The 57,671-nt window shown below is 33.8% G+C and carries 54 protein-coding genes and 1 tRNA gene (1 of these 55 running past the window's edge); 8 read left to right on the top strand and 47 right to left on the bottom strand.

The window, feature by feature from the left end; genetic code table 11:
* Positions 1 to 1,952, top strand: the end of a protein-coding gene (locus NTX22_01410) for a lamin tail domain-containing protein (GenBank protein MCX6149161.1). Its footprint begins 2,524 nt before the window's first position; the window shows 1,952 of its 4,476 coding nt (coding positions 2,525-4,476); its start codon lies beyond the left edge, outside the window; it ends in the stop codon at positions 1,950 to 1,952.
* Between the two features lie 62 nt (positions 1,953 to 2,014).
* Here the strand turns inward: NTX22_01410 and NTX22_01405 are convergent, their stop codons facing one another.
* From NTX22_01405 to NTX22_01395, 3 genes are all read right to left on the bottom strand, one after another.
* On the bottom strand, positions 2,015 to 4,105 hold the full coding sequence (locus NTX22_01405; GenBank protein ID MCX6149160.1) for a YCF48-related protein: 2,091 nt from the start codon (positions 4,103 to 4,105) through the stop codon (positions 2,015 to 2,017).
* Between the two features lie 414 nt (positions 4,106 to 4,519).
* A tRNA-Met gene (locus NTX22_01400) sits at positions 4,520 to 4,592 on the bottom strand.
* 107 nt (positions 4,593 to 4,699) lie between these two features.
* Positions 4,700 to 5,608: a creatininase family protein gene (locus NTX22_01395; GenBank protein MCX6149159.1), complete on the bottom strand. Its 909-nt coding sequence runs from the start codon at positions 5,606 to 5,608 to the stop codon at positions 4,700 to 4,702.
* Between the two features lie 390 nt (positions 5,609 to 5,998).
* Here NTX22_01395 and NTX22_01390 point away from each other — a divergent pair, with 390 nt between their 5' ends.
* Positions 5,999 to 9,418 (top strand): hypothetical protein, encoded by a 3,420-nt coding sequence (locus NTX22_01390; protein MCX6149158.1) that lies wholly within the window; start codon positions 5,999 to 6,001, stop codon positions 9,416 to 9,418.
* A gap of 486 nt (positions 9,419 to 9,904) precedes the next feature.
* Here NTX22_01390 and NTX22_01385 read toward each other — a convergent pair whose 3' ends face one another.
* The 4 genes from NTX22_01385 to NTX22_01370 all read right to left on the bottom strand — a co-directional run bounded on the left by NTX22_01385 (position 9,905) and on the right by NTX22_01370 (position 13,844).
* On the bottom strand, positions 9,905 to 11,296 hold the full coding sequence (locus NTX22_01385) for a hypothetical protein (protein MCX6149157.1): 1,392 nt from the start codon (positions 11,294 to 11,296) through the stop codon (positions 9,905 to 9,907).
* A gap of 205 nt (positions 11,297 to 11,501) precedes the next feature.
* Positions 11,502 to 12,251, bottom strand: coding sequence for a methyltransferase domain-containing protein (locus NTX22_01380; protein ID MCX6149156.1), 750 nt, complete (start codon positions 12,249 to 12,251; stop codon positions 11,502 to 11,504).
* Positions 12,248 to 13,351: a 4Fe-4S binding protein gene (locus NTX22_01375; protein MCX6149155.1), complete on the bottom strand. Its 1,104-nt coding sequence runs from the start codon at positions 13,349 to 13,351 to the stop codon at positions 12,248 to 12,250. Before NTX22_01375 ends, NTX22_01380 begins: the two co-directional genes overlap by 4 nt.
* 55 nt (positions 13,352 to 13,406) lie before the next feature.
* The gene (locus tag NTX22_01370) at positions 13,407 to 13,844 is read right to left on the bottom strand and encodes an Rrf2 family transcriptional regulator (GenBank protein MCX6149154.1); all 438 of its coding nucleotides are present in this window, start codon (positions 13,842 to 13,844) and stop codon (positions 13,407 to 13,409) included.
* Between the two features lie 145 nt (positions 13,845 to 13,989).
* Here NTX22_01370 and NTX22_01365 point away from each other — a divergent pair, with 145 nt between their 5' ends.
* On the top strand, positions 13,990 to 15,153 hold the full coding sequence (locus NTX22_01365; GenBank protein MCX6149153.1) for a hypothetical protein: 1,164 nt from the start codon (positions 13,990 to 13,992) through the stop codon (positions 15,151 to 15,153).
* Here NTX22_01365 and NTX22_01360 read toward each other — a convergent pair.
* The 6 genes from NTX22_01360 to NTX22_01335 form a co-directional block, all read right to left on the bottom strand.
* The gene (locus NTX22_01360) at positions 15,145 to 16,095 is read right to left on the bottom strand and encodes a YihY/virulence factor BrkB family protein (GenBank protein ID MCX6149152.1); all 951 of its coding nucleotides are present in this window, start codon (positions 16,093 to 16,095) and stop codon (positions 15,145 to 15,147) included. The genes NTX22_01365 and NTX22_01360 overlap by 9 nt on opposite strands.
* A gap of 3 nt (positions 16,096 to 16,098) precedes the next feature.
* Entirely contained in the window at positions 16,099 to 18,339 is a 2,241-nt protein-coding gene (gene purL, locus NTX22_01355) for a phosphoribosylformylglycinamidine synthase subunit PurL (protein MCX6149151.1), read from the bottom strand.
* A 204-nt stretch (positions 18,340 to 18,543) separates the two neighbouring features.
* Complete coding sequence (locus NTX22_01350) at positions 18,544 to 20,697, bottom strand: T9SS type A sorting domain-containing protein (GenBank protein ID MCX6149150.1); 2,154 nt, start codon at positions 20,695 to 20,697, stop codon at positions 18,544 to 18,546.
* Between the two features lie 347 nt (positions 20,698 to 21,044).
* Complete coding sequence (locus NTX22_01345; protein MCX6149149.1) at positions 21,045 to 21,371, bottom strand: hypothetical protein; 327 nt, start codon at positions 21,369 to 21,371, stop codon at positions 21,045 to 21,047.
* Entirely contained in the window at positions 21,365 to 21,574 is a 210-nt protein-coding gene (locus NTX22_01340; protein MCX6149148.1) for a hypothetical protein, read from the bottom strand. The genes NTX22_01345 and NTX22_01340 overlap by 7 nt, the downstream gene beginning before the upstream one ends.
* Positions 21,575 to 21,658: 84 nt before the next feature.
* Positions 21,659 to 21,835, bottom strand: coding sequence for a hypothetical protein (locus tag NTX22_01335; GenBank protein ID MCX6149147.1), 177 nt, complete (start codon positions 21,833 to 21,835; stop codon positions 21,659 to 21,661).
* A 257-nt stretch (positions 21,836 to 22,092) separates the two neighbouring features.
* Between NTX22_01335 and NTX22_01330 the strand changes: the two genes are divergently transcribed.
* Entirely contained in the window at positions 22,093 to 22,248 is a 156-nt protein-coding gene (locus tag NTX22_01330) for an FKBP-type peptidyl-prolyl cis-trans isomerase (protein MCX6149146.1), read from the top strand.
* Between the two features lie 193 nt (positions 22,249 to 22,441).
* Here NTX22_01330 and NTX22_01325 read toward each other — a convergent pair whose 3' ends face one another.
* The 12 genes from NTX22_01325 to NTX22_01270 all read right to left on the bottom strand — a co-directional run bounded on the left by NTX22_01325 (position 22,442) and on the right by NTX22_01270 (position 33,566).
* Complete coding sequence (locus tag NTX22_01325) at positions 22,442 to 23,323, bottom strand: DUF1207 domain-containing protein (protein ID MCX6149145.1); 882 nt, start codon at positions 23,321 to 23,323, stop codon at positions 22,442 to 22,444.
* Between the two features lie 224 nt (positions 23,324 to 23,547).
* The gene (locus NTX22_01320) at positions 23,548 to 24,240 is read right to left on the bottom strand and encodes a ribonuclease H-like domain-containing protein (protein ID MCX6149144.1); all 693 of its coding nucleotides are present in this window, start codon (positions 24,238 to 24,240) and stop codon (positions 23,548 to 23,550) included.
* A gap of 163 nt (positions 24,241 to 24,403) precedes the next feature.
* Complete coding sequence (ltaE, locus tag NTX22_01315; GenBank protein MCX6149143.1) at positions 24,404 to 25,432, bottom strand: low-specificity L-threonine aldolase; 1,029 nt, start codon at positions 25,430 to 25,432, stop codon at positions 24,404 to 24,406.
* 105 nt (positions 25,433 to 25,537) lie between these two features.
* Entirely contained in the window at positions 25,538 to 26,899 is a 1,362-nt protein-coding gene (locus NTX22_01310; protein MCX6149142.1) for a T9SS type A sorting domain-containing protein, read from the bottom strand.
* Between the two features lie 186 nt (positions 26,900 to 27,085).
* On the bottom strand, positions 27,086 to 28,789 hold the full coding sequence (gene lnt / locus NTX22_01305; protein ID MCX6149141.1) for an apolipoprotein N-acyltransferase: 1,704 nt from the start codon (positions 28,787 to 28,789) through the stop codon (positions 27,086 to 27,088).
* Positions 28,786 to 29,403 (bottom strand): DedA family protein, encoded by a 618-nt coding sequence (locus tag NTX22_01300; protein ID MCX6149140.1) that lies wholly within the window; start codon positions 29,401 to 29,403, stop codon positions 28,786 to 28,788. Before NTX22_01300 ends, lnt begins: the two co-directional genes overlap by 4 nt.
* Entirely contained in the window at positions 29,403 to 29,900 is a 498-nt protein-coding gene (ispF, locus tag NTX22_01295) for a 2-C-methyl-D-erythritol 2,4-cyclodiphosphate synthase (GenBank protein MCX6149139.1), read from the bottom strand. Before ispF ends, NTX22_01300 begins: the two co-directional genes overlap by 1 nt.
* A gap of 89 nt (positions 29,901 to 29,989) precedes the next feature.
* Positions 29,990 to 30,265 (bottom strand): acylphosphatase, encoded by a 276-nt coding sequence (locus tag NTX22_01290; GenBank protein ID MCX6149138.1) that lies wholly within the window; start codon positions 30,263 to 30,265, stop codon positions 29,990 to 29,992.
* A 180-nt stretch (positions 30,266 to 30,445) separates the two neighbouring features.
* Positions 30,446 to 31,378: a DMT family transporter gene (locus NTX22_01285; GenBank protein MCX6149137.1), complete on the bottom strand. Its 933-nt coding sequence runs from the start codon at positions 31,376 to 31,378 to the stop codon at positions 30,446 to 30,448.
* Positions 31,368 to 32,276, bottom strand: coding sequence for a GTPase Era (gene era, locus NTX22_01280; protein MCX6149136.1), 909 nt, complete (start codon positions 32,274 to 32,276; stop codon positions 31,368 to 31,370). Before era ends, NTX22_01285 begins: the two co-directional genes overlap by 11 nt.
* Positions 32,277 to 32,475: 199 nt before the next feature.
* The gene (locus NTX22_01275; GenBank protein MCX6149135.1) at positions 32,476 to 33,003 is read right to left on the bottom strand and encodes a hypothetical protein; all 528 of its coding nucleotides are present in this window, start codon (positions 33,001 to 33,003) and stop codon (positions 32,476 to 32,478) included.
* Positions 33,000 to 33,566 carry an RNA polymerase sigma factor gene (locus NTX22_01270; GenBank protein MCX6149134.1) on the bottom strand — a complete coding sequence of 189 codons (567 nt, stop codon included), beginning with the start codon at positions 33,564 to 33,566 and terminating at the stop codon, positions 33,000 to 33,002. The genes NTX22_01275 and NTX22_01270 overlap by 4 nt, the downstream gene beginning before the upstream one ends.
* A gap of 215 nt (positions 33,567 to 33,781) precedes the next feature.
* On the opposite strand from NTX22_01270, the gene NTX22_01265 reads away from it, so the two are divergent.
* Positions 33,782 to 34,150, top strand: coding sequence for a DUF6249 domain-containing protein (locus NTX22_01265; GenBank protein MCX6149133.1), 369 nt, complete (start codon positions 33,782 to 33,784; stop codon positions 34,148 to 34,150).
* A 62-nt stretch (positions 34,151 to 34,212) separates the two neighbouring features.
* Here the strand turns inward: NTX22_01265 and trxB are convergent, their stop codons facing one another.
* The 12 genes from trxB to NTX22_01205 form a co-directional block, all read right to left on the bottom strand.
* The gene (gene trxB, locus NTX22_01260; GenBank protein ID MCX6149132.1) at positions 34,213 to 35,172 is read right to left on the bottom strand and encodes a thioredoxin-disulfide reductase; all 960 of its coding nucleotides are present in this window, start codon (positions 35,170 to 35,172) and stop codon (positions 34,213 to 34,215) included.
* Between the two features lie 125 nt (positions 35,173 to 35,297).
* Entirely contained in the window at positions 35,298 to 35,756 is a 459-nt protein-coding gene (locus NTX22_01255; protein ID MCX6149131.1) for a hypothetical protein, read from the bottom strand.
* A 45-nt stretch (positions 35,757 to 35,801) separates the two neighbouring features.
* The gene (gene queG / locus NTX22_01250) at positions 35,802 to 36,722 is read right to left on the bottom strand and encodes a tRNA epoxyqueuosine(34) reductase QueG (GenBank protein ID MCX6149130.1); all 921 of its coding nucleotides are present in this window, start codon (positions 36,720 to 36,722) and stop codon (positions 35,802 to 35,804) included.
* Between the two features lie 6 nt (positions 36,723 to 36,728).
* The gene (locus tag NTX22_01245) at positions 36,729 to 37,067 is read right to left on the bottom strand and encodes a Rieske (2Fe-2S) protein (GenBank protein MCX6149129.1); all 339 of its coding nucleotides are present in this window, start codon (positions 37,065 to 37,067) and stop codon (positions 36,729 to 36,731) included.
* Positions 37,064 to 37,906, bottom strand: coding sequence for an MBL fold metallo-hydrolase (locus NTX22_01240; GenBank protein MCX6149128.1), 843 nt, complete (start codon positions 37,904 to 37,906; stop codon positions 37,064 to 37,066). Before NTX22_01240 ends, NTX22_01245 begins: the two co-directional genes overlap by 4 nt.
* A gap of 104 nt (positions 37,907 to 38,010) precedes the next feature.
* A complete protein-coding gene (locus NTX22_01235) occupies positions 38,011 to 38,343 on the bottom strand; it encodes a 4Fe-4S dicluster domain-containing protein (protein MCX6149127.1) in 333 nt (110 codons plus the stop codon).
* Between the two features lie 159 nt (positions 38,344 to 38,502).
* Complete coding sequence (locus NTX22_01230; GenBank protein MCX6149126.1) at positions 38,503 to 39,237, bottom strand: TPM domain-containing protein; 735 nt, start codon at positions 39,235 to 39,237, stop codon at positions 38,503 to 38,505.
* A 2-nt stretch (positions 39,238 to 39,239) separates the two neighbouring features.
* Entirely contained in the window at positions 39,240 to 39,845 is a 606-nt protein-coding gene (locus tag NTX22_01225) for a LemA family protein (protein ID MCX6149125.1), read from the bottom strand.
* Between the two features lie 137 nt (positions 39,846 to 39,982).
* Positions 39,983 to 40,825: a hypothetical protein gene (locus tag NTX22_01220; GenBank protein ID MCX6149124.1), complete on the bottom strand. Its 843-nt coding sequence runs from the start codon at positions 40,823 to 40,825 to the stop codon at positions 39,983 to 39,985.
* A complete protein-coding gene (locus tag NTX22_01215; protein ID MCX6149123.1) occupies positions 40,806 to 41,699 on the bottom strand; it encodes a hypothetical protein in 894 nt (297 codons plus the stop codon). Before NTX22_01215 ends, NTX22_01220 begins: the two co-directional genes overlap by 20 nt.
* Positions 41,692 to 42,228: a membrane protein insertion efficiency factor YidD gene (gene yidD / locus NTX22_01210; GenBank protein MCX6149122.1), complete on the bottom strand. Its 537-nt coding sequence runs from the start codon at positions 42,226 to 42,228 to the stop codon at positions 41,692 to 41,694. Before yidD ends, NTX22_01215 begins: the two co-directional genes overlap by 8 nt.
* 11 nt (positions 42,229 to 42,239) lie before the next feature.
* A complete protein-coding gene (locus NTX22_01205; protein MCX6149121.1) occupies positions 42,240 to 43,382 on the bottom strand; it encodes an acyl-CoA dehydrogenase in 1,143 nt (380 codons plus the stop codon).
* 138 nt (positions 43,383 to 43,520) lie between these two features.
* Here NTX22_01205 and rlmN point away from each other — a divergent pair, with 138 nt between their 5' ends.
* From rlmN to NTX22_01190, 3 genes are read left to right on the top strand one after another with little or no spacing between them, the layout of a single operon-like run.
* Complete coding sequence (rlmN, locus tag NTX22_01200; GenBank protein MCX6149120.1) at positions 43,521 to 44,588, top strand: 23S rRNA (adenine(2503)-C(2))-methyltransferase RlmN; 1,068 nt, start codon at positions 43,521 to 43,523, stop codon at positions 44,586 to 44,588.
* Positions 44,589 to 44,622: 34 nt separating this feature from the next.
* Positions 44,623 to 44,946, top strand: coding sequence for a multidrug efflux SMR transporter (locus NTX22_01195; protein MCX6149119.1), 324 nt, complete (start codon positions 44,623 to 44,625; stop codon positions 44,944 to 44,946).
* A 6-nt stretch (positions 44,947 to 44,952) separates the two neighbouring features.
* Positions 44,953 to 45,492: an RNA methyltransferase gene (locus tag NTX22_01190; protein MCX6149118.1), complete on the top strand. Its 540-nt coding sequence runs from the start codon at positions 44,953 to 44,955 to the stop codon at positions 45,490 to 45,492.
* A 6-nt stretch (positions 45,493 to 45,498) separates the two neighbouring features.
* Here the strand turns inward: NTX22_01190 and NTX22_01185 are convergent, their stop codons facing one another.
* The 10 genes from NTX22_01185 to NTX22_01140 all read right to left on the bottom strand — a co-directional run bounded on the left by NTX22_01185 (position 45,499) and on the right by NTX22_01140 (position 57,492).
* Complete coding sequence (locus NTX22_01185) at positions 45,499 to 45,744, bottom strand: type II toxin-antitoxin system RelE/ParE family toxin (protein ID MCX6149117.1); 246 nt, start codon at positions 45,742 to 45,744, stop codon at positions 45,499 to 45,501.
* Positions 45,734 to 45,943 (bottom strand): hypothetical protein, encoded by a 210-nt coding sequence (locus NTX22_01180; protein ID MCX6149116.1) that lies wholly within the window; start codon positions 45,941 to 45,943, stop codon positions 45,734 to 45,736. Before NTX22_01180 ends, NTX22_01185 begins: the two co-directional genes overlap by 11 nt.
* Before the next feature lie 86 nt (positions 45,944 to 46,029).
* Positions 46,030 to 46,686, bottom strand: coding sequence for an ATP-binding protein (locus NTX22_01175; protein MCX6149115.1), 657 nt, complete (start codon positions 46,684 to 46,686; stop codon positions 46,030 to 46,032).
* Positions 46,686 to 47,420, bottom strand: a complete 735-nt coding sequence (locus NTX22_01170; GenBank protein ID MCX6149114.1) for a transglycosylase domain-containing protein — start codon at positions 47,418 to 47,420, stop codon at positions 46,686 to 46,688. The genes NTX22_01175 and NTX22_01170 overlap by 1 nt, the downstream gene beginning before the upstream one ends.
* Positions 47,417 to 49,696: a tetratricopeptide repeat protein gene (locus tag NTX22_01165; protein MCX6149113.1), complete on the bottom strand. Its 2,280-nt coding sequence runs from the start codon at positions 49,694 to 49,696 to the stop codon at positions 47,417 to 47,419. The genes NTX22_01170 and NTX22_01165 overlap by 4 nt, the downstream gene beginning before the upstream one ends.
* A 46-nt stretch (positions 49,697 to 49,742) precedes the next feature.
* Positions 49,743 to 50,081, bottom strand: a complete 339-nt coding sequence (locus NTX22_01160) for a P-II family nitrogen regulator (GenBank protein ID MCX6149112.1) — start codon at positions 50,079 to 50,081, stop codon at positions 49,743 to 49,745.
* Positions 50,082 to 50,238: 157 nt separating this feature from the next.
* Complete coding sequence (gene secA / locus NTX22_01155) at positions 50,239 to 53,292, bottom strand: preprotein translocase subunit SecA (protein ID MCX6149111.1); 3,054 nt, start codon at positions 53,290 to 53,292, stop codon at positions 50,239 to 50,241.
* A gap of 195 nt (positions 53,293 to 53,487) precedes the next feature.
* Positions 53,488 to 54,783, bottom strand: coding sequence for a hypothetical protein (locus tag NTX22_01150; GenBank protein MCX6149110.1), 1,296 nt, complete (start codon positions 54,781 to 54,783; stop codon positions 53,488 to 53,490).
* A 509-nt stretch (positions 54,784 to 55,292) separates the two neighbouring features.
* Positions 55,293 to 55,802, bottom strand: a complete 510-nt coding sequence (locus tag NTX22_01145; GenBank protein ID MCX6149109.1) for a hypothetical protein — start codon at positions 55,800 to 55,802, stop codon at positions 55,293 to 55,295.
* Between the two features lie 25 nt (positions 55,803 to 55,827).
* The gene (locus tag NTX22_01140) at positions 55,828 to 57,492 is read right to left on the bottom strand and encodes a membrane dipeptidase (protein ID MCX6149108.1); all 1,665 of its coding nucleotides are present in this window, start codon (positions 57,490 to 57,492) and stop codon (positions 55,828 to 55,830) included.
* Between the last annotated feature and the right edge of the window lie 179 nt (positions 57,493 to 57,671).

Raw genomic sequence — 57,671 nt, 5'->3', positions numbered from 1 at the left:
ATGTTGTGTGGGATAACACGGCAGACAGGTTAATAACTGGGAATTTAAATATTCCTGCAGGTTGTAATTTAATTATAAAACAAGGTACCTGGGTTGTGGTTAAAAAGTATATTAATTTTAATGTGCAAGGTAAAATAACTGTTGAAGGAACAGAGAATGAACCAGTTGTAATTACTTCTGAAAAATGGACTGAGCCCTGGGGCGGAATGGAATTTAAAACTGGTGTAGCTTCTTTCCGATATTGCATTGTTCTTAACGGAGGCGGCGATCAATCCAAAGGCAATCCAACAAGCGATGGTTGGCATACAGGTCATCAGCATATTTTTTTCGGAAAGGATAATTCTGAATTTAATTTTGATGAATGTTTCTTTTTGTATTCACCCGGTAAAGTTTTTGGCGCACAGGATAGCAAAGTAAATGTAACTAATTGTGTTACATCTTTTGTTTGGTTGGGTGGAGAATTTCATCGTGTGTTGTTAAGTTACAAAGACAGCCATTTGATGAATCTTCCGAATGATGACCACATTTATACTGAGGACATTGATACAGATGGATTCCACATCGATTTTGTTAATCCGAATTATCCACAATTCTCAGTTATTGATCACTGCTATTTTATTACCGGAAAAGATGATGCGATTGATCATCATTATGCAAGACTTAAAATTTCAAACTGCTGGCTGGAAGATTTTATTCATGAAGGTGTTGCTGCATCAGGTGGTGATACGGTAAAAATATTTAATACAGTTTCTCTAAAAAACGATCAGGGATTTGAAGCTGGATGGACTGAAAGCGGCGTTAACAAAGGTCCATTTGTATTTATAGATCATTGCGTTGCTGTTGATAATAATGTTGGTTTAAGAATTGGCGATAGTTATGATTGGACTTATAAAGATTTTATGAAAGTAACTAACTCTATCATTTATAATAACAAAGATAATATTTGGAACTACCTTAACAGCACCCACGCTCCGCTTGCTGGCGCTCTTGATATTTCTTATTCAATGACAAATGATGCCGACTATAATAATTCACCTGATTGCATTACTGGTGTGCCGCAATTCGATCCATACTATTATCTTGTATCTGGCTCGCCGGGAATCAATATGGGAATTCGCGGAACAAATTTGGGAAGAATTGATTCTTCAGAAATCAATTTAAGTTCTTTGGTGATTAATGAAATAATGTATAACGCTTCGTCTGCTATGAATTCCAAGGACTGGATTGAGCTGTATAATCCAAAGGCAGAAGACCAGGATATTTCTGGTTGGATTATTAAAGATGAAGACAGCACACATTCGTTTCAAATCCCATCCAATACGATAATTCCAGCAGGAGGATACTGGGTTGTGTGTGAGGATTCAATTACATTCAAACAAATTTATCCTGATGTGAAAAATTTTTCTGGAAACATTCCTTTTGGATTTGGGAATAATGACCAGGTTCGCGTTTTCAAATCAACTGGACAAATAATTGATAGTGTTGCCTATAAAAATTCGTTGCCATGGCCTGTTGAAGCAGATGGAAAAGGATACAGCCTGATAATTATTGATCCAAAAAAGGATCATTCACAACCAAACAATTGGACAAAATCAACACTGGCAGGCGGTTCACCTGGTAAATCAAATATATTAACAAGTATAGAAATAAAATCGGAAAAAGTTTTACCAAAGGAATTTGTACTCGAACAAAATTTTCCTAATCCTTTTAATCCAGGCACAACCATAAAATATTCTCTTCCTTTTGAAAGTAATATAAAAGTGATTGTTTACAATTCGATTGGACAAATTGTTAAGGAATTAGTAAATGGCATCAGACAAGCTGGTCAATATCAGACAACATTCGATGGATCTAAATTATCCTCGGGTATATATTTCTATTCAATGAATGCATCATCAATTAGTGGGAAAGAAAGTTACAGGTCGGTTAAGAAAATGATAATATTAAAATAAATCAAGGGGTTTGTTAAATATTTTTATAAATGACATCTGCGATGGAGGAGGCTATTCATTCTTTACTTCAACAATATCATCTTTTTAGTTTGGATAAAATCATCTGTTCTCAGGTGATAAAAATAAATTCCGCTTGAAAGATTGTTAGCATCAAATTCCATTTCATAATATCCCTTTAGTTTTTCTTCATTCACTAACGTAGCCACTTCTCTGCACAGTGCATCATAAACTTTTAATGAGACAAATCCTACATGAGGGATTTGATATCGAATAGTTGTGAGTGGGTTGAATGGATTGGGATAATTTTGTTCAAGTATAAACTCTTGTGGTTTAGTGCTGCTATTTTCTTCACCGACGAAAGTAGCACCACCATTTGTGGTTCTTAGAATTGTTCCATGATCACCTACAACTATCCCATTACTTGCATCTTTAAAAGAAACACTATGCAAATATTCTTCTGTTCCACTTGATTGTGAAGTCCAGATTGTTCCTCCGTTTGTAGTTTTCAAGATTGTGCCATAATCACCAACAGCAGTCCCATTATTTGCATCGGTAAAGGAGACTCCAAATAGATCGTTTGTTGTCCCACTTGTTTGCATAATCCAAGTTAGTCCCCCATTAGTTGTTCTTAAGATTGTCCCATTAAGACCAACAACTGTCCCGTTATTTATATCGGTAAAAGAGACACTATTCAAAATACGACCTGTACCGCTTAATTGGTATTTCCAGTCTACTCCACCATTTGTACTTTTGAATATTGCTCCATACAAACCAACAATAGTTGCAACACTTTTCCCACTTTGAGAGATAAATGAGACCCCATAAAAGGAAATGGTTGCATCGATGAAAGGCTTATTCCATGTTATACCTCCATTGGTTGTTCTAAGAATAACACTATTTGAACCAACTATTATCCCATCATTTACATCACTAAAGCTGACATCAAACAAATAATTTGTAGTTCCACTTTCTTGTTGTTTCCAAGTTATTCCACCGTCTGTTGTTTTAAGGATTGTACCTCCGGAACCAACGACGATCCCATCATTTTTATTTGTAAAGGAAACACCAAGTAATTTGTTTGTCATACCACTTATTTGTTTTATCCAGTGATTTCCTTTGTCTGTAGTTTTAAGTATTATTCCATTATCGCCAACTGCTATGCAATTATTTGTATCAGTAAAAGATATATCATATAGATAATTGATTGTTCCACTTGGTTGTAATTCCCATGTTATACCACCATTTGTAGTTCTAATGATAGTACCGTTCATACCGACGACAGTTCCATTATTTGCATCAGTGAAAGAAACGCCGTAAACATCGAGCGTAGTTCCACTAAATTGTTTATCCCAAGTTATTCCTTCATTAATGGTTTTTAGGATTGTTCCGTTAGAACCAACAGCTGTTCCATTATTTGCATCGATAAAAGAGACTCCAAATAAATATTCTGTTGTTCCGCTGGATTGTGAAGTCCATGTTGTTCCGCCATTAGTTGTTTTTAGGATTGGACCAGCAGCACCAACAGATGTCCCGTTATTTGCATCTGTAAATGAGACTCCAGTTAAATTGTTTGTTGTTCCAATTGGTTGTAGTTCCCATGTTTTTCCACCATTTATGGTTTTTAGAATTGTACCATTAACACCGACAGCAATCCCATTATTCAAGTCGATAAAAGAAACGCTTAATAAAGCATTTGTTGTCCCACTATGTTGTAATTCCCATGTTTTTCCACCATTTGTTGTTTTTATAATTATACCATTCCAACCAACTGCAAGCCCATTATCCGTATCGACAAAAGAGACTCCGTAAACAATGAGCGTAGGGTCACTTTCTTGTTTATTCCAGTTTATTCCTCCATCAGTAGTTTTTATGATTGTACCGTTCCAACCAACAGCTGTCCCATTGATTTCATCAATAAAAGTGACACCACACAAATGGTTTGTGGTTTCACTCGATTGTGAAGTCCATGTTGAACCACCGTTTGTCGTCTTTATAATAGTGCCTTCATTTCCGACAGCCCAGCCCGTCGTTGTAGAAATAAATGTTACGCTATTAAGCAAATTTCCCTGTGGTAATGGATTTTGCCAATCCCATTGTGCGTTTGTAATGCCAACAATGTTTACAAAAATTATAAATGCAAATATTCTATTCAAAAATCTTTCCCTTAATTAAACTAATAAAATTAGTCTTCGACTAAAATGCATAGTAACAATGAGGACAACATTTCGCTCCTGAAATATAAAGTTTATTTATTTAAAAGTATTTCCAACACAAACCAATTTAAATATTGATACTAATGATAAAAGATAGGCTAATTACCTCTCCCCTAATAAAGCATTGGAACCTAATCAGACTTATGAAAGATAATACCCACTAGTTATTTCATTGCCTCTCACGATTGATCAAAAAAGAAAGAGAATTATTTCTTACAGCTAACCAGTAAATAATTAAATAGATACAAGCATTAAACCAGGCAATAAAATCAACGGTTTTGCATTTAATGTGTATGTAAAAAACAAAAAATCCTTGCAACCATTTCAGTTACAAGGACTTAAGTTTTTTCTTTGTAGCGGGGGCAGGACTTGAACCTACAACCTTCGGGTTATGAGCCCGACGAGCTACCAATTGCTCCACCCCGCGATGTATTTTGTGGTACAAATATACAGATACATTAACAGTTTGTCAATTAACACGCTACAGCACTTCAACTGTAAAGTGCTAATGTTTAATTAGAATGAATAAACAAACTATTTATCTTTTGTCTTCAGCGGATTTTCAGTTTCATTAAAGAATTCTTTCTGCAACTCTAATGCTTTTGTATCCTGCTTTACTTGTTTAATAAATTTTGTTAGTTGAACCACACTGGTATTTAATATAAATTCACCCAATTCCTTAGTAGCTTTACTTCCATCGCCGGCATAATGATTTGGATATTTTGCATACCACCATATCCCGGTAAACCCATCTTTGAAATCACCTAAACGATTTTGATCTTCACCACTCTGACTATTAGATTTATCAAGTTGAACTAAGTCCGGTCTATTCGCTAACATTGTAGCTGTTTCCGTTTCACCTGCATGATTATCCCCCGTAGTTTTACGCATCTCTGCAATTTTTTTTTCAACTACAGGATCGTTAGTTGGCGTGTATAAATAAACGGCATAATCCTTCCTACTCTCTAACTGAGCCTGGCAAAAATATTTCAGAAAATTATTATTACCACCATGTCCGTTCACAATAATTATTTTCTTTAATCCATTCCGGGAAAGTTCAGAGCAGGTTTCCTGAAGCAGATCCCATATTATTTTACTGCTGTATGCAATTGTTCCTGGTTGATGTTTAGCCTCAAAGATTTGTCCAAAATAATATTGTGGAAAAATTATTGAGTATTCACTATTGACTGCTCTTATGGAAAGCTCTCTTGCATCTAACAAATCAGTGCCAAGTGGAAGATGTGGTCCATGCTTCTCTAAAATCCCAAATGGAATAATAACTGTACCTTCAGATTTAGTTACCGCATCCTTAAAATCAGGTGAAGTTAGCTCCTCATATTTAAATACCAGATCATCTTTTACTTCTTCCTGTGCAATGATTTTATTGGAAATTATGAAAATTGAAACACCAATAAAGAGACTTGCAATAAAAATCGTTTTCATTTAATGTATCTCACAAAGTTGTTAATATTTATGTCAAAGTTAAGAAGTGGAGATTTGTAAATCAAAATAAAAAACTTATAATGAAAGTATTAGATTAATATTCACATTATAAAAATATTGATTGGATTTATTTCAATCCAGGTTAATTACTTTCCACAATACTAAACCGAACCTATTTCAAGTTCAAACCACAACTAATTTCTAATGTTAATTTTCTTAAAATATACTATATTCAGCTATAGAATTTTGTGGTAATATTTTATCTATCGTAGTATTTTTTTTTATTGATCAGAACATTTTATTTCAGTTTAACTAAAAAACGAAATGTTCGATAATACCGGCAATAAATAGCTATCTTAATTTTACAAAAATAATTTCATAGAGGAAATTATGAAGCGCTTATTATACTTTTCGATGATTGCATTAATTGTACTTATTGGACTTACCTGCAAATCAACAACAGAACCGGAAACTCCAACTGAAACGACATTGAAGATTACTTCACCGAACGGTGGTGAGAACTTTATGGTAGGTACAAGCCAGGTTATTACCTGGTCAAGCAATACTGCATCAAGCCTTAAGATTGAATATACGCTAAATAACGGATCCACATGGCTTACTTTAACAAGTTCTACAAGTAATGATGGCAGTTTTACCTGGTCCCCGATTCCAAACACAAAATCAGAACAATGCAAAATAAAAATAACTACGTTAGATACATTGAAATTAACTGATGAAAGCGATGACTTATTCAAAATTGTTGAAACAAACAAAAAGAGTTTAGCACTTCTAAATCCCAATGGCGGTGAAGTTCTTTTTGTTGGTAAAATGTTTGATGTTAAATGGACATCAACCGGGATAAGCAATGTTAAAATAGAATTCTCTACTAATAATGGCTCAACTTGGAATATCATAACAGCCGGCACTGTTGCAGATAGTGGAAAATTTGAATGGTCTCCAATTCCAAACTTCCCCTCCATAGCGTGCTTGTTAAAAATAAGTGATACTGGTTCAGACACTCTTTTTGATGTAAGTAATTCATCTTTTACAATCACTTTAGCACAAACATTAAAAGTTACCAGTCCGATTGGTAATGAGATCTGGTCAAGTAATTCAAGCCAGATAATTACGTGGTACAGCCAGCAAGTATCTGATGTTAAAATTGAATATACAACAAACAACGGAGTTGAATGGGCAACAATTGCTGCCAGCACTCCAAGCAATGGTTTTTATATTTGGAACCCGGTACCTATAACCAATTCAACAAATGCAAAAGTAAGAATTTCTGATGCAGTTGATGGATACCCAAGCGCAGAAAGCGACACTGTTTTTACAATTACACCTCAACCTAACATTGTTGTTATATCCCCAAATGGCGGAGAATACTGGCTATCAGGTTCAAGTAATTATATTAAATGGACTTCAGCAGGTGGTGGGAATGTTCCAAATGGCGCAATTAAAAAAACTAATCTTAAAGAAGGAATTAAAACATTCAAAAGCATAAAAGATTTGAAGGTTAGTTTTGAGGATATAGCAAATGCAAACCTTCTACATAAAACAACAATTAGTTCCAGCATAAAAGATGTTAAAATAGAATTTAGTTCTAATAATGGAGCAACGTGGAATACGATTTCAGAAAGTACACCGAATAATGGTTTATACTTATGGAACAGCATTCCTGTAATCAATTCTGCTTTATGCAAAATTAGAGTTAGTAATGCAGTAGACGGCAATCCCGCTGATGAGTCGGACCAATCGTTTGTTATTTACGATCAAATACCACAGGATATTGTTGTTACATCTCCAAATGGAAGCGAAATATGGGAAGCTGGAACAAGCCAGTTAATAAAATGGAATAGCTCCGGTGTAACTGCTGTTAAGATTGAATATACAACTAACAACGGTGTAAATTGGAATGCAATTGCTGAAAACACACCAAGCGATGGTTTTTATAACTGGTCGCAAATACCAAATTTTGCTTCTACAAATTGCAAAGTTAAAATAAGTGATGTTGTTGATGGTTCACCAATGGATGAAAGCAATGCATTCTTCTCTATTTCTCCCGAACCGGAAATTACAGTTCTTACGCCTAATGGTGGAGAAAGTTTCTTAACAGGAACTTCCAATAATATCACTTGGACATCAACTAATATTGCTAATGTTAAAATTGAGTATACAATAAATAACGGAGCTACCTGGTCAGTAATTTCTGAAAGCACACCAAGTGATGGAGTTTTTGAGTGGGCTAATATTCCGGATATAAACTCAAGCTTATGCCGTGTAAGAATAAGTGATTCTGATGATGGTGTTCCGTTCGATATTTCAAACAATAATTTTATTATTTATAACCAAATAGTTCAAGGAATTGAACTGACTAGCCCTAATGGTGGTGAACAATGGCAAGCGGGAACTGGGCAAGTTATTACATGGTCAGCATCCGGTATTAATAATGTAAAAATTGAATACACTACAAATAATGGGTTGGAATGGAATACAATTGTTGGTAATGTTAAAAGTACCGGTGCATATGAATGGAATGTTCCAAACATTACTTCAACACAATGCAAAGTAAGAATTAGTGATGCAATAGATGGACAACCTTCTGATGAAAGCAATGCTACTTTCAAAATAAAACCAGTACCAATGATAAAAGTATTGAAACCTAATGGTGGTGAAGTTTGGACAGCCGGAAAAATTGATACAATAAAATGGGTATCTATCGGTGTTGAAAATGTTTTAATTGAATCCTCGGTTGATAATGGGTTAACCTGGCAACCAGTTGTAAAGAAAACGCCAAGTGATGGAGAGTACGAAGCAAGTTTCACTCTTGCATCCAAGTTTTATAAAATAAAGATAAGCGATAGCGAACTTAGTTCTCCAATAGATGAAAGCGATGGAACTTTTATTGTAGCGGAAGCGCCTCAAATAACTGTTATTACACCAAATGGCGGTGAGAATTGGCTGACTGGAACTAATAGTGAAATAAAATGGATCTCAACAAAAATTGACAGCGTTAAAATAGAATATACTTTGAACAATGGATACGATTGGATTGATATTACTAATAGCACTGTAAGCAATGGAATTTATAATTGGCAAATTCCAGGTAGTATTCGTTTCAGATCAGACTTGTGCAAAATAAGAGTTAGTAATACCAGGGGAGATTACTCTGATGTATCCGACGGACTATTCTCCATTCATCCACAGACTAAGTTATTAAGATTAATATCCCCAAATGGTGGAGATGAAATTATTAACAATATAACTGAAAATGGAACAGCAAACATTACCTGGGTTTCTGCTGGTATTTCAAGCGTTGTAATTTCTCTTTCAATAGATAATGGCGGTAATTGGCTTCCCATAACATCTTCTCCAATCCTATCAACCGGAGCTTATAGGTGGGAAATTCCACCTTTAAGCGTTGTTTCATCTTTAGCAAGGATTAAAATAGAAGATCCAGGTGATCCTAATTTCAGCGATATGAGCGATTCTTATTTCTATTTGAATATTCCGAAACCTGGAATAAGATTATTATCTCCGGGTGATAATAGTCAGAAAGTATCGGCTGGATCAAATCCAACAATTTCATGGATTAGTTCTGATAAAATAAATTCAGTTAAGCTGGAGTATTCTTTAGACAATGGAAAAAGCTGGCTGAAAATTGCGGATAATGTTACCAGCAAATGGAAACAGATAAACAAATATCAATGGATGAATAATCAAAACTTATCTGGTAAAGTGGTTATAAAAGTAACTGACTCTGATGGTATATTCTCGGTAAAGAGTAAACCTTTTACAATCATTAAGTAGATATTATTATCAATCGAATTTATCAAACCCAGCACAGCTATGCTGGGTTTTTTATTTTGCAATAGGAAGTACTTAAGCGGGCATTGTAAAAATTAGAAAAGGAATTACTTAATTTGTTGATAAATTTTTCCCGTCTGTTTAGTCTGTTGCAGAACTTTTTATCCTGAATGAGATAACTGGTTTCTGCAACAAACTCTACCATCATACAAGTATAAAATGGTAAAAGTATTCGGCAATAAATATTTTAAAATTGCAGAATTGAAATTCCCCGTTTGGTAGATTCACCGATTCTTTAATACTTGGTTCAGACTCATCCGGTTTAGGAATAACTTCAGCGTTCAATATTCCTTGTTCAGTATGGGATTTTCAAATTGCAAATAGGTTAGTTTTTGACTAAGCTGGATGGTAATATGATTTTAAAATTCAATTATAAAAAAGCCGCACATAATTGGTGCGGCTAAATTCATCCTAAAATAATGTTTGTCATCAATTAACTATTCCACTGAATGATCTCTTGGTCGATCCATTTGGACCGTCAGTTCTAATTGTAACTATAACTTTTCTCGCTTTATTACTTGTATCAGCATCTGCAATCGCAAATGCAAATTGCGTCCAGGAAGGACTTTGAGTATCCGGAAAATTTAAGTCAACTTCCCCAGTTGTTTTAATACCTTCACCTTCTGCAGTTACAGAAATAGTTTGTCCAAAGGACATCGGATTATTGTATAAATCTTTTATTATATAGCTAAATTCTTCTGAACCTCTATTTGGAATATCGAAAGTAGATGGAGTTACTTCTATAAAAAGCGGTGAGCCAGAAAAAAGTACAGTTGCAGTAGTTGAAATTGTATTAAGGTTTTCATCTGCAGTTTGAGCAGTAACTATTGCAAAACCTGGTCCTAACGTTGGATGAACAGGTTCTGGTTTAGCTGATAATAAAATAACACTGGCTATACCTAAACTATCTGTTGCTCCGGAACCTTCCACATATCCACCGGTTGTTGTAAAATAAACTACTGTTCCTTTTTTTACAGGATTACCATACTTATCACCAACATAAGCTGTAATAACATCTTTATCTCCATATCTTATCAATCCTGGAATATTTACAAACTGAGGTGCAACTGAAAAATGAGCCTCGTTTGGTAAACCACCATGTATGGCAATATTTACAGGCTTGGAAACAACTTTTTTAGAACCAAGAACAATTTCTGCTACCAATTGAATTGAGCCTGCTTTAGTTCCGCTCACAATACTTACAGTAGCTTTCCCTGAATAATCAGTTCTTACATATCCGGTAGAAAGATACTCACCACCATTAGGTTTGCTGCCAAATCTAAAACTAACAATTGAGGAATGGCTAAAATCAATTGGACTACCTGTTGAATCCTGAACTTCAAATGTAACACGTGCTATTTCATTAGAACCGCTTTCTTTAACTCCAATAAATCTTACAGATTGCGTTTTTAAAATTATAGAAGCAGCTCCCATCGCTGCATAAGTTGAATTTCCTTTTTTTAGCAACAGCTTTGCAAGTATTACTTCTTTTCCAGAACTGCCATCCACTGAAAGAGAATCCTGATAATATCCTTCTTTAACTGCTATTACATTTAACTTCTTACCATTTTCTAATGGAACATTAACTCTGAATAAACCATTATCATCAACAAAGGCATCCGTTGCTGTTTTTCCATTTAGGACTACAACCGCTGCATTTTGCAATGGTAAACCTGTACTTTCATCAACAACCTGACCTGTAAGCGTTGTGGTTTCAACAAAAGGGGTACCTGGATCTACAGGATTGGAAATTTTATTACAACTAATGGATAGACCAAGAAATAATAAAACAAGAGGAATATAAATTAATAACTTTTTCATCATTCATCCTCGATAGTTTATATCTGATAATTAAACTTATCTGCAACTTAGAAATTACATTCTTAATTTATTTGGAAGTTATTGCTAAGTCAAGAGCATTTTATTATTTAATTGTCGTAAAATAATGAATATTGTTTAATTTCATTTTAATATTTCTAAAGGGTAGATTGAATAAAATATTCTGTTCTTTTATCGCTTAAACCAATTATTTATCAGCTACTATAATTAAATCTTTTGATTGGTTTTGAATAAATTTGTCCAGCGAAAGACTTCCATAAAATTTGATTTTCCTAAATCCTTCTTTCCTTAACAGATATTGAAATGCTTCCTTATTATGCGGGTACAATTTTGTGGTGTATAATTCTCTTTCGCCTGGATTATCAGATTTGAATTTGATGATATTAAAATTAAAGTGTGTTGGAAAGAAATCATAAAAACGGATGAATGTAAAACCTTCCCGATTATTAATATTTACAATCCTATCACCAGTTTTAATTATTTGACTGTAGTTTAAGATTTGAATTACAACCCTTCCATTCATCTTTAGCAACAATGAAATTTTCTTAAGGGCAAGTTTTAACTGTGATAAGTTTAAATTAGCAAATGTGTTCCCCATAGAAAAAGCAACATTAAATTTACCATAGAATGCCCGATCAATTTTATCCAGGCTTGATTGCTGAAATGAAATATCAAACCCGGCACTAATGGAATTCTTTTTTGCATTATCTATCATCTTTTGGGATAAGTCAAAGCCGGTTACTTCCAATCCAAGTGATGCCAATGAAATCGAATCTAATCCGCTTCCGCAGCCTAAATCAGCAACACTTTTAAATTCATCTTTTAAAAATTTTTTAAGCATTTCTTTTCTTCTTGAAAGTGCAAAGCTAAAACCAATCATTCCATCATAAAACTCAGAAATGTCATCAAAAAATTCTTGATTAGATTGTACAGTCATTTCTTGTTACCATATTTATTTTCATTATAATAATCGTTTGCTTCTTTATCAAATTTTTTAGTAGCTTCAACTCCGGTTGGATGACCATAACTTTCCATATTCTGGTAATGAATCAAATATTCTTCTTTAGAAATTTTATTCTGCCAATGTCCGGTCAATATTCCCAAACCAGTAACTATTATAAAAATGAAAGCAACTCCGACTGCAACTATTTTTTTGGAAATCTTTTTCTTACCAATAACGGTTCGGATATCTAAAGTATTTTCAACCGGACAAACATCAACACAATTAAGGCAGCTTGTGCATTCATCAGATAGAACTGTAATTACCTTATCAACTTTTATAGCAGATGGACAAACTTTTGAACATTTGCCGCAATCAATACAACTGTTTGCATTCCTTTTAATTTTAGTTGGACTTAAGAAAGATACCAAACCAAGCAGTGCTCCATATGGGCATAAAAACCTGCACCAGAATCCTCTGATTGGAATTGATAGTAGAAATAAAACTGAAAGCACGACTAAAGAGAGCCGGGAAATCTTAGCGAAGAATTGAAACATCTTAATATCTGCAACTATATTGTACGGGCTATCAAGAAATGCTTTGATGGCAATTTCGCTCATCAAAAAGAAGATTGCATAAACAAAAAATGCAAGCAGGATATATTTTAAACTGCGGAGTGGATAATCCAAGAACCTGGGTAACTGTATTTTTCTTTTAAAGAGTTTTTCACCAAAATCACCAATTAACTCGGAAAGAAATCCAATTGGACATAACCAACTGCAAAATGCTTTGCCAAAAGTTAGAGAGACTAAAATTATTGCTGCAAATATAAATAGTCCGGCTGGATGTGCAGAATGAATTTCACCTGTAATAAAAAAGTAGTACAAGCTCATCATAGAGCTGATTGGTAAGAATCCTTCAACTCCCGGCGGACGATTATAAAAAGCCGCCGTACCATTAGTTTCCAAATAACGGACGAACAAGAAAAACTCAATTCCAATCCAAGTACAAAGCAATACAAATAAACTTTGGATTATGAATCGATACTTTTGAATCGGTTTTTCTTTATTCCGAATTATCTTTTCCTTAACAGCCATTATTAATCTTAATTATTTTCGGAATTTAAACTCCGATTTAGTATTAAAAAAAATTTTACTTCTTTATCGTTTTAATTTTGCTTAAAGTCTTTTCTTTAAATTGATCAAGGGTTTCTTCGCTTAACATATTATAAGCTTCGGTTCTAAGTTTCCCCCACTTGTTATGTAATGGACATGGATGATCGGGATGACAATGCGGAAATCCCAGCACACAAGTATTGAACACATCCAAGCCATCAATCGCTTCTACTATTTCAATCAGCTTAATTTTGGTTGGTGATTTTGCAAGACTAAATCCTCCGGCTTTCCCCTTCTTGGATTCAATTATTCCATGCTCCCGCAAACTTTGAAGAATTTTGGAAACAAATTCCTTAGGAATTTTTAAAGCTTTTGCGATAACATCAACCCGAACTACCTCATCGGAAAGATGAGCTGCAAGGTAAAGTACCGCTTGGATTCCATATTCGCATTTTTTAGAAAATATAACCGTCATAATCAGACCAAAAATTCTGAATTAAAAATATTATTAATATCCCGGTTTGTCAAGTATTTTTTCTTTCCAACATAAAAATCAAATGATTGCTTATTAAGCTTAATTTTTGTATTTCTAAACCAGTAAAATTTTATAATCGGTAAACATGAAAAAAATAGCATTTCTTACTTTTCTTATTATTGCATCAAATGTGTTTTCCCAAAATGTAAGTGTAACAGATTACGATGTTCCGATAAGTTATGCTTCCAATTTTAGATTAAATGGATTCTGGAATTGGGCACAGGTTGGCGATAGCGTAACTGCAAATACGCTTACAGGAAATTTGATTTACCGTAGATTCTTCACATCACTTCCTTTTGCATGGTTTATTGATATAAATGCTACCGGAGGAAAAGACCAGGGTAAAGTTTATTCCCAGGGCTGGTTAAATTTGGGATTTAGACATGATATTAGAATTGATGCAAGTGCAAGAAAATATATCTGGAATAACAAGAACTGGTTTCTATTTTCCAGGATGACTGTGCAAGAGAATAATGAATACCAGCAAATAGCTTCTGATGTAACTGTTGGTGGTGGTTTTGGAAGATATATAAATGCAACAGCACTGGCAAAAGCAGTAAGGATTGAAGAACATCTTATAAGAGAAAATGTTCTTACCGATCATCTGCCAAAAGAAACAATTATAAACATTGCTAAAATAATTGAAAGAGTTGATGAGTATCAGAATCTTTATGGTGAGGTTTATGAAACACAGTGGTTTGAAGATATTGAAAGTGAGATACGACTTTCCGGAGTGCTTGTTGGTTACAGTATAGGTGCAATCGGGACTTTACGGATGCGGCAAGTGCTGTTTGAAATAAATGAAAAAGTAAACCAACGTTATTATGGTTGGGATCTTTCAGGTGGAACATTATTCACCATCAGTACACGAGATAAATCAAAAGCTGGTTCACCAAGTTTTTCATTGATCGGAAGATATTCTTTTCCACTTAGCTGGAGAACACAGGTTAATTTTACAGCAGAAGCATTTACACCACTGGACAGTGCATTTGTTAAAAAATTAACTGCCAATGCAAACATAGATTTTATTTATGAACTTAGTAACAGGGTAAATTTTATAGCCAGCTATCGTCTACAAGCTTTCAAACCATTCAATGATAAAACAAAGATTGATAATAGCCTTAATGCTTCATTTCTATTTTATATCGAAAATAATATTTATCTGGGAATAAATACTGCTTTTGAAAAATTTGCGGAAACACCAAATAGAATATCAACAAGTTTAACTTTGTCTTACAATCTATTTTGATTTTTTGATTTGTTTATACTTTGATTTGGTTAATCTTTCCACATTCGCTTTAAGCTCCAACCTCTCGCGGTACAACTGCCCAATTTCTGCCCCGATAATAAATAAAACCGATGAGTAGTAAATCCAAAAAGCGAGTACAACAACTAAAGTGTAAGTACCATAAATTTTATTCAGTGATGCAAGGTTATAGAGATAGTAGCCAAACAACCTCTTTGCAATCTCCCAAAAAACAGCAGCCCAAAATGCGCTTACTGCCGGCACCTTTCTACCAAGTTTTGCATAAGGAATAAAACTGTACAAAACAAAAAAAGTAACAAATATGATAATGAAGGAAATAACCGTAATGAACAAATGTTCAAATTCACTTAGCTGAAAGAAATTTAATATTGCCCACTCATGTATTACATTTTTCATAATATCAATAGCTGGAAGAATGATTGTAGCCATCAGGATAAAAACGACAATAAAAAGAACCATACCTAAATCGCGGAGGATACCAACGACTGCACTTTTATCTTTCGTAACTCCAAAAACTTTATTTAGCACTGTTCTCATACTGCTGAACAATCCACTTGCGGCAAAAAGTAAACCTAAACCACCAATCACTCCAGCAAGAGTTTTGTATTCAATAAATTCTGCTATGCGCGAAAAAATAATCTGTTTGGCGTAATCAGCATATTCTTTATACGGTATTATGGTGTCTATGAACGTGTATATCTGTTGTTCAACGGATGAGGCTTGTAATATACTTCCAAGGATTGAAAAGATAATTAAAATGAATGGAATGATGCAGAGAAAAAGTGAAAATGCAAGCCCGCTTCCAAAAAGAAAAATATGATGTTCATCTACTCGGTTATATAAACCACCAAGATAATGCTTAAAAAAATCCTTGATTTCATAAGCTGGTGGAATTCTAATAAATCTAAATTTGTTAACCTTCATATACTACTGATATTCCTCAACCGGAATATTCATTATTTTAGTAATTGAATTATAGTATAAATCAGCGAGTCTTTCCAAATTGAATTTATATTTATCATTTACACTAAGAGCGCTGCTGGTTGTTTTGCCTAATAAATTGCAGGAAATTTTACCTGATGGAAAATGTTTTTCAAACTGGTCTTTCTTTTCCATTGGAACTGAAACAACAATTCTCGATTGCGATTCGGAGAAGAAAGAAAAATCTTCCCTGGACTTAACTGGAACAGTTACTATAGCTCCAATTAATTTTTCCTTATCTAAAATGCAACACTCAGCTAAACAGGAAAGAATCCCACCTTCTGTAACATCGTGTGCGGAGTTGATTAATTTATTTTCAATCAATTTTAGAACAACAGTATGTAAATCTTTTTCTCTTTGCAGATCAATTGCCGGTGCATTTCCCGCAACTATTCCGTGAATTGCCTGAAGATATTCACTTCCACCAATTTCCTCAAAGTCTTCTCCAAGAAGATAAATTAAATCATCTTCTTGTTTAAAATAAGAAGTAGTAATGTTCTCAAGATTTTCAATCAAACCAAGCATACCTATAACTGGTGTTGGATAAACTGCTGCATCAGGCGATTCATTGTAGAAACTAACATTGCCGCCTGTAACCGGCGTATCGAAAAATCTGCAGGCATCTCCCATTCCTTCAATAGCTTGCTTGAACTGCCAATAAACTTCTGGTTTGTAAGGATTGCCAAAATTTAAACAGTTAGTAATCGCAAGCGGCACTCCGCCGGAGCAAACTATATTACGCGCTGATTCTGCAACCGCAATCTTAGCACCTTCTTTCGGATTTAAGTAAACATATTTTCCGTTGCAATCGGTTTTTACCGCGATGGCTTTGTTTGTATCCTTAATAAAAATAACTGCGGCATCGCAGCCGGGACCAACAATAGTATTCGTTCTAACCATGGAATCGTATTGTTCATAAACCCATTTTTTAGATGCAATGTTTGGAGAAGAAAATATCTTTTCAAAAACAACAATTAAATTATTCGGCTGAGGCAATTTTGAAAAATCAAATTCGCGTGTTTGTTTCAGATATTCCGGTTCTTTAGTTTCCCTGGTGTAAACAGGAGCACCTCCGCCAAGGACCAAATCGAATGAAGGCAAATCAGCTTTCCGTTCACCCAGATAATCAATCGAGAGAATGCCATCGTTTGTAACATAGCCGACAATTTCGCAATTCAAATCCCACTTTTTAAAAATTTCTTTTATTCGTTTCTCGTTTCCTTTTTTAACACAAACGAGCATTCTTTCCTGGCTTTCGGAAAGCATAATCTCATAAGCGGTCATTCCTTTTTCTCTAAGAGGAACTTTGCTCAGGTCAATCTTCATTCCTGATTCACCTTTAGCGCTCATCTCAGAAGTTGAGCAGGATATTCCGGCGGCGCCCATATCCTGAATGCCAACAATCAAATCTTCTTTAATAATTTCAAGCGTTGCTTCAAGAAGTAATTTTTCTGTGAATGGATCACCAACCTGAACGGACGGGCGTTTTGCTTCTGACTTTTCTGAAATTTCTTCGGAGGCAAATGTGGCGCCGTGTATTCCATCTCTGCCGGTAGATGAGCCGACAATCATTATTGGATTTCCTTCTCCTTTTGCAACTGCGGAAGCAACTCTGTCTGTCCGGACGATTCCAACTGCCATAGCATTAATCAATGGATTGTCTCTGTAGCATTTATCAAAATAAACTTCACCGGCAACAGTTGGAACTCCGAAACAATTTCCATAATCAGCAATTCCTTTAACAACACCATCGAATAAGTAACGTGTTCGTGCATCATCAAGAGTTCCAAAGCGCAATGAGTTTAATGAAGCAATAGGACGGGCGCCCATTGTAAAAATATCGCGAAGAATTCCACCAACTCCTGTAGCGGCACCCTGGTATGGTTCAACAGCGGATGGATGATTATGACTTTCGATCTTGAATGCTATTGCAAAACCGTCACCAATATCAACCAGCCCGGCATTTTCTTCTCCTGCGCCAACAAGCAGCTTACCTCCGCTCCGAGGGAGTGTTTTTAGCAATGCAATTGAGTTTTTATAACTGCAATGCTCACTCCACATTACTGAAATAATTCCAAGCTCCGTGTAGTTTGGTTTTCTGCCGAGTCTTTTAGATATCTTTGCGAACTCTTCTTCGGTTAATCCGTGCTCTAAGGCTGTTGCTAAAGTTACTTCCGGTTCTTTCATTTTTATCTTTCTAATTGATTATTTTAAGAATTTACTGCAAGAAATATAACACTTTTAGGATTGTATTAGAAGAAGGGAATTTATGGTAAGCATATGAAATGCAAAATTGAAATAAATACAAAATTTTTATGTGTGAGGATTTAAATATTACCGGGGCATTTGCACGCCCCGGCATGTAATCACTTTTTTATAATACTAAACAATTTATTTAAGAAGAATTAGTTTAACCGTTTTATCAAATACCTGGGAATCTTCCCGTGACCTTGCACTTAACCTGTAAAAATATACGCCGCTTGGAAGATTAAACTTCGCTGAGTCAAATTCAACAATATAATTACCTGCCGTTTTCTCTTCATTAATTAGAGTGGTAATTTCTTTTCCAAGAATATCAAATATTTTTAAAGTGACTTTGCTTGCTTTGGGAATTGAATACGAAATATTTGTACTTGGATTAAATGGATTAGGATAATTTTGTGAAAGCAAAAATTTAGTTGGTATATTTTCTCTACCATCTTTTACTGAAGTTGTTGTACTTACACTACGGAACACACTGCTGCCGATAGTCCCTACAAAGATATATCCGTTACTATTTATTGCAAGAGAAATAGCATGATTTGTTGTCAAGCCATCATTTATTTTAGTCCAATTAGTTCCATTATTTGTTGAACGAAATACCCCATAGCCATAAGTTCCTGCAAAAATATGTCCACTACTATTTATTGCAAGAGAAAGAACTTCATTAGCTAAACCAGTACTTATTTTGGTCCAGTTATTTCCATTATCTGTTGAACGAACTACTCCACTCGCCCCTGTGCCCGCAAAGATATCGCCGCTACTATTTATTGCAAAAGAAGACACATAAGTATTTGTTGGCATACCTGAAATCTTTTTAGTCCAATTATTCCCATTATCCATCGAACGAAATACTCCTTCATCAGAAGTCCCTGCAAAAACATATCCGTTGCTTTTTATTGCAAGGGAAGTAACACTTCTAGTTGTCAATCCCGTTTGAGACCAATTATTCCCATTATCCGTTGAACGAACTACTCCACCACCATTGTTTCCAGCAAAAATATCGCCACTACTATTTATTACAAGAGAAAGAATCTCAGTATTTGTCAAACCATTATTTATTTGAGACCAATTATTCCCATTATCCGTTGAACGAAATACACCACTACTCTGCGATCCTGCAAAAATATGACCACTATTATTTATTGCGAGTGGAGCAACGTCATTATTTATCAAACCATTATTTATTTTTGTCCAGTTATTCCCATTATCGGTAGTACGAAATACACCACCGTACAAAACCGACGCAAAAATATTTCCGTTATTATTTATTACAAGGGATGTAACTTCATTAGCTGTCAAGCCATTATTTATTTGATCCCAGTTATCCCCATTATCCGTTGAACGAAATATGCCTTCATCTATAGCCCCTGCAAAAATATTTCCACTGTTATTTATTGCAATAGATTTAGCCCAATTATTTATTAATCCTGTTTTAGCCCATTTAACACCCTTATCTGTTGAACGAAAGACTCCTTCAGTAGTTCCGACAAAAATATCTCCACTGCTATTTATTGCGAGGGAAGAAAAAAAAGTATTTGTTGGCAAACCAGTATCTTTGGGATACCATGTAATCCCATTATCAGTTGAACTAATTACTGCAGCTGATGATGACCAAAAAGGATAATCAGTTCCCGCAAATATATCACCACTACCATTTATCGCAAGTGAGTAAACAGTTTTATCCGACAAATAATCTCTTCCAGAGCCCATCAAATTCCAGTTATTCCCATTATCGGTTGAGCGATATATTCCTCCAGATCCATAATTATTATTGGAAACTGATTTCCCTGCAAAAATATCGCCACTACCATTTATTACAAGTGAAAGAATAGTTGAATTCGGCAACCCTGTTTGAGTCCAGCTATTTCCATTATCAGTTGAACGCATTACTCCATTGGCCCCTGCAAAAATAACTCCATCACTATTTATTGCTATGGCATAAGTAAAACTATTTGTCAAGCCTGTTGGGGTCCAGTTATTACCATTATCTGTTGAACGAAATACCCCACTACCATTAGTTCCCGCAAAAATATGCCCACTATTATTTATTGCAATGAAATTAACATGAATATTTGGTAAGCCTGTCCAAGTCCAATTATTACCATTATCTACCGACCGAAATACTCCATTACCAGCACTTCCTGCAAAAATATTTCCACTACTATTTATTGCAAGGGCAGAAACAGTACCACCAAACGGTCCATTAGTTTGTTCCCAAAAATTTTGTGCATTAAGAGAAACAGAGACAAGTAAAAACACTATTTGTAACAGTAACCTTTTCATTTTGAACTCCCATTTATTGAATGATTTACTACTACTCTCCCGCCAATATTTATTAATACCATCCCGGCGGGTTGGAATGTATTTCAATTTTTGAACGTGTCTTTTTAAATAAAAAAAAAGGACGCAACTTTCATTACATCCTTAACTGAGGCACTGGTATGCCTACACACAAAGACATAAGAAAGCGCGTCCATTTCTGGACGCAGCCTTCTATGCTTGTTCTTGTGTGTTTAAAAATTACCAGTTTTCAGTTAAGAACAACGCAATAGCTGCGTTTAATTATTATTTAAGAACTTAGTAACCGATCAATTCTCTCTGTTATTTATAAATTTCTTTCCAGTTCAAGCTTATGCAAACTCTTTGCAGTTAAATTGAGAACAAAATTCTTTCATTACCTTGCCAAATATTTCTTTTTTAACAATACCAATTTCTTTAACTAAAAACTTTTTGTGCAGAATACCAATCTTCGGAACGATAACTGCAGAGGCATGCTTTAGCGTCCCTTTTTCCATATCATCATTATTGATATTAATTCCTTTAAGTTCGAGGTTAGTTGTTAATGGCAGGTAGAGAAAATCCTCGTCTTTATATTCTTTGATTAGTAAAACCGGTCTAAGTTTATAGCCCGAGAGGTCCGTAAAGAAAATTTTAGCGAGGGAAAGTTTTCTTACCATGCCGAATAATCCTCGTTATCAATATCTTTAACGAGCAATGGAATCGATCCCATTAAAGCAATTTCCGATTCACTCCAATACACTCCCTTTTTTTCATCGGCGTCAGAAAGGATAATAATCTCAACTTCATTCCCAAAATTTTCGGGAATATCTATTGTTATCATTTTATTTACAACTTTTTCTTTTTTTCGGAGGGCAAGCATAAAATATTCCTATTTTGCTGATAAAATAAAAAATACAATTCGACAATCCCAACACAGCCTAAGCAAAGCATGTCAAATATTATGTTATGATTTTTTCACCATTCGCTTTTTTTCTTCAAACCAAAGTTTCAATAAATCTAAGGCGGCTGCTTTTGCACCTTCAATGCCATAGCCATGTGTTGTAAGGTCAAGTGCGGGATAATAGCAACCTTCTTCAAAAGAAGGATCGTTAATTTTTTCGTAGCTAATTGTATAAGTCATAACCAACACCCTTTTTCTTAACATAAACTAAATAAAAAACAATTAAGCCGCAATATTCTGTTAATCTTTTACCATGTAATAACTCCAATATTATTTCCATATAATGTTTACCTCTGTCACGGAGTAGTCGGTGTGACATCCGGAGAAGAAATGAATTTACCGGACAATAAATACTCTCTCTGCAAATTTTCCTTTACATTAAAAGGTGATAGGGTTAATTTTATTTCGCAAAAAACTAAAACAAAGAAAGGATAAAAATGGCATCAGCACAAATTGGCAATAAAGTTAAAGTTCATTATACCGGCAGATTAGAATCGGGACAAATTTTTGATTCATCCAAAAACAGCAATCCATTTGAGTTCACAATCGGTGATGGAAGTTTAATTCAGGGCTTTAGTAACGCAGTTATTTGAAATTCAGTTAATAGAGATCACCAGATGTAAATAAGAAGGAGTGAATCTGTGAACCTGTCTGCCGATAGGCAAGATCGGCGATCACCCATTCCCCGTTTCTCCCATTCCCCGATTCTGCAACTTGAAGAATATTCATCACTAAAATGTATTTGCAATTTTGCGCAAGATTTACACCTTCGCTTCCTTGCTTTTCCTAAAAGAAGTCAACATAAAAACCAATTCCAAACTCTTTAACTCTTTCTTTGTAATACTCATCAAATCTTCTTTGACCAAGATAATATTCAGCATAAAGTGTTATTCCCTTTTCTTTCCAGCTTCCGAATTTTATTCCTGCCATTAAATCAGAATTTCCGTTATAAGTATTTTCACCGTTCAACAAAAGGTTGTATGCAATAAATAAGTTTGCCGGTTTATCAAAAACTTTTCCAATCAAAGAAGGAAATGCTGTTTCAAAACCAAGGAGAAAATTCCACCGTTTTAATGTTGATGGTCTTATCAATGAAGCATAAGAAAATCCGCCATAGCTTTTTAGCAAAACTGAGTATGAATTATGTTCATAAGCAAAAACCAATTCACCAAAGTCTTTTGTATAAGGAATTGGTTTTTTATTTCCGATCCATGAATTTGTTACCTGATTGAAATGTCCATCAACCAAATGCGCGCTGTTATGCAAAACTCTTAAGTGTGCAACGATGCGGTCTTCGCCCATTTTTTTTGAAATGACTGTATTACCTCCGAAGAGTCCATCCAGAGCATCAATCTGCAGCCTGTTACCTGCAAAGCTGGTGGATAAAGCATATGCAAAAAAATCAATTCCCATTGTAACACGAACATCATCTTGCGGAAAGTGAAATGAAAATAAATCGATTGAGTTTCCCAGATCTATTTTAAGATTTTTATTTGACGGAAAGTAGAGCACGCCAATTTTTGCTTCCTGGTAATTTGCTTTGAGGCTTTGGAAATGTAAACCAGATGGAAGAAATTCAAAATTTGATTTCCCTTCATTTGGTTCCTGCCCAAACAGGTTTGTTAAAACAGAAAACAAAAATAGTAAAATGAACTTTGGATGATTCATTGTGGTAAACCTTAAAAAGATAGATTAAATTCAGAAATTAATTTACCATCAATTTTGGTTTAATGGAAGTCATTCAATTGTTTAATTGCTGCATTGCTAAATTGTTGAATTGCTAAAGCAAAAGAAGTGGTACTCCAACAATTTAACAATCGAACAATTTTTAACCATCTTGCATGAGATTTAAGAACTAATCGACTAATTCACATAACCGATTATTCAGCTTTTTATTTGATGTTCAAAAACTCATCCCAGATTTTGTACAGTTTATATGTCGCTGTAACATCTTCACCACAGTAGATGGCAATGTCTTTTACTTTCCCTGCTTCATAAAGATTCTTCACTTCCATCCCGCTAACTTCTTTCGACTTTGGTGATTTTACACCAAATCCATAACAGTAAAAATCCAGGTTAAATTTGCGTGTGATGCCATAAAAAGTAAATTGCTCGAGCAGATCAACATGAGTTTTTGCATCGTAACGGTAGCCAAGGAAATTCTTTGATGGTTTAATTTTTAGGAAAGCTGATCGCATCATTAGAAAAGGAACATCAAAATTTCTTCCATTAAATGTTATTACCTGATCAACTTTATCGGCAATCTCCCAGAATTTTTTAATCATTTCCACTTCACTCATTCCCTTGTAATGAGCGGGTTTATCTTCAGCCTTCCATTCTTCTTCGTTTTCACTTTCATAATAAACCAAAACTTTTTCTTTAGTAATATCATACATTCCAATTGCAACAACTTTAGCAGTTAAAGGATAAAGACTCAGAAACCTTTCAGCATCCTGGGCTTTTTGTTCTCTTAATTCAGGATCAGGTTCCTTTAAAGCATCGCGTAATAAATACTCCTGCTGACTTTCGGATAATTCCTTCATCTCACATCCGCAGGTTTCAATATCAAAAACTATTTTTCTCATAGCACTTACCCTATTGTTGTTTTATTAATAATTTTATATGCCTAATGAATCGGAGAAACGGTGAATCGGAGACTTAAGCATTTAAATCACCGATCTTGCCTTTCAACAGACAGGTTCGCCGATTCCCCCATTCTCCGGTTCAGCATTTATCCCAACTTCCAGTTCAATTAAATACTTCCTCCATAATCATAATTGCCTTAGCAGTTTCATCAAAGCTAACATCAAGATGAGTGACTGCGCGAATAGAATCAATTTTTCCCATCGAAACAAGCAATCCTTTTTCTTTACATTTTACAATTGCATCTTCAACTTTTACTTTGAATGGTTTGAATATGAGAATATTTGTCTGAACAGAATTCATATTGATTTCCAGGTTGTGATTTTTAGAAATTGATTCAGCAATCATTCTTGTTTTTTCGTGATCTTCTTTTAATCGTTCGATGTTATTCTGGATGGCATAAAGTCCCGCCGCTGCAATTACTCCAACCTGCCGCATACCTCCGCCCCAGGCTTTGCGAACACGGAATGCTTTTTCAATAAATTCTTTTGTTCCGGAAATTATTGAACCAACCGGTGCGCCCAATCCTTTGGAAAGGCAGCAGGAAACTGAATCGAAATACTTAGCGTATTCTTTTACAGGAATTCCGGTTGCAACAGAAGCATTCCAAATACGTGCACCATCAAGATGAAAAAGTAAATTGTGTTTCTTTGCTAAAGCGCTTAAGGCAATTATATTTTCTATTGGATGAATTGCGCCGCCAGCCCGGTTGTGAGTATTTTCCACTTCAATAACTTTTGTCTTTGGCATATAATAAGCACTCACGGGACGAATCGCATCTTCAACTTGCTCAGGAGTAATTACACCTAATTTTCCTTCAATTGTGTTAAGCTGAATTCCACTTAATGCTGCTGGCGAACCGGATTCGTAATTGAAAATGTGAGAATCTTTTTCGCAAATAACTTCATCACCTGGATTTGTAAGAACGTTCAGGCAAACCTGGTTAGCCATCGTTCCGCTTGGCACAAACAAAGCAGCTTCTTTACCAAGAAGTTCTGCTGCATAGCTTTGAAGTTTATTCACTGTAGGATCTTCTTTAAAAACATCATCGCCAACTTCAGCTTCGTACATTGCTTTACGCATTGCTTCGGATGGACGAGTAACTGTGTCAGAACGGAGATCAATAAATTTCATTATACTTTTCCTTAATTGACGATGTAAAAGTAAAACTAATTCGGGAATATTTGAATAGTGAGATGACTATTTCTATTCTAAATTAAAAGAATTTTTCTAACTGATTTATCGTAACACTATCATCTTTTTTGTTTGTATAAAACTACCTGCTTTTAATTGATAAAAATATATTCCACTACTTAGAACAGAAGCATTAAATTCAGCAATATATTCTCCTGCTGGTTTTTCTTCCTTGACAAGAGTAGCTACTTCTTTTCCAAGAACATCGAAAACCTTTAGAGTAACATATCCTGAACTTGGTAATGTGTATCTAATTTTTGTTGTTGGATTGAAAGGATTAGGATAGTTTTGAGATAGTTGAAAATTGTCAGAAATAATTGCAGTACAAGGTTCTTCAATATTATCAAAAATAATTCGATTTTCACCCATTTTTCCAAAAAAGTCCATAGCATAAACATTAGTTTCCCATGGATAAAGGTCAAAAAAATGAGTTTGGTTCAATGATTCATTATTGTTACTACCTTTATTCAATCCTTGTAAGCCAAAATTAATTCCAAATCTGTACTCTACTCTGAGAAGAGAATACATTGGGAGTATTATTTCTTTACTCCAAATATTATCGTTCGCTATTTCATCACCATTAGTTCGATCATCATAAAGAAAAATCACCTTGTTACTGTCAGAATCAGGCCAATTTTCCTGAGGCCATTTTAAAGGAGGAGGGGTACCTGCAATAACTACATTTTTAATTGAATCAAATGGTTCTCCGCCCAAAGAAGAATCAGATATTGCTGTTTTTACATCAACATGAAATTTAATAGTGCAATCCCGGTTTAAAACAACCTCAAGATTCAAATCATTAAATGTTCTTTCGCAAAAAGATGCCCTATAGTTAATATCATCTTGCCCAATTGAATAATAATGAATTTCGTTTTCCCATATAGTATCTTTGCCAGACACAAAGCCGAATTTATACCAAACTTTTTCATCAACTCCAAAGATAACTCTTTGTTTTACCTGTTCATAAAAATTAGGACTTGTTGGATTTGCTTGCATTCTATCAATATTGCTAAAACACTTGCCAAAATTGCTTCTCACAATTACCGTATCTTTTTTAGGATTAAGTCTATTTAAAACTATTTCATATACCATATTTACAGAAAAAATAAAATCGATTAATAATGGAGCAGAATAAACAGAATCACCATCAAAGAAATCTTCATAAACAGTTCTTTCATTAATTAAGATTAATTTTCTTTCGGGAGAGTTTTCCAAATAACAATCTCTAATAGCGAATTTGAATTTCAATTCGCTCCCTTTATTCTGATCAAATAATTTAAACGTATAAATGGAATCTCCATCCGGGTCTTGCATTATTGTGGTCATCTTCCAATTATTAAAATTCCCCACCACATAAACTAATTGTGTTTTAGGATCAAAAAAATCTTTCTTGATTTTGATTTTCATATTAACTCTTAATTCAACATAGGGATCAGCGGCAAGCAAATTAGTACTAAATGTTGAAACGAATATACTAAAATAGAATAGAGTCAATAGAAGAGGAATTATATTTAACATTTTCCCACCCAAAAGATTATTCCGAAAGCAATCTAAAAATTTACTTGTTTAAAGTAAACGAGAATTTGCCTCCGATTAAATGTTTAAAGTCTTTTTCAACTTACCTAGAAAAAACATTCCAACAACAAACAGAGAAATCATTGAAGAAACTACAGGAACTATAAAAGGATTCTTTGTGAAGAAAGTAATTTTGGTCTCAAGCGGTGCATATCCTGTAATAAAAGTTTTTGTATACATCTTTGTTTCTATCAATGTTCTGCCAAGCGGATCGATGATTGTACTAATCCCGCCATTAGCAGCACGAACAACAGTTCTCCTATTTTCAATTGCACGTAGAACAGCAATTTCTTTATGCTGGTAAGGTCCGCTGGAGTTACCGAACCAGCTATCATTTGTTACGACAGAAATTAATTGGGCACCTTTCTGAACAAATTGGGCAACAAACGTTGGATAGATTGATTCATAGCAGACAAGCGAATTTATTTTCACTGTATCAGGTTTTTCAAGTTTATTATTTTGCGTAAGCACTTTAAATAAAATCGTATCTCTTCCTTTATTCCAGCCTGATAAGCCAACTTCCCATTTAATCAAATCGCCAAGGAACGGAAGAGCATCAACAAACGGAACACGTTCACTAAACGGAACAAGCTTCATCTTTCCGTAATGCTCAATCTTTGCAGTAACTGGCGAAAATGAAAGTATCCCATTATACGTTGTATAATAATAGTCATTCAATTTATTATGCTTTGCGTCAGGTGGAGCGGATTTTTTATCCCAATAAATTCTAAAGTCCGGCATTCCGGTAATCAAGGTAACTTTGTGCCTGTTTACAAAATTATAGATTGAATCAACAATGTTTTGATGAGAACCATCCAACAAGTAAACTGGAAAAGCAGTTTCAGGCCAGAAGATTACTTCTGCTTTATTATTCATAGCCTGGTTAGAAAGATCAAAATAAATATTTGCGAGGTTCCAGATTCCTCCTCCTTTCCATTTGTCCCAAGGATTTAAGTTGGGTTGAATAAGTCCAACCTTAATTTTTTTGTCTGAAAGTCTGTAATTAGTTTCCTTCATTATTCCATAAATTAATGGAATGATAAAAAGCAACAAAGCTGAGATCAAGTTAAAGGTGAAAGAAATTTTTGAATCGGGTGAGGCAGAATTACCTTTTCTTGAATTAAATTCTTTTATTGCTAAGAACAGAAAGAGATTTATATATACGACAAGTAAAGAAATTCCAAGCGCACCAATTATATCGGCAATTTGAATGAAAGTAAGAAAGTACGGTAAACCATTGGCAAGTGTAAGCCACGGGAAGCTTGCATCAGTAATCATATAAAAATATTCATACGTTACCCAAAAGAAAGGGAAAAGATAAAAGGCAGTCTTCCTGTTAAAAATTTGTTTGGCAAAGTAAAACAAAGTTGATGGAATCAAAAAGAAAGCTGGATTAATAAAAAGAAGCAATACACCGGCAATCATCAAAAAGGGATCAGTTTCTGCTCCCCATCCGCCAACCCAATAAACTGTAACCAGATTAAAAATAAAAGCAGTTAAGTATGTAAACCTGTTTAGATCAATTAATTTTTCTTTTTTATCAATAACAAAAAAGTATGGTATCAATCCAATAAAGATTAAAAGCGTTGCAGGAATTGGAATTGGTGGAAACGCAAGTCCAAGTAAAACTCCGCTTAAAACCCCAAGCCATCGATGTTTACTTCTTACTTTTTTTTCTTGTTGGGTTAGTTCAATCTTCTGCCAGCGTTTAAAAATCTTCAATTTTTCTTTGCCTTCTTCTTTAAAATAAAATATCGAACGAGTATTACAATAATAACAAGAACTGTTATTCCTAAACCAATATCGCTGTACATTCTTAAATATTTATCAATAAGTGGGATGTTGTTACCAAGGAGAACTCCGCCATAAATGATGAGTGTGTTCCATAAAAAAGCGCTAATAGCAGCGTATAAAAATGTTTTAAAGAAAACAAGCTCAGTAAAACCAGCAAAGAAACTAATAACAGATCGTGTTCCTGGTAAGAACCTGTTGGCAGCAATTAATTTGTACCCGTACTTTGCAAACCAAACATCAGTTTTGGAAATTGATTCTGGAGTTATAAATTTTAGTTTGTGAGCTCGGATTATTTTTTCACCAAACAATTTACCTATAAAATACATAAGCATAAATCCTAATGAGCTGCCAAGACTTGTAATTAATAGTACTGGCAAAAAGTGAATCTCATTTCCGTGGGAAATTAATGTGGCGCCAAAAACAACAACCACATCGCTGGGAGATGGCGGAAAAATATTTTCTATAAATGAAAAGAAAAAAAGTGCGAAGTAAATCCATAGTGGGCTTAATGAACTAATGTAGGCTATTATTTCTTCAAGCATCAAACAGATTCCCTAACGATCAAAACAACTGCGGAAGCCTCAACACCCTCTTCTCTACCAACAAATCCCAGCCTTTCTGTTGTAGTAGCTTTAATAGAAATTTGTCCGGGTTCCGATTCCAATAATTCAGCTATTGTTTCTTTCATTTTATTTACAAAAGGACCAATCTTTGGATTTTGAAGTGCAAGAACAGAATCAAGATTACCTAATACATAACCTTCTTTTTTTATCAACGAATATACTTCTGATAATAAATTTTTGCTGTCAGCATTTTTATATTTCATATCGGTATCGGGAAAGTAATGACCAATATCCCCAAGTGATAATGTACCCAATAAAGCATCACAAATAGCATGAACCAAAACATCCGCATCGGAGTGCCCGGCTAAACCTTTAGTATAAGGAATTTCTACACCGCCAAGAATTAAACTACGATTTTCTGCAAAGGCATGAACATCGTAACCATAACCTATTCTGAAAGGTTGAATCATTTTCATCCGCATAGATATTTTAAACCAGTTTATAAATGAATGGTTGAATTAATTTCTCAATTAATCATACAAACTGATATTCAAGCATTCATTATCTAAAATTTTACTTCAAAAGTTTTAAATTCGTTTTTGTATTCAGTCCAAATAATATTGCAGGAATTAACCGTTGCAGAGATGGGACCGATTCTAATAAGATTGAATAATTCTTCAATCGCAAATTTTTCACCTTCAACAACAGTTAATATTTCATCATCATTATATAAATTTTTGGTATACCCTTTCAATCCAAGTTTAAGAGAATGCCTTAAAATAAAATATCTAAAGCCAACACCTTGCACCATTCCTTTAGCTATAATTTCGGCTCTGAACATTTATTACTTTTGCCCTTAAGGAAAGTTATTAATCTTTCGCAATAAAAATAAGTATGCTTAGTTTCATTTCAAAGATGAATGTTAATATTGTACGTTCGCTGGTTTTTGAATTTACTTTATAAAATTGTTCAATTTGTCATTTGTTAAATTGTTTTTGAATATTAATTAAGAGAAGATTAATTAATTAGTGCGGGAATTAAATAATTCTGAAACTAATAAACCAAGAAAAATCAAAATACATCCAACAATTCCAAATCCTGATACTACTTCGTTAATAAAAATAATTGCAATCAATGCGGCAAAGACAGGTTCAAATGAAAAAATAATTCCAGCATTGGTTGGTGTTATTTCTTTCTGATATTTTGTTTGCAGGTATGTTGTAACCACAGTTGCAAGTAAAGATGTATACAATAGACTCAGTACTAAATTTCCAGAAAGATTTAGTTTGTAAGATTCTATTCCGAAAGAAGAAAGAAATATTGAAAACAAAAAAGCTAATATTGTTGTTGAACTTACCTGGAGAAATACTAAGCTTGATGTATCAATTTCCCGGCTGAACATATCTAAGTAAACAATATATAAGGCATAAGCTACCGCACCAAGTAATGTTAAGAAATCACCTAAATTAAAATTACTGCCAAGATCACTAAAGAAATTTGCTAAAGAAGTTTCTTTGACAGATAGAAAAAGCAATCCGCATAAAACCAGGAAAGCTCCAGCCAGAGCGCTTTTAGATGGTTTTTTCTTTTCAATGATAATCTGGAATATCGGCGTGAACAGAACAAGCGATCCAGTTATAAATCCAGATTTGCTTGCAGTCGTATATTTCAAACCAATAGTTTGGGTCGCAAACCCAATAAATAACAGAACACTTAAAATAATTCCTTTTTTAATTTGGATGCTTTTTAAAAGCTTTAATTTGCTAAAAACAAAGGGAAGCAGAATTAACGTTGCAATAAAAAATCTTATTCCAACAAAAAGCATTGTGGAAATATTATCAAGTGAAACTTTGATGATTGTAAATGTTCCACCCCAAATTAATGTTACAAGCAGGAGTGCACTTTCCCCAATATATTTTCTATAGCCGTGTTTAACCTGACTATTATTCATCATCCGAACTGTAACCGAAAGATTTAAGAGATTTTGGATCTGAGCGCCATTTTTCCTTTACCTTAACACGTAATTCCAAATAAACCGGGCGTTGAAGAAATACTTCTATACTTTCGCGTGCGGATTGTCCCAAATCCTTAATTGCATTACCACCTTTTCCAATAATGATTGGTTTCTGCGATTCCTTTTCTACTAAAATTGTGGCTTGAATAAAATCTTTACGCCCTTCCCTTTCCTTAAAATCCTCAATTACAACTTCAACGCTGTAAGGAACTTCGTCATAATATCTTTCTAAAATTTTCTCGCGGATTATATCAGAAACAAAAAAACGCTCGTTCACATCGGAGATTTGATCATCCGGATAATACTTTGGATGCTCTGGTAAGTATTCCAAAATAGTTACAAGGATATTTTCCATGTTAAAATTCAGCAGGGCAGAAATTGGAAAGATTTTATCGAACTGATTATCATCTTCAAATTTTTTCATCAATCGTTTAACATTCTCTTCATTCGATAAATCAACTTTATTTATAAGCAGAATTTTTTTTCTGTTTATACTTGCAAGAATTTCTTTAACCTGGTCATCTTCAAAAGTATATTTACCTTCAGGATCAGCATCAATATCTATTATAAAAAGCAGAACGTCAGCATCTTTTACAGATCGACCAACAAAATCCAACATCTTTTGTTGAAGCAGGTAATCTGGTTTAAGAATTCCAGGTGTATCCATAAAAATAATCTGATGATCAGCTGAAGAGAGTATCCCTAAAATTTTTTTTCTTGTTGTTTGCGGTTTACTAGTTGTTATAGATAGTTTCTCACCAAGTAATGAATTCAACAAAGTGGATTTACCAACATTAGGTTTACCAATAATTGCAACGTATCCAGATTTAATACTCATTCTATTCACTTATTTTTATTGTAAGAAATATATCGAAAGAGAAAGCGAAAGGCAAAGTTACTGGTGGATGATAGAGGGTGGGAAATGGATGAAGGGTGATGGTTGATGTTTTATGGAAGATAGATGATCGTTCAAATTTGTTGGTAAAATAATTTTTACATTCAAGGCTTTCGTCTGTTTTTAAAAAGTAGCTGAAAAATTATCTTAGCTTTTCAATTTGGTTTTTAATTTTCCTGTGAGATTCAAAAACGAAATAACCGCTTATAAATAATACGAAGGTTAGAATTGTTCCAATTAAAGAAATGTTGATTTTACCAAATGTATTCTTGTAAGCAGAAAAAGCATTTGTTAAAATATTATTGATGTATTCAATCCACTTGTCTGAACTACTTTCGGAAGCATTCATAGGAAGACTTGCAAAAGCAAAAACTACCACTGCCAGCGATGCTAATATAAATGTTGAAAATACAACTCTGAAAAAATAGCTTTTCTTTGGCTTGAACTTAAAAGCTGATAAGGAAATTTTTTGCATCACTTTTTCAGCGAAATTAAAGGAAGTCTGAAATGTGTCTAATCTTTTTAAATTAATATCAGCAAGTTTCTGGGCTTTTAATTTTGCCAGGCATTCGGCACAGTCTTTTATATGTTCCGTAACTAATGTAATTTCAGGCATTGTTAAATCGTTATCAAAATAACGATTTAGTATTTCATCGTTAATATGATTCAAAGTAGTTCCTCCTGATAATTATGCTTTAGGATAAGATCCCGCAAAGCATTTCTTGAACGATGTAAAATAACTTTTACATTTACAATTGATAACCCTGTAACTTTACTTATCTCATCAAGTGACATTTCATCTAAGTAAAACATATTAATAATACTTGCAAATTTTGCGGGTAATTTATCAATCAATTTTTTTAAATATTCAACAATGTTTTCAGATTCAGAATAAATCTGATCATCAAAATTCCGTAATTCCAGTTCATCATCTATTGATATAAGTTCTTTTTCCTGCTTTCTTCTTTTACTTGATAAAAAAGAAAGAGCGGAGTTATATACAATTCTATAAAACCAAGTAGAGAATTTCGATTCCTGCCTAAATGAATGTAATGATTGAAAAGCATTTACGAAACAATCCTGCAATACTTCTTCTGCATCCAACTCGTTTTTAAGCATCCTTCTTAACAGCGTAAAACCTTTATCTTTATATCGATTTACAAGCAGAGAAAAATCTGCAATGTTACCTCGTTTTACGGATTCAATTATTTCTATATCGCCAAGATTTTTCATTATAACTTATGACCAAAGTTTAACCTAAATGGTTACAAACCAAATGAAAGATTGTAAAAAAATATTCTGATAGCAAATTAAATTCCTGTAACCTACCAAGAAATAATTTAGTCAGAAGTGATAGAGAAAAAAGGTTTTTAAGATGAAGGAAAATAGCTTGAGTGTAACCTTAATAAAAAGAATTTAGTCAAATAGAAAAACAAAAGGAGCGAACAATGCAAGTAGAAATAATCGGCGTATTTATTCCAATAATATTTTTATTAGTTAGTGGTCTGATTGTAATAGCAGCAATTTATTATCGTTCAAGAGAAAGACAAATGTTAATTGAAAAAGGACTTTCTGCAGAACAAATAAGAGAGTTTTTTAAAGATAAGATTATCGCTAAAAAAGATTCTTATATTTTATTGCAAGTGGGAATAATATCTGTCTTTTTTGGAATAGGTATTGGAATTGGATTAATGCTTGAAGATTGGACAAGTAAAGATTATTGGAATGTTCTTTTCATCTTTACATTTACAGGTGCTGGATTTATAGTTGCAAACTTAGTAGCAAAAAAATTAAGCAATGGCAACAAGGAAAAATGATTTAAGCATTAAATTTTATTTAAAAGTTTGGAGACGACCTGAATCAGCCGTCTCTTTTATTTTTAAACGTGTAATTCAACTTCCTGCATAGACAGCCATCTTTCTACATCAAGTGCTGCCTGGCAGCCCATCCCCGCAGCGGTTACTGCCTGACGGTAATGCTTATCGCAAACATCTCCTGCCGCAAATACACCTTCGATATTTGTTCTTGTTGTTCCTGGTTTCACTAACAAATAACCGGTTTCATCCATATCAAGAATTCCCTTAAATAGATCGGTGTTGGGTTTATGCCCAATTGCCACAAAAACTCCGTCAGCAGGAATCTCTGTTAAGCTTCCATTTTTAGTATTTTCTAATACTGAACCGGTAACTGTTTTTCTACCGTTTTCTTCCTTACCTAATACTTCTTTTAGTACGCTGTTTAATGCAAATTTAATTTTTGGATTTCTTTTCACTCGCTCTACCATAATTTTGGAAGCTCTAAATTCATCACGTCTATGTATAACCGTAACTTCTGCAGCGTGTTTTGTTAAATAGTCGGCTTCTTCCATTGCAGTATCACCTCCGCCAATAACCAGCACCTTTTGATTCTTAAAAAAGAATCCATCACAGGTTGCGCAGGCAGAAACACCGTAACCCATATATTTGTTCAAACTTGGAATATCCAGAAGCATTGCCGAAGCACCTGTAGAAATAATTACGGCATCAGCAGTATAAACTTCGTCATAAGATTTTATAACAAATGGTCTCGCAGAAAAATCAACTTCAGTAACTTCCTTAAAAAAACATTTTGCACCAAATCTTTCAGCTTGCTTACGCATAATATCCATCAACTTTGGACCCATTATTCCTTCTTCAAAACCGGGATAATTTTCCACTTCGGTTGTAATTGTCAGTTGTCCGCCAGGTTGCATTCCTTCAAACACAACTGGATTTAAGTTGGCTCTGCCATTATAAATTGCGGCTGTTAAACCAGCGGGACCAGAACCAATTATTAAAACTTTGAAATGATTGTCGTTCATTATTTCCTCTTAAAAATAAAATCACTTTATATTTTGATGATAAAATTACGAAAAAGATTCCAGGAATAATTCCCGAATCATTTTGAAGATCAAATCAATAATTTCCAAATCGCTTTATTGCGTAATTATACACCAAATTGCTTTAAATGATAATCGAGATGAATATAAATTAATCTGCCCCACTGTTTAAAACTTAACTTTCCAAAATTGGGATGAGTTATAATTTCACTTATATCTTTTTTATTTATGAATTTTTCAATTGAATTAATAAGTATTTGTTTATCATTTTCAATAGTGGTAGGTGGAGTTCCACCGGCACCTTGCTTTATTTCTTTATACGTCTCAACTTTTCCTTTTGGAGCCGGCATGCCCAATAAAACCAAACTCTTTAGTAAAGAAGTTTGAAGAGCATTTCCAATAAATGTTAGAGGTATTTCCCCCAATGCAAGCCGGATTTGATCAGTGGAATGACAGATCATTTGGTTTGCATTCATTTTGCCCCATAACCTTTGGTTTACTGCTAATACATTAGAAATACGATTTACAACCTCATTCCGATCTTTTTCATTAAGAATATTTTTCATTTTTTACCTGTGTATAACTATTTAGAAATATATTAATTAGCAAAACTACTTTAAAAATAGTGCATTCCTTTTCAATCCTTTCAACTTTGTTCTTCTAATCGGGCTGTCAAAAAATCTTTCGTCAAAATCTTCTTTTTCCATCAAAATAATTTCATCAACAGGAATTTCTTTATGCCCGGGTTTAGGATAAAAAACTGGTTCTTGAGTCGGTTGTGCAAATTTATTATTCCATGGACAAACATCCTGACAAATATCGCAACCAAAAAGCCAATTATCTAATTTACCTGCAAACTCATTCGGAATTTCCTTTTTATTTTCAATGGTTAGATAGGAAATACATTTATTTGAATCCAGAACATAATCATCAATTATCGCATTGGTTGGACAAGCATCTATGCATCGTTTACAAGTGCCGCAATAATCAGGAACTGGAATTAAGTAATCAAATTCATAGTTGGTAATTACTGTTGCAATAAAGAACCAGCTTCCGAAATCTTTGTTAATTACATTTGTGTGTTTCCCCTGCCATCCTAATCCCGCTTTAACTGCCCAAGCTTTATCCATAACAGGACCGGTATCAATATAAGTTTTAGCAGAAAAGTATAAATCCATTTGCTGCAATTTTTCTACAAACTTATCAAGCATTTCCCAGATAACCAGATGATAATCTTTTCCCCATGCATAACGCGAGACTTTTCCACTGCCAGAATTATTAGAATATTCTTCATCACAATAATAATTTACACCAAGAGAAATTACACTTTTTGCATCCTCTAAAATTAATCTTATCTCGTTTCGTTTTTCAAAATTTCTTTGCATGTATTCCATTTCTGCATTATAATTCCGATTAAGCCATTGTTCCAGATGAGTGCTTTCTTTTATTAGGTCCTCAGCTTTTGCAAATCCAACCAAATTGAAACCAATTTTCTTAGCAGTATCCGCAATTATTTTGTTAGTTAAAATCATAAAAGGTTACCAAAGAATTTTCTTCTTAAAAACTTTCACAAGTACTTCATCACCAACAATTAAGACCGGGTATGTATCTAATCCTTTCCCTCCTGTTCTCATTCTACCGGTTGCCAGATTAAATTCCCATCCGTGTACAGGACAAATTACATGACCATCTTCTATGAATCCATCATAAATTAGTGCAGTATGCTGGTGAGGACAAATGTTACTAACTGCATAAACTTTTTCTCCAATTTTAAAGAGAGCCACTTCTACATCATCAACAATAAATCTCTTACCAGTATTTTCTATAAGTTGGTCAACCTTACATACTTTTTCAAAACCGTCAGATTCAGGATTCATATTTTAATTTTTTCTTTTATTAAAAACTTTTCACCGATTTTTTGAATTGTTACAGCAGGCAAGAATGGATCGTGCTCAAAAATCAATTTCCATTCTTCATCAACAGCCTGATTAAGAATTTTCTTTTTTTCATTCAGGGTAACTAACGGCTGAAGATCGTAGCCCATTATAAATGGCAAATGGATGTGAGAAGAAAATGGAAGCAGATCGCCACAATAAAGTAGCGTTTGTAAGGAATCGCTGATTTTAACAAGCTGCTGTCCAAAAGTATGACCATTGATTTGAATAAATTCTATCTCATCATCAAAAGGTTCATTCCCATTAATAAATTTTAAAACACCTTTTTCATAAAGTGGTAAAAAATTATCCTTAATGTAACTGCCACGATCTTTTTCGGATGGATTCATTGCCCAATCAAAATTTTGCTTTTGAACAAAATATGTTGCATTGGGAAAACTCGGAACAATTTTTCCATTTTCCACTGTTGTTGAACCACCTGTATGATCGAAGTGTAAATGGGTAAGAATGACATCGGTAATTGCTTCCCGATCAACTCCAGCTAATTTAAGAGATTTATTTAAATTTGCGCTTTGCTGGTTGAAGTTATAAATCGAATTGGATTTTTCATCCCACTTATTACCAAAACCGGTATCTATTAAAATATTTTTCTTTTCATAAGATAGCAGCAGGCAACGCGCAGTAAGTGAAACTCTGTTTGCATTATCGGCAGGATTATTTTTTTCCCAGAGTGGTTTGGGAATAATTCCAAACATGGCACCGCCATCTAAAGCAAATGTACCTGTTTCAATTAATTGAATTTTATATTTGCCAATTTTCATTTAACTAATTATTTGTGATTAAAACGTTACAGCTAAAAATAAAAAACCGCAACCACCAATAAAATAATGATGGTTACGGTAATAATTTTAAAGATGAATCTGGTTTATCTTCCTAAAGAATCCAAATATTCTTTTCGCTTTAATAAAGTATCTTTATCTTCAACATGCTTAGGATCCGGAATGCAGCAATCAACCGGACAAACCGCAGCACATTGTGGTTCATCATGGAAACCAACGCATTCGGTACATTTGTCAGGAACTATATAGAAAAAATCATTCGAGAAAAATCCACTTGAACCAGAGGGAGGAGCATCATTCTCACCATAGGATTTTCCACTTAAACTCCATTCAGCTCCACCTTCATAAATAGCTGTGTTGGGGCATTCGGGTTCGCAAGCGCCACAGTTGATGCATTCGGAGGTTATCATTATTGCCATATCTTAAACTCCTTTTCTTTATAAAACTTTAGATTAATTGTAGAAAGGTCATATATAACTTTAAAAATGAAAATTTTATCCTTAGTTCCAAAACATTGCAGGATATATTAATAAATCGATTTGATAATTACAAGCAAATTTATAAAAGTTCAAAAATTTTTACCAACTTCCGCTGGAACCACCACCACCAAACGAACCACCACCTCCACTAAATCCACCAAAGCCACCACCGCTGCTGCCGCCCCAGCTTCCTCCTCCTCTACCTCCAAAAGAACCACCACCAGGGAAGAAAATGAATCCTCCGCCTCCGCCACCTCTTCTGCCAATTCTGCTTATAAAACTTATAATAATGAAAATAATTATTAAAGCTAAAGATCCAAATCCTTTCAACTTACTTTTATCCCTATTTTTCGGGGCGGTATATTCACCCCGGGTTGCTAATTTGATAGCATTTAAACCAGCTTTTATTCCTTCAAAATAATCACCTTGTTTGAAATATGGCTTTACTTCATTCCTTAGGATCGAACTGCATAAGGCATCCGGCAATGCTCCTTCCAGTCCATAACCAACTTCAATCCGCATTTTTTTATCGTCTTTTGCTATCAGGAACAGAATTCCATTACTGTTTTTTGCTGTTCCAATTTTATTTTTGGTAGCTAATTCGTAGGCGAGCATTTCTATCGGGTAATCGCTTAAGGTTGGAATAACCAGTAAAATAAGCTGGGTAGAAGTTGAATCAGTAAATTCTTTTAGATCTCTGTTAAGAAAATTTAATTCTTCTACACTTAACGTATTGGAAAAATCATTTGCCCAGCTTTTAAGTTCAGGTACCTGTGGCTGGGCAAATGAAATTACAGAAATAAAAATCCATATAAAAACAGAGAATTTTTTCATTACTAAAATTCAACTTTTGGAGGTGTTTCTGCACCTTGGATAGCTTTGAAATATGGCTTTTCTCTAAAGCCAGCAATGCCAGCAAAAAATGTTGCTGGAAATCTTTTAATTGTTGTATTGTATTGCTGAACTACCTGGTTAAACTTCATTCTCTCTACTGAGATCCTGTTTTCTGTTCCTTCTAATTGTGCCTGAAGCTGCAAGAAATTTTCATTTGCCTTAAGATCCGGATATTTTTCCACTGTAACTAATAACCGTGATAAAGCTCCACTCAGTGTACCCTGAGCCGCTTCAAATTTTTGAAAAGCCTGCGGATTATTTAACAATTCAGGGGTCATTTTCATTTGACCAACACTTGCTCTTGCCTCAGTTACTGAGATTAAAACTTCCTTTTCGAAATTTGCATATCCTTTAACAGTATTAACAAGGTTGGGAATTAAATCTGCCCTCCGTTGGTATTGATTCTCTACCTGGCTCCAGCTTTGGTTAACTGATTCATTTAAAGTTACTAAACTGTTATAGACTCCAACTCCCCACACAACTATAATAACAAGGAAGATAAGAATTACCCCAACAATCGATAGCCCTATAAGTAACCCTTTTTTCATTAACTCCTCCGTTTAATCAATTGGGAATTTAATTGTTCATAATTTTTAAGACAATTTTCAAATCAATCAGTTTCATACGAAAGTAACTGTCTGAAATTAGACAAAATTTTGCTAATAATCTAAGAAAAAGTTCATTTCTATGGTTTCTCACCAATAAAATTTTCCTGCAAATATTTAAGCATCTTGTTAGATATTTCTAAATTCTTTTCATTTGCAAATTTCTCTGCGTTTTGCATATTACCACGATGGAATCTGAAGAATAAACCGGTTGTTATAAATCCATCAAAAACACGGTCCGCTAGAAATGAATTAACACTTAAATAAATAAACAATCCACCCCAAGCTAAAGAAAATACACCTGATAAATAATTTCCGGAATAAAATTGCCCTGCCCCAGGTAGTAAGAAGGAAATTACTTTTGCAAAAGTCACGGAATATTTTTCATTTTCAACATCTTCACATAATTTTTTTAATGGATGATTAGAATCAATTTCAGAAAACACTTCCGAAGCTTTCTGCCAGTCATCATTAAAAATATGCGCCCAACCGCGCCAGTAAAGTAATTCATTCTTTTTGTCAACAAATCTTGGATCTTTTTGAAGATCATCAATTATGAGTAACGCTTGGTCAGTGGATCTTCTTAGAATGTTACCTTTGATTATTTCTATTTTGGATTGAAAATAATCTCCATCGGATTTGGAGCTGTAAGAAGCAAGAGAATAATACTTGATCGCTTCATTCAATTTACCGCCACCTTTATAACATTTGCCAATATTTAAATATGTCGAAAAGAAATATTTCTTTTCTTTATCAAAAAATATAAGCCGCTTGAATTCTGTAATCGCATCAAAATATTCTTTTCGTTCATAAAGGTTGTTTGCAAGATTGAATTGCTTTTCGAGATAATCCTGCGAAAAGCAACTTCCTGTAATCAAAACAAAAAGGAAAAGGATAAAATATTTATTTGCACATGAAATCATAATCAGGAGAAAAATAATTGTTGGTCTTTATAAAAAAATCCAGCTCAGTTGTAAAATCAAAATTAATTCGGGCATTAAAAATTTGTGCTGCAGCAGCCGACCCATAAATGTTGCCAGCATAAAAGAAAGCTGCCATACCACCCCACAACCATCCACGGAATAAATGCTTTGCCTTAAAATTATCATATGAAAGGAATGCAAGCAATCCAGTTATAACAAGTGATGTAATTCCATCAGAATACTCTCCAGCATAGATTTTACCAGCACCGGGAATTAAAGCAGAAAGAAATGTAGCTACAATTGGAGAGCGGTACTGTAAATTCTTTTTTTTATTGTATAACTCAAGAACAGGTGATTGAAGCGAACCGTGGAAAGCATTGGTAAATTCAATTTCTTGGGGAAGGATTAGCCTGGTGTAAAGCATAGAAAAATAATGAAGACTTTTTACCCTCTCTTTAATTTGATTAGAAGATATATTTCCATCATAATAATAATTTTTCAAATCTAAAAAGTCTTTTCTGATAAAAATTGATTTTGCAATTCCAAGTTGGGCGGCTTCTGAAAATGTGGGTGATGTAATTAGTTTTATAAACTTTGTCTCAGCTTCGTTATACTCTCCCATATACAAATAAGCTAAGCTGATTTTGAATTGGACTGAATCGCTCTCATTACTGCTAAGATATTTTTCATATTCGTTTATTGCTCTTAAATAATCCTGCTGACAAAAAAGAAAATCGGCAAACAAAAGAATATTTTGTGTTGAGTACAAATTGTTGTTTTTTATGGAATCAGTTTGGCAATAACTTTCAGACGAAAGAAAATTTAGAAATAGAAATTGAAGCAAAAGGAAAAATAAATTTATTCGGTTATTCATTTACAACTTCTGAAGTAGGAATGATTCTAATTTTTTCCTGGTGAAGAGTGTAATTATCCACAGGATCATAAAAATGATTATTTTTTGCTAAAGGATAAAAACCTTTCCGCTTAAATATATTGAAATCCCGCGTGAATCTATCGCCAAACATCAACGCCCCCTGAAATATATTTGTTTCCTTAACAGCTTGAATAAAAAAAGAAGAGCAGGTTGGATTGAATGGACAATTATCACCATCCAAATCACTAATAAATAATTTATAAGTGTTTCTTGCTCCACTAAGAACAAAATTACTGATTGAAGTGTTATCAAAAAGTAAATCAGCTTTTTCTGGAACAAGAAGTTGATATGATATTTCTTTGGGTTCCCATCGCTGCCAATCAGTTTGCGAATGGATGTTCAGCGGAGTTAAAATAGAAATAACTGAAATTAGTAAAATTAAATAGGTTCGTTTAACTTCCAATAAGTAAATATTAATTATGAATTTTCTTTTTACTTTGTATTCTGTAATCCGTAATTCGTAATTCATAATTCTAAATGCTAATTATTTAAAAGCGCCCGCGAGATAACCATTTTTTGAATTTCTGATGTTCCTTCATAAATTTCTGTTATCTTAGCATCGCGCAAATATCTTTCCACAAGATATTCTCTAACATAACCATAACCGCCATGGATTTGGATGGCTTCCAATGCACACTCAACTGCAACTTTTGATGAATAAAGTTTTGCCATTGCAGCTTCCTTAAAATATTTTTTACCAGCATCCTTAAGTGCGGCTGCCTGCAATGTAAGTAACCTGGCTGATTCTACTTTAACTGCCATATCCGCAATCTTAAACTGGATTGCCTGTAAATCAGAAATTACAGATCCGAACGCTTTTCTCTGCTTGGAATATTTTATAGAAGCTTCTAGGCAAGCTTCAGCTATTCCTAAAGCCTGGGCGGCAATTCCTATTCTTCCTCCATTCAATGTATCCATTGCAAAATTAAATCCTTTTCCTTCCTCCCAAACAAGATTTTCTTTTGGTACTTTGCAATTAGTAAAAGTCAAGGAACAGGTATCTGAACTTTTTATACCAAGTTTGTCTTCTTTTTTCCCGTGTTCAAAACCAGGTGTTCCCTTTTCCACTACAAATGTTGAAATACCTTTATGCTCTTTTGCTTTATCTGTAGTTGCCATAACTAAAAAATAATCGGCACTTTGCCCATTAGTAATCCAATTTTTAATACCGTTCAAAATATAATAATCGCCATCCTTCTCTGCCATAGTTTTTTGTTTGGTTGCATCACTACCCGCTTCAGGTTCCGATAATGCAAATGCTCCAAGTTTTTTACCGGATGCAAGTTGAGTTAAGTATTTTTTCTTAATAAAGTCTGAGCCAAATTTCTCCAATCCATGACAAACAAGAGAATTATTAACTGATAATATTACACCAACGCTGGCATCAATCTTAGATATTTCCGAAATAGTAAGGACATAACTTATTGTATCGAGTCCTGCTCCACCATAATCAGGGGAAACCATCATTCCCATAAATCCAAGCTCACCAAGTTTATTAATTATTTCGGTTGAAAATTCCTCATTCTTATCTCTGGAAACAGATGAAGGACCAATTTCTGCTTCAGAAAATTCTTTTACTGTTTGTTGGATAAGAAGCTGATCTTCGGTTAAATTGAAATTCATTATTGCCCTCTATTTTATTAGTAAAATAATCGGAAAGACTTGAGATTGCAAGCAAAGAATTGAACAAAAGAATTTTTATCACATTATACCAAAATAATTTCTCCTTTCAAGATGGAAGTCTTTTGTATATTTACACCTATGGAAAATCAAATTGAAAAAATAAAATATCAGCTAAAAGGGTTAACTCTGGAAGAGTTACAAAGTTATTTTGAGAAAATTGGCGAGCAATCATTTAGAGGCGATCAATTATTCAATTGGATTTACAATCATCTTGCAACTGACTTTGATGAAATGTTAAACTTTCCCAAATCATTGCGCGAAAGATTAAAAGAAAATTGTCTAATAAATACCTTAGAACAAATTGCTGTTCAGGAATCTTTGCAGACAAAGACTAAAAAGTTTTTATTCAGAACTATTGATGACAAAAAAATTGAGTCAGTTATAATTCCTGAAAGTGACAGAGCTACATTATGTATTTCAACCCAGGTAGGCTGCCCTTTGGATTGTAAGTTTTGTGCAACAGGATTAATGGGCTATAAAAGAAATCTAACAGTTGGAGAGATAGTTGATCAATATTTTCTTTCAGCAAAAAATATTGGTAAGCAGAACATAACAAACATTGTTTTTATGGGAATGGGTGAACCTTTGCTTAACTATAACAATACAATTAAATCTTTATCAATATTTACTGATGAATTAACAAAAGGAATAAGCAGAAACCGTATTACAATTTCTACTGCCGGTATAGCACCTAAAATTATAGAACTTGCTGATTCTAAACTTAGAGTAAAGCTGGCTCTTTCACTTCATTCTTGTTTTGAAGATACAAGAAGTACAATAATGCCGATCAACAAAAAATATTCTCTTAAAGAAAATCTTAACGCGCTTAAATACTATACAAAGAAAACTAAAACCCGAGCAACTTTTGAATATACAATGTTGAAAGGAATTAACGACAACCAGGACGATATTAAAGCACTTACAAAACTTTGCAATGAAATTCCTTCTAAAATAAATGTTATTCCTTTTAACTCAATTGCACATATGAGTCCCGCTGGAATTTCCTCCACACTTGAACCGACTTCGAATGATAAAATTTTTGAGTTCGTTCAAAAATTAAGGAACAACAATATCACGGTTATGATTAGACAAACCCAAGGTGATGATATTGCAGCAGCCTGCGGACAGCTTGCTATTAAATATTGATGACAGAAAATCAAACATTTGCTTGTGAGAATTTATGGCTTGGATTTACCTATTAATTGCTAGTGCTTTCGAAATTACATGGGCTGTAGGATTGAAATACACCAATGGATTAACGAAACCAGTTCCAACTGGAATTACTGTTGTTGCTATGCTGCTTAGTTTTGTATTTCTGTCGCAGGCAGCAAAACAATTACCCATTGGTACCGCGTACGCAATCTGGACAGGTATTGGAGCCGCAGGAACAGCGCTTTATGGAATATTTTTCTTTGATGAATCCAAAGAAGTTATCAGAATTATTTCCATATTACTTATAGTTTGCGGTGTAATTGGATTAAAATTCTTTTCTTCACAAAGTTAAGCCGAAATGAAAAAATTAACTCATGCTGAAATTTCTGTGAACAGAAGTACCATAGACACTCTCCATCAAGTGAAGAAATTGCCTGTTTATGTACTGCTTGATAATATAAGAAGTAATTACAATGTCGGATCAATATTTAGAACCTCGGACGGAGTAATGATTGAAAAATTATTTTTGTGCGGTTATACACCTCATCCACCTAAAAAAGAAATTTTAAAAACCGCACTTGGTTCTACCGAAAGTGTAAGCTGGGAATATGTTAAAGATCCCAAAGAAGTAATATTAAAATTGAAAGATGAAAGAATAAAAATCTGTGCGCTTGAATTAACCAGTAAAAGCGTTCCTTATTTTAATATTAAAGCTTCAGTTTTTCCAATTTGTTTGTTAGTTGGGAATGAAATTACCGGAGTATCACAAAACCTTTTGGACTTATGCGACTTCTCAATTGAAATTCCACAGTACGGAATTAAGCAATCTTTAAATGTAGCTGTAGCTTATGGCGTTGCTATTTTTGAACTAAGAAAAGTGTTTGATTGTAGTGATTGAAAATTTCTATCTATAAGCATCTTTACGTTTTAAAATTCTCGATACAAAAATAGTTTCATTTACTAAATCAAAAAGTATTCGGTAATTCCCTGTTCTCATTCGGAAGGCATAATCGAAATTGACGAGTTTTTTAATATTGGAAACTCTGGGATAAAGTTCTAAAGAAATAAGTGCATTTAATATCTGCTGTTTTTCCTTAGAAGGAATCTTTTTAAAATCTTTTATTACGGATTTCCTTAATTCAACTTTCATTCTTTAAGAAATCGGAAAGAGATATAGTTTCTTCGCCCCTTGTTTTTTTTATTAGAGCATAATCTAAGATATCTTCAGGAGAAATCTCAAGTTTTTCTAGTTTCTCAATTACCTTAATCTTTTTTTTAATTTTTTTATACTCTGAAATAGGAATTATTACTTTAATATCCTTTCCTTCTGGTGTACGAATATATTCCATTTTGAATTTCTCTATTATAATTTTGTCTGTTTGTAAAATAAATAATTATCAAAACAATAAAAAGCTAAATCCAAATTATCCCATGTTTATCCAGCTTGAGTAAAATACTCTTCACCATTATCCTTGGTGTGAATTAAAAGCAAGTTTGCACGTACCATTTTAACCAATGTTCTTGAAGCCCTTCTTTCTGAAAGATTGGCAATATGACTTAACTGCTTTACGTTTATTGTTTCGTTTTTATCAAGGTAATCAAAAACTATTTTTTCATTCTGACCAATTATATATTTCTTTAATTCAACTGAAGTTGATTTTGCATGCAGAATTCTTACCATCTCTTTACTGGCTACCATACTTTTATCATTCACACGAACATAGACTTCTGATTTATTAATATCTATGTCCTTCAGATAATCCTGCAAACGGTGCGGTTTATTGTTTGATTCCGGGACTTCCACAACAACAAGTTCTTTATCAAAAATATTTATGAACTCAATGTTGCAAATAATTGGAGGTTCACAATAATTGGAAATAACTTCTTTTACAAGTTCGGCTTCACCTTTTTCACTCTCAACACCAACTATTTTTTTGTCATCCTCAACTCCAAAAATTAAATACCCTCCTTTAGTGTTGGCAAATGCAATCATTTCTTTTGCAATTTTCTCGTGAGTAGAAAATCGTTGTTTAAATTCGCAGTGAAGGTTTTCCCCATCTTCAATCAATTTTAAAAGTTCTTTCCGTCTCATTATTCAGGGAGTATTACATCGTTATAAAGTCCCCAACTTCTTGATGCTCTTCGGGAAACATACCTGGAATTTTCTGATGGTTCATGCAGCAATGGTGATGGGATTACTGCCGCCATTCTTGTGCATTCACTTATATTCAATTCGCCCGGCTTTTTACCGAAATATATTTTGGCAGATTCCTTTGCTCCAAAAATACCTTCTCCCCATTCAACTGCATTAATATAATTTTCTAAGATAGCTTCTTTGCTTATTTCTTTTTCCATCCTGCAGGTTATTAAAAGTTCTTTAGCTTTCCTAAAAACATTTCTATCGGTGCTAAGAAAAAGATTTTTTGCAAGCTGCATTGTAATTGTACTACCTCCGCGGGCAATCCGTTTTCTTCTTTTATTTGTCCGCATGGATTTTTCTAATTCATACCAGTCAATTCCCTTATGCTTAAAGAATTTACCATCTTCTAAACCAATAATACAGCGGAAAAGATTTGGATTTACATCAGCATAGTTAACCCAGGACTGGTGTGGATAGAACAGCATAAAATTTTCTATGGCTCTTTGTTCCATCAACCCGGTTATGCGAAATTTATTATACTCCAGAACAGGAATTAAAAAGGAAGGGATGCTCAGGTAAAATACAAATCCAAGATATATTATTAAAAACAACAATTTTCTTTGCTGGAATCTTTCAGCAAATTTATCATACAACACACCAAGTTCACATTCAGAAAATTGTGTCATTTTATTTTTAGGTCATTGGGTTTATTCTTTGTTGTATCCGGTAATTCTATTTTATTTTCTTCAATTATATCATTGTTAATTGATTTATTCAAAGAATCAGCCTGCGATGGTTGTATCTTTGGCATAAACTCTTCATCGGTTTTATCAATCATTTTATTTTTAGCATTGGTTGAATCTTTTTTGATTTCAACTTTATTTATCGCTTTGTTAATTCTATCTGCATTTCCTTTTAGGCTATCTACTTTTGATATACTATCCTTCATTGCCGGCTGAATATTTTTCAAATCATCTTTTGCTTTAGCAGAATCCTGAACTGCTTTTAATCTTTTTTGCTCGTTCTTGTACGCTATCAATTTTGAACCAATCCTAAGAGCATATTGAGAACCAGCGAATTTCGACGCAACCGTGTCATAAATAACTGCTGCAGAATCCAGCAGTTTCAATTTATTTTCAAGAATCCACCCTTGAGTAAATAACGCTTTGGGAGCAAATAATGATTTGGGGTAATTTTTATAAACATCATTAAACGCCAAAAGAGCTTCATCAAATTTTTCTTCTTTTAATTTATTTTCGGCTATAAGGAATTGTTCTTGCGCTGGATCGTATTTTAAATTGATCAACGGCTTTTTCAATTTATCTGCTGCTGCATTAACAATGCTTTCGTTTTTAAAGTTATCATAAACAACCTGGAAAAGACTATCAGCCTTCTCCTTTTGATTTAATGTTTGGTAACAAGATCCGATTGCATATTTTGTTCTACCAATGTATGGGCATTTGGGATGATTGCTTAAAATGTTTTGGTAATAATATAATGCGGAATCGATTTGGTTAAATTCTGTAAAGAATAATCCAGCAAGATCATATTCTCCTTTACTAATAATCGAATGAACAGAATCCGCTGAGATTGTTGGTTTAATTGGAGCGGTTAGTTTATTAGTTTTTGCTTGAAGTTTAGTATCCGTTTTTTCATTCGAACGACGGTTTCTTGTATTTGCACCTCCAATGTTTTCTTCCCCTCTTTGTTCCTGATTAATTTTGTTCAAGCTATCTATCTCTGCCTGTTCTATAGCAAATGAAGTCGAATCCTTTTTAAATTCCTCCGGGTTGGTTATATAAACCAACTGACGGTAATTTTTTGCAACTGATACTTTCAGATCCTTATACTTGTTTAACAATGTATTTTTCTTTTTAGCACTATCAATTAATTCTACCGGGGCAGAAGATGATAGTACTCTTGAATAATAAACATTGGCGCTGTCAAAATTTTTATAATTTTTTTCCATTATTCCTCCAAGGTAATACTTGGCTGCCCCTGAACTTGGAGATTGTCTGTAAGTTGAATCAACCAAAGTTAATTGTGCAAATGCATCTTCATACCTATTAAGACCAATTAAAGACAATCCAATTTGCAGATCCGTTTGATCAAGGAATTCATTATAAATGGATTTGGATTTTATTTCTTCAAAAATTTCAAGTGAAGGTTGAACGTTGCCAAGTTGTCTTTGTACTTTTCCATATTCAATTTTGGAATTGAATTCAGTTTCAAAATCCGGCGAATAATTTTGAACATCTGCAAAAGCCTGAGCAGCATTTTTGGGCTGCTCGATTTTCAAGTATAATTTCCCAAGCTCAAACATTATTGAAGCATTCATTTCTTTATCGCCGGAAACGTCTATCAATTTCTTTGCATTATCAATCGCTTCGTTGTAGTTTTCTATTGTAATTAAATAGCTAACCTGCTCTTTGTACACTTCAAGCAAAATATCTTTTTCGTCTTGTTTAGCAGCCTCTTCCTTAACTTCCTCAAAAATTTTATTTCCATCATCAAACATTTTTGTTCTGAAATCAGCTTTGCCAATCCACAGTTTTGCTTCAAGTACAAGATCGCTTTCCGGATATTTTGTTATCAACTCATTAAATTTACGCAAGGCTTTCTGGAAATTAGCCTGATAGTAAAATGATTTTCCAATCATTAATAATGCATCATCTACATAGGTGGATTCGGAATAGAATTGTAACAACCGGGATAATTTCTCAATCACTTCAGTTAATGATTTGTTCGAAGTGCTGGCTTTTACATCATCCAAAGTAAAGAGTTCTTTTTTCTGGCTTTTTATTTGGTCTTCAGCTTCATCAAACTTTCTGGAAGCGTTATAGTACAGATTAAAGTATGTAGTAAAGTTATTCCAGATTGAACAACCGCTAAATAAAACGGCTATAAATAAAATGGAAATGGATAGAGATTTAACTCCTGGGAAATGATAATATTTTTTCATGGCAAAAAACTATAAAAAGTTATTGTTGGTAAAAAGGTAAAATATTTTACAGTGCATCCCTCCCGGACTCTTCCGTTCTAATACGAATTACGTCCATTACTTCAGAAATAAAAATTTTACCATCACCAACCTGCCCTGTTTTTGCAGTACGAAGAATTGCATCCACTGCTTTTTCCACCAATTTTTCCTCAAGCACAACTTCTATTTTAATCTTTGGCACAAATTCAATTTGATATTCGCTTCCCCGGTAGGTTTCTTTATGTCCCTTCTGTCTGCCATAACCTCTAACTTCAGTTATTGTAAGTCCACGTATTCCTTCCTCAAGAAGTGCTTCTTTAACTTCATCTAATTTGAACGGTCGGATTATGGCTTCAATTTTTCTCATTCTTTCCTCAACTTAATGCTGATTTCAGATTAAAGATTCAACAGATTTAGTTATTTGTCCAGTAAAAAATATTTCCCTTTATTTCAATTCATTACGATCGATATTTACTTGTAAAAAATAAAACAAATTTAGCAATCTACAAACTTCAATCTACATTTCATTTCCCATGACAGTTTTTGTACTTCTTTCCGCTTCCACAAGGACAAGGCTCGTTTCTTCCAACTTTCTCTTCAACTTTAATTGGCTGAAGTTTCTGTCCATCTCTTGAAGCTGATTGAGCACTATCATTGCGTGAAAGTCCCATATTATCAACGCTGTCTTTTATCTCTCTGAATCTTTGAGTGCTTCTCCTTCTTTTTTCCTGAACATCTTCCGGAGCAGCAGGCCAAAACTTGAAGCAGAATGAAACCACATCATTCCTAATTTGACCAAGTAAGTTAACAAACATATTAAACGCTTCACCTTTATACTCGATGAGCGGATCTTTCTGTCCGTATGCTCTTAATCCAATTCCTTCTTTAAGATCATCCATTTCGCGTAAATGTTCTTTCCATTTTTCATCGATAACGCTAAGTACAGCATACCGTTCAAGTCGTGCCATAAGCTCAGTTGAAATCATTTCTTCTTTGCGTCTGTAAAATTCCTTACCAGCTTCAATTATTCTATCTGCAACACCATCTTTACCAAGAGTTTCGAACTCTTCAGGTGTAATTTTAAATTCAACTAAAAGGTTTTGAAGAATTTCTTCTTTAATTGCATCGATCTCAGCTTCTTCATAATGCTTATCAACAACTTCGTGAACATATTCATCAAGTAAACCGAAAATATCGCTCTTCAATCTTTCACCTTCCAGAGCGTGTTTTCTTCTGTTATAAATTACTTCTCTCTGTTGATTCATTACGTTATCATACTCAAGAAGTCTTTTCCTGATGGAAAAGTTGTTCTCTTCAACTTTTTTCTGCGCTCTTTCTACAGAACGTGTAATAAGTGGATGTTGAATAACTTCACCTTCCTTAATTCCCATTCGTTCCATAACTGAAGATATCCGGTCACTTCCAAAGAGCCGCATTAAATCATCTTCAAGTGAAAGAAAGAATTTGGTAGTACCTGGATCTCCCTGACGACCCGAACGACCACGTAACTGTCGATCGATACGTCGAGATTCGTGGCGCTCAGTACCAAGAATAAATAATCCTCCTTTATCTACTACGCCGGCTCCAAGTTTAATATCAGTACCTCTACCTGCCATATTTGTTGCTATTGTAACGGCACCGGGCTGTCCGGCATAAGCAATCACTTCTGCTTCGCGCTGGTGCTGCTTTGCATTTAAAACATTATGCGGAATCCCTTTTCGCTTTAGCATTCTGCTAATTGTTTCTGAAACATCTACGGAGGTTGTACCAACAAGTACAGGTCTCCTTTCATTTCTAAGTTTTTCTAATTCATCTATTACCGCATTAAGTTTTTCTCTTCTTGTCTTAAATATCGCATCATCGTCATCACTTCTTGTAACAGGTTTATTAGTTGGAATAACAACTACTTCCAATTTATAAATTTCGTAGAACTCGCCTTCTTCGGTTTCTGCAGTACCTGTCATACCAGCAAGTTTTTTATAGAGACGGAAATAATTTTGAAGAGTAATTGTAGCTAAAGTTTGTGTATCTCTTTCAACTTTTACATTCTCTTTAGCTTCAATTGCCTGATGTAAACCATCGGAATATCTTCTTCCAGGAAGTACACGACCGGTGAATTCATCAACGATAGCAATCTTACCTTCTTCTGTAATAACATATTCAACATCTTTTTCAAATAGAGAATAAGCCTTTAGCAATTGATGAAGCGTATGAATGCGATCACTTCTTTCTGAATAAACATGATAAAGCGCATCTTTCCTTTTTACCAGTTCTTCAGTAGTTAATGATGGATCATTTTCAATATGACTTATTTCCATTCCAAGATCGGGAAGTACAAAATATTGCTTTCCTTCGCTGCTACCCCGCGAAAGTTCCTCACGTCCTTTATCAGTTAAATCTATGGTATTATTTTTTTCATCAATCGCAAAATAAAGTTCATCATCAATTTCGTGCATTCTTTTAGCCTGTTCACGTAAATACTCAAGTTCTGTCTGCTGCATTAGTCTTTTATTTGAAGGTTCGCTTAAAAGTTTTGTGAGTTTTTTATTTTTTGGTGAACCACGGTAAGCTCTTAATAGGAACACACCGGCTTGGGTGTCGCTGTTCTTTTCACTTGAGTTTAATAAATCTTCAGCATCCTGCGCAAGTTTAGAAACAAAATTTGTCTGAAGCCGCACCAATCTTTCAATTCCTGGTTTCATTTCATTAAACTTTTGATCGGGGTTATCGACTGGACCTGAAATAATAAGCGGTGTTCTTGCTTCATCAATTAAAACAGAATCAACTTCATCAACAATAGCATAATTATGCCCGCGCTGCACCATTCCATCCTTATCAATTGTCATATTATCGCGCAAGTAATCGAAGCCAAACTCGTTGTTTGTTCCGTAAGTAATATCGCAGCTATACTGAATTTTACGCTGTTCGGTATCCATTGTGTTAATAATACATCCAACTGTTAGTCCATGGAATTTGTAAATCTCACCCATCCATTCGCTATCGCGTTTTGCTAAATAATCATTTACAGTAACAAGATGCACTCCCCGGCCTGTAAGCGCATTCAAATAAATTGGAAGTGTTGCAACAAGAGTTTTACCTTCACCAGTTGCCATTTCCGCAATCTTTCCCTGGTGCAGAACCATTCCACCAATCAACTGAACATCATAAGGAATCATATCCCAGGTTATTTTATTTCCGGAAGCATCCCACGATTTACCAAATAATCTTCGGCAAGTATCTTTAACAACAGCAAAAGCTTCGGGGAGAATTTCATCAAGAATATCTTCATACTTTTGATCTAACTCTTCTTCCAAATTATCCAGTTCATCATAAATAGCTTGACGATCAATTTCTTCATTCGATTTTAATTTTTCTTTCAATTCATTAATTTTTTGGCGTAACTCTGCAGTTTCATTCTGAAGTTTTTCTTTGAATTCAACTGTCTTTGCACGCAACTGGTCATCACTTAAATCCATCAATTTAGCTGTATGTTCGTTAATCTCATCAATAACGGGCCACAGCTCTTTCATCGCTTTCGTATTCTTATCGCCGAAAATCTTTTTGATAATATTTAGCATCTACAAATTTCCCTTTTTCTTAAATAGTGGTTCAAAATTAAATAAATAGCCTTAGAATTACAATGAAACACGATTTACCTTGCAGATAAAATATAATAATTTTTCGTTATTGTTTATTGGAAGGAGTGATTGTTGCTTTAATAGCAAAATAAATCGATGATGAAAAATTTAATCTATTTACCAGAATCGAACAGGTTATTCAGTTCTTATTCCTGAAGAACTTAGCCGGTGAATTATTAAGTAGTAGAGTAAAAAAATAAAACCTGTATATCCGGCAATTACAACATAAATTTGCCCTAAAATTATTCCTACACTCAATAATATCATCCATAATGAAAGATAAAATTTGCTTGTTTGAACTTTCTCTTTCATTAAAATATTGCTATTAGCTACCACAAAAACTATTAAAACTCCTTTTGATATAAATCTAAATACTCCTAATCGATCCCAATCTAAATATGGATATAAATATGCTCCAAAATAGGCAGACAAAAATAAGCTGCAAATTCCAAGTAAAAGAAAACCAAAACTATTTCTTTTATTATTTAGCCTGGAGTTTTGGAAAAGAATTAAGGATAATATAAAAACAATAAATGCTGCTGCCGAAGGAAACCAATTATGTGCTATTCCTGTATCACCAATTGGAAAGTAATTGATAAAAGTATCTGCCAAACCCAAGCTAAGTGTTAATAAAATTAGTAAGCCAATTGTAATCTTTTTAGCAATTTCTTTTTCAAATCTAAATTCCAAAATTAAATTTTTGCTTTTCTTAATTGATAAGACATAGAATATCCCGGTTAGAATGAACATGAAAGAGCCGAATATTTCCATTCCTTCTTCAATCAGAATATTAAAATCGTGTGTTCTCCAGTCAAGTATCCCGGATTCAGCATGAAGCAAATTCATTTCTATTTGTTCTAAAATTGGATTGAGAAGAAAAAAGCCTAATCCTAAAATTAAAAAGATGAGAACTTTGGGAAATTTTCTTAGGTGTATTAAACCAAATATTAGTAAAAATATGGCAACCACCACGATTGGGATAACCAGGACATAAATCCAACCACCGATGTAATTACCAAAAATATTTAGAGAAGCTAAATGACCCAATCTTTCGTGAAAAGAACCAACTTCATCCAAAGACAACCCTGCAAAAATTAGGGCAATTATTAGCCACCCGAAACTTAAAATTTGTGATCGTCCGGGTTTTTGTTCCTGTCTATCTACCCAAAAACAAATTATAGATATTATTGAAACTGATAAGAGCAGCATTGATGAATACCAACTTGCAATAACATTTTCCGTAGCCAGGTTAAACTGAACCAGAAAGTATCTTAAAAAACGGCTTGAGTGCTCCCAGGGAACTGTTAATGAGCGGAATGAAACCGAGAAAGTGTAGGTACCAATCATCATTATTAAATTCAGAATGATAATGGAAATTATTATCTTTTTAATCAACCGGTTAGAAAAAGGAATTTTCAGTTGTATTTCCATTTTTCAAATACCTATTGAATTAAATTTTATTTCCATCGCCATAACAAACATAATGATTACATTCTACCGTATTTTTTCATTAGTAATTTCGTTAACTAACCAAAAATTTTTCAAAAGCCAATGCTTTATATATAATAAACTTTTTTATAGATATTACCAAGCGGCAACGCATAGAGAACCAAATCTGTCATTTCAACCCCGTCATCAAGGGCACTAAAATGATGTAGATAATACTAGAACTTTAACGGACCAAACCTTTGTTCATCTATAAAAAATTCGTTTTCCTATATATTTTTAATTTCTGTTACCCAATTTATTGGAGTACCTAATAGCAGTTTTATTTTATAAATGATAACCTGCCCAGTATACATTTTATCATTAATCTCAGAGATAAATGTAAATTGAATTTTAAGTAACATTATTTAAATTAGGTTCTTTGTACTATAAATGAATTTCGCTACTTCCGAAAATAAAATTGGAAGAACCATTACGCTTTTGAAAAAAAATCCTCATTTATTATTTATATCAAGAATAAATGTTGTTTCGCAACCTATAATCGTACCTAAAATTATACCTGTTAAACATCCAACTAAACTTCCAACCATCATACTTTTCACTGGTAAACTTGGTGTTCCTTCTTTAGAATATTTGATAAAAGCCGGACCCAATAAAGAACCAGATAGAAAACCAAAGCAGAAGCCTTTAACTCCACCGTCAAAGTGATCATTATACTTTAGGGATTCAACATCTTTTAAAGGAAGTAGGATACTACTTTTATTAGTTAAAAAACTACTCTCATCTATTGTCTTGAAAATAATCGTATCTGATTGTACATTTAGTTCAGTTGCGTAAGTTTTTTCATTATTCTTTTTAGTGATTAGAACATTTCGTCTCTCACACTGCTGGTTTATATCTTCGATAAATAATTCATCTGAACTGTAATCTTCTCGAATATAAATGTGAGAACAACCGGAAAAAAGAATAACACACAAACTCAGAAAGAAAAATATTTTACTCATTTTTACCCCGTAAATTAAAAGACTATTATTTATCGCAAACTTTCTTAAATACTCTAAGATAATTTTCTCCCAATATTTTTTTCACTTCTGGAATGGTATAACCATGCTTTAACAAAGCAAGCGTAAGATTTGGAAACTTAGAAACATCTTCTAACCCATCGGGTGCATCAATCCCTCCATCAAAATCGGAACCGAGAGAAATATAATCTACGCCAACAAGATTTTTTATATAATCAATATGTTTGATTACTGTATCAATGTTTACACTTCTGAATTTAGATAAGAAAGAAGTATAAAACACAACCCCAATTATTCCACCACTTTTAGCAATATTAATAATTTGATTATCTGTTAAATTCCTGTAATGATGATTAAGATTCCACACACCTGAATGGCTTGCAATAATTGGATTCTTTGTAATTATAAGAATATCGTCAATCGTTTTTTTACCAGTGTGAGAAACATCGATAATTATTCCAAGTGAATCCATCATCCGAATAACTGATTTACCAAATTCAGTTAAACCTTTTGTAGCACTCTGCGCATCTTTTGCTGAGACTGCCCAATTTGTACTATTATTCCAGGTAATAGTTAGGTAACGAATTCCTTTACTATAAAGCGTCTTTAGTTTTTCAAGATCATTTTCTATGATGTTTCCACCCTCTATAGCCAAAATGCCTGCTAACTTTTTATTAACCATTGCTTGTTTTATTTCTGATGAATTTTTAGCCTGAGTAAAAATACTTTGATTTTTTGAAATCTGAGTTTGAAATAAATTAATCATATCAATGGTTTCCTGGTATCCACCACTTGGCTGGCTACCAACATCCGCCCACAATGCAAACATCTGGGCATCCACACCACCTTTTCTAAATCGCGGCAAATCCGACTGGTACTTATCATTATCATTTGGTGGGGAATTGGAAAGATCGCTCGCAAGATCGTATCCATCAACTATTAATTTTTCAAGAACATCGTTGTGCAAATCGATTACAAAAGCATTGTTATGAACTGTTTCCAAATCAAAATTTATTTGTTCATTATTTACTGGTGTTACAGTTATAGTATCAGGTTCATAACCAAGTTTATATGCAATAACATAAAATTCTTCTGTAGTAATTTTAGGCATTGAATGAACCGTTGCAGAATTATTTGAAGAATTTACACTTCCCCAACCGCCATTTCCGCCGCCATCCAGCTGAACCATTTTTTTTGAAACTACAGTATTGTTCATTTCAATTGAATAAATAACAACGCCAGCACTTCCCTGGCTAAACCAATTAATTGAAAAATTCCCTTCAGATAAAAAGAAAGTTTTCGAATCTATCTGCTCACCAAGAATGGAGTAAGCTGTAAATCTAACTTGCCCGGGCTGATTTAAAGAAAAATCAATTTTAGTTGATGGATTAAATGGATTTGGATAATTCTGTGATAGATGAATCGTACTGGGTTTATCAAAACCTCCGCTTACATCGCTTGGTTGAAATATATATTTCCATTCGCCATAACCATCAGTTAGCGTTGAATATTTTTCTAATGGATTATTTTTATTTATAATATCAACCGCTGCGGATTGAATTGGAGTTGATTCACTTTTGTCTGTAACTTTTCCAGAAAGTGTAACCGATTGCGAATAAATAATATTTGAAGCAGAAATCAACAATAATAATAAAAAGTAGATTTTTTTCATCGACATCCAGAAGTTAATTTTTAACTAACGCAAACTTATAAGTGAATTACTACCGCCTACGAAGGCGGTAGCTTCGTTTTCGTCTAAAGGACGACTAAAGGTTTATTCTGAAATCTTAAAATCTCCATCCTCTCGTTCCAATTCTTGATTTTCTATATACTGCATTATTATTTCATCTG

This window comes from Ignavibacteriales bacterium (genome assembly GCA_026390815.1).
Classification (GTDB): Bacteria; Bacteroidota; Ignavibacteria; order Ignavibacteriales; family SURF-24; genus JAPLFH01.
This window is presented reverse-complemented; position numbering and strand designations above follow the sequence as displayed.

Bases quoted from the DNA above. Each gene is read 5' to 3' on its own strand.
- NTX22_01395 (MCX6149159.1), bottom strand. From the start codon at position 5,608: ATGAAAACGATTTTTATTGCAAGTCTCTTTATTGGTGTTTCAATTTTC.
- NTX22_01390 (MCX6149158.1), top strand. From the start codon at position 5,999: ATGAAGCGCTTATTATACTTTTCGATGATTGCATTAATTGTACTTATT.
- NTX22_01385 (MCX6149157.1), bottom strand. From the start codon at position 11,296: ATGAAAAAGTTATTAATTTATATTCCTCTTGTTTTATTATTTCTTGGT.
- NTX22_01380 (MCX6149156.1), bottom strand. From the start codon at position 12,251: ATGACTGTACAATCTAATCAAGAATTTTTTGATGACATTTCTGAGTTT.
- NTX22_01375 (MCX6149155.1), bottom strand. From the start codon at position 13,351: ATGGCTGTTAAGGAAAAGATAATTCGGAATAAAGAAAAACCGATTCAA.
- NTX22_01370 (MCX6149154.1), bottom strand. From the start codon at position 13,844: ATGACGGTTATATTTTCTAAAAAATGCGAATATGGAATCCAAGCGGTA.
- NTX22_01365 (MCX6149153.1), top strand. From the start codon at position 13,990: ATGAAAAAAATAGCATTTCTTACTTTTCTTATTATTGCATCAAATGTG.
- NTX22_01360 (MCX6149152.1), bottom strand. From the start codon at position 16,095: ATGAAGGTTAACAAATTTAGATTTATTAGAATTCCACCAGCTTATGAA.
- purL (MCX6149151.1), bottom strand. From the start codon at position 18,339: ATGAAAGAACCGGAAGTAACTTTAGCAACAGCCTTAGAGCACGGATTA.
- NTX22_01350 (MCX6149150.1), bottom strand. From the start codon at position 20,697: ATGAAAAGGTTACTGTTACAAATAGTGTTTTTACTTGTCTCTGTTTCT.
- NTX22_01345 (MCX6149149.1), bottom strand. From the start codon at position 21,371: ATGGTAAGAAAACTTTCCCTCGCTAAAATTTTCTTTACGGACCTCTCG.
- NTX22_01340 (MCX6149148.1), bottom strand. From the start codon at position 21,574: ATGCTTGCCCTCCGAAAAAAAGAAAAAGTTGTAAATAAAATGATAACA.
- NTX22_01335 (MCX6149147.1), bottom strand. From the start codon at position 21,835: ATGACTTATACAATTAGCTACGAAAAAATTAACGATCCTTCTTTTGAA.
- NTX22_01330 (MCX6149146.1), top strand. From the start codon at position 22,093: ATGGCATCAGCACAAATTGGCAATAAAGTTAAAGTTCATTATACCGGC.
- NTX22_01325 (MCX6149145.1), bottom strand. From the start codon at position 23,323: ATGAATCATCCAAAGTTCATTTTACTATTTTTGTTTTCTGTTTTAACA.
- NTX22_01320 (MCX6149144.1), bottom strand. From the start codon at position 24,240: ATGAGAAAAATAGTTTTTGATATTGAAACCTGCGGATGTGAGATGAAG.
- ltaE (MCX6149143.1), bottom strand. From the start codon at position 25,432: ATGAAATTTATTGATCTCCGTTCTGACACAGTTACTCGTCCATCCGAA.
- NTX22_01310 (MCX6149142.1), bottom strand. From the start codon at position 26,899: ATGAAAATCAAAATCAAGAAAGATTTTTTTGATCCTAAAACACAATTA.
- NTX22_01300 (MCX6149140.1), bottom strand. From the start codon at position 29,403: ATGCTTGAAGAAATAATAGCCTACATTAGTTCATTAAGCCCACTATGG.
- ispF (MCX6149139.1), bottom strand. From the start codon at position 29,900: ATGAAAATGATTCAACCTTTCAGAATAGGTTATGGTTACGATGTTCAT.
- NTX22_01290 (MCX6149138.1), bottom strand. From the start codon at position 30,265: ATGTTCAGAGCCGAAATTATAGCTAAAGGAATGGTGCAAGGTGTTGGC.
- NTX22_01285 (MCX6149137.1), bottom strand. From the start codon at position 31,378: ATGATGAATAATAGTCAGGTTAAACACGGCTATAGAAAATATATTGGG.
- era (MCX6149136.1), bottom strand. From the start codon at position 32,276: ATGAGTATTAAATCTGGATACGTTGCAATTATTGGTAAACCTAATGTT.
- NTX22_01270 (MCX6149134.1), bottom strand. From the start codon at position 33,566: ATGAAAAATCTTGGCGATATAGAAATAATTGAATCCGTAAAACGAGGT.
- NTX22_01265 (MCX6149133.1), top strand. From the start codon at position 33,782: ATGCAAGTAGAAATAATCGGCGTATTTATTCCAATAATATTTTTATTA.
- trxB (MCX6149132.1), bottom strand. From the start codon at position 35,172: ATGAACGACAATCATTTCAAAGTTTTAATAATTGGTTCTGGTCCCGCT.
- NTX22_01255 (MCX6149131.1), bottom strand. From the start codon at position 35,756: ATGAAAAATATTCTTAATGAAAAAGATCGGAATGAGGTTGTAAATCGT.
- queG (MCX6149130.1), bottom strand. From the start codon at position 36,722: ATGATTTTAACTAACAAAATAATTGCGGATACTGCTAAGAAAATTGGT.
- NTX22_01245 (MCX6149129.1), bottom strand. From the start codon at position 37,067: ATGAATCCTGAATCTGACGGTTTTGAAAAAGTATGTAAGGTTGACCAA.
- NTX22_01240 (MCX6149128.1), bottom strand. From the start codon at position 37,906: ATGAAAATTGGCAAATATAAAATTCAATTAATTGAAACAGGTACATTT.
- NTX22_01235 (MCX6149127.1), bottom strand. From the start codon at position 38,343: ATGGCAATAATGATAACCTCCGAATGCATCAACTGTGGCGCTTGCGAA.
- NTX22_01230 (MCX6149126.1), bottom strand. From the start codon at position 39,237: ATGAAAAAATTCTCTGTTTTTATATGGATTTTTATTTCTGTAATTTCA.
- NTX22_01225 (MCX6149125.1), bottom strand. From the start codon at position 39,845: ATGAAAAAAGGGTTACTTATAGGGCTATCGATTGTTGGGGTAATTCTT.
- NTX22_01220 (MCX6149124.1), bottom strand. From the start codon at position 40,825: ATGATTTCATGTGCAAATAAATATTTTATCCTTTTCCTTTTTGTTTTG.
- NTX22_01215 (MCX6149123.1), bottom strand. From the start codon at position 41,699: ATGAATAACCGAATAAATTTATTTTTCCTTTTGCTTCAATTTCTATTT.
- yidD (MCX6149122.1), bottom strand. From the start codon at position 42,228: ATGAATTACGAATTACGGATTACAGAATACAAAGTAAAAAGAAAATTC.
- NTX22_01205 (MCX6149121.1), bottom strand. From the start codon at position 43,382: ATGAATTTCAATTTAACCGAAGATCAGCTTCTTATCCAACAAACAGTA.
- rlmN (MCX6149120.1), top strand. From the start codon at position 43,521: ATGGAAAATCAAATTGAAAAAATAAAATATCAGCTAAAAGGGTTAACT.
- NTX22_01195 (MCX6149119.1), top strand. From the start codon at position 44,623: ATGGCTTGGATTTACCTATTAATTGCTAGTGCTTTCGAAATTACATGG.
- NTX22_01190 (MCX6149118.1), top strand. From the start codon at position 44,953: ATGAAAAAATTAACTCATGCTGAAATTTCTGTGAACAGAAGTACCATA.
- NTX22_01185 (MCX6149117.1), bottom strand. From the start codon at position 45,744: ATGAAAGTTGAATTAAGGAAATCCGTAATAAAAGATTTTAAAAAGATT.
- NTX22_01180 (MCX6149116.1), bottom strand. From the start codon at position 45,943: ATGGAATATATTCGTACACCAGAAGGAAAGGATATTAAAGTAATAATT.
- NTX22_01175 (MCX6149115.1), bottom strand. From the start codon at position 46,686: ATGAGACGGAAAGAACTTTTAAAATTGATTGAAGATGGGGAAAACCTT.
- NTX22_01170 (MCX6149114.1), bottom strand. From the start codon at position 47,420: ATGACACAATTTTCTGAATGTGAACTTGGTGTGTTGTATGATAAATTT.
- NTX22_01165 (MCX6149113.1), bottom strand. From the start codon at position 49,696: ATGAAAAAATATTATCATTTCCCAGGAGTTAAATCTCTATCCATTTCC.
- NTX22_01160 (MCX6149112.1), bottom strand. From the start codon at position 50,081: ATGAGAAAAATTGAAGCCATAATCCGACCGTTCAAATTAGATGAAGTT.
- secA (MCX6149111.1), bottom strand. From the start codon at position 53,292: ATGCTAAATATTATCAAAAAGATTTTCGGCGATAAGAATACGAAAGCG.
- NTX22_01150 (MCX6149110.1), bottom strand. From the start codon at position 54,783: ATGGAAATACAACTGAAAATTCCTTTTTCTAACCGGTTGATTAAAAAG.
- NTX22_01145 (MCX6149109.1), bottom strand. From the start codon at position 55,802: ATGAGTAAAATATTTTTCTTTCTGAGTTTGTGTGTTATTCTTTTTTCC.
- NTX22_01140 (MCX6149108.1), bottom strand. From the start codon at position 57,492: ATGAAAAAAATCTACTTTTTATTATTATTGTTGATTTCTGCTTCAAAT.